General features: G+C 70.1%; 42 protein-coding genes and 2 rRNA genes (2 of these 44 running past the window's edge). 23 read left to right on the plus strand and 21 right to left on the minus strand.

Annotated features, from left to right (window positions below):
* Positions 1 to 1,490 (plus strand): 23S ribosomal RNA (locus PG878_RS00785) (it extends 1,390 nt beyond the left edge of the window).
* 152 nt (positions 1,491 to 1,642) lie between these two features.
* Positions 1,643 to 1,757, plus strand: a 5S ribosomal RNA gene (rrf, locus tag PG878_RS00790).
* Between the two features lie 367 nt (positions 1,758 to 2,124).
* Here the strand turns inward: rrf and PG878_RS00795 are convergent.
* From PG878_RS00795 to PG878_RS00835, 9 genes are all read right to left on the minus strand, one after another.
* Positions 2,125 to 3,225 carry an alginate lyase family protein gene (locus tag PG878_RS00795; protein WP_209030341.1) on the minus strand — a complete coding sequence of 367 codons (1,101 nt, stop codon included), beginning with the start codon at positions 3,223 to 3,225 and terminating at the stop codon, positions 2,125 to 2,127.
* A gap of 399 nt (positions 3,226 to 3,624) precedes the next feature.
* Positions 3,625 to 4,977 carry a substrate-binding domain-containing protein gene (locus tag PG878_RS00800; protein ID WP_209030343.1) on the minus strand — a complete coding sequence of 451 codons (1,353 nt, stop codon included), beginning with the start codon at positions 4,975 to 4,977 and terminating at the stop codon, positions 3,625 to 3,627.
* A gap of 153 nt (positions 4,978 to 5,130) precedes the next feature.
* Positions 5,131 to 6,006, minus strand: coding sequence for a methylglyoxal synthase (locus PG878_RS00805; RefSeq protein WP_209030344.1), 876 nt, complete (start codon positions 6,004 to 6,006; stop codon positions 5,131 to 5,133).
* Positions 6,007 to 6,110: 104 nt separating this feature from the next.
* Positions 6,111 to 7,166, minus strand: coding sequence for a glycoside hydrolase family 5 protein (locus PG878_RS00810; protein ID WP_209030345.1), 1,056 nt, complete (start codon positions 7,164 to 7,166; stop codon positions 6,111 to 6,113).
* A gap of 185 nt (positions 7,167 to 7,351) precedes the next feature.
* On the minus strand, positions 7,352 to 8,404 hold the full coding sequence (locus PG878_RS00815; protein WP_209030347.1) for a glycoside hydrolase family 5 protein: 1,053 nt from the start codon (positions 8,402 to 8,404) through the stop codon (positions 7,352 to 7,354).
* Positions 8,405 to 8,678: 274 nt separating this feature from the next.
* Positions 8,679 to 9,737, minus strand: a complete 1,059-nt coding sequence (locus PG878_RS00820; RefSeq protein ID WP_209030348.1) for a glycoside hydrolase family 5 protein — start codon at positions 9,735 to 9,737, stop codon at positions 8,679 to 8,681.
* Positions 9,738 to 10,167: 430 nt separating this feature from the next.
* A complete protein-coding gene (locus tag PG878_RS00825) occupies positions 10,168 to 11,658 on the minus strand; it encodes an FAD-dependent oxidoreductase (protein ID WP_209030350.1) in 1,491 nt (496 codons plus the stop codon).
* 126 nt (positions 11,659 to 11,784) lie between these two features.
* Positions 11,785 to 16,242 carry a glutamate synthase large subunit gene (gene gltB, locus PG878_RS00830; protein WP_209030351.1) on the minus strand — a complete coding sequence of 1,486 codons (4,458 nt, stop codon included), beginning with the start codon at positions 16,240 to 16,242 and terminating at the stop codon, positions 11,785 to 11,787.
* A gap of 193 nt (positions 16,243 to 16,435) precedes the next feature.
* A complete protein-coding gene (locus PG878_RS00835) occupies positions 16,436 to 16,831 on the minus strand; it encodes an I78 family peptidase inhibitor (RefSeq protein WP_244663871.1) in 396 nt (131 codons plus the stop codon).
* Between the two features lie 290 nt (positions 16,832 to 17,121).
* Here PG878_RS00835 and PG878_RS00840 point away from each other — a divergent pair, with 290 nt between their 5' ends.
* The gene (locus tag PG878_RS00840; RefSeq protein ID WP_209030352.1) at positions 17,122 to 18,339 is read left to right on the plus strand and encodes a DNA topoisomerase IB; all 1,218 of its coding nucleotides are present in this window, start codon (positions 17,122 to 17,124) and stop codon (positions 18,337 to 18,339) included.
* Positions 18,340 to 18,389: 50 nt separating this feature from the next.
* Here PG878_RS00840 and PG878_RS00845 read toward each other — a convergent pair whose 3' ends face one another.
* A complete protein-coding gene (locus tag PG878_RS00845; RefSeq protein WP_209030356.1) occupies positions 18,390 to 18,746 on the minus strand; it encodes a hypothetical protein in 357 nt (118 codons plus the stop codon).
* A gap of 138 nt (positions 18,747 to 18,884) precedes the next feature.
* Here PG878_RS00845 and PG878_RS00850 point away from each other — a divergent pair, with 138 nt between their 5' ends.
* Both PG878_RS00850 and PG878_RS00855 read left to right on the plus strand, forming a co-directional pair.
* Entirely contained in the window at positions 18,885 to 19,118 is a 234-nt protein-coding gene (locus PG878_RS00850; protein ID WP_209030589.1) for a hypothetical protein, read from the plus strand.
* Positions 19,119 to 19,189: 71 nt separating this feature from the next.
* Positions 19,190 to 20,224, plus strand: a complete 1,035-nt coding sequence (locus PG878_RS00855; protein ID WP_209030357.1) for an SDR family oxidoreductase — start codon at positions 19,190 to 19,192, stop codon at positions 20,222 to 20,224.
* A 480-nt stretch (positions 20,225 to 20,704) separates the two neighbouring features.
* Here PG878_RS00855 and ligD read toward each other — a convergent pair whose 3' ends face one another.
* From ligD to PG878_RS00870, 3 genes are all read right to left on the minus strand, one after another.
* A complete protein-coding gene (ligD, locus tag PG878_RS00860) occupies positions 20,705 to 23,344 on the minus strand; it encodes a DNA ligase D (RefSeq protein ID WP_209030358.1) in 2,640 nt (879 codons plus the stop codon).
* A gap of 19 nt (positions 23,345 to 23,363) precedes the next feature.
* Positions 23,364 to 23,540 carry a DUF3606 domain-containing protein gene (locus PG878_RS00865; protein ID WP_209030360.1) on the minus strand — a complete coding sequence of 59 codons (177 nt, stop codon included), beginning with the start codon at positions 23,538 to 23,540 and terminating at the stop codon, positions 23,364 to 23,366.
* Between the two features lie 189 nt (positions 23,541 to 23,729).
* Entirely contained in the window at positions 23,730 to 26,120 is a 2,391-nt protein-coding gene (locus PG878_RS00870; protein ID WP_244672534.1) for a TonB-dependent receptor, read from the minus strand.
* Positions 26,121 to 26,735: 615 nt separating this feature from the next.
* On the opposite strand from PG878_RS00870, the gene PG878_RS00875 reads away from it, so the two are divergent.
* Together PG878_RS00875 and PG878_RS20795 are read left to right on the plus strand one after the other, a co-directional pair.
* Entirely contained in the window at positions 26,736 to 27,122 is a 387-nt protein-coding gene (locus PG878_RS00875; protein WP_209030361.1) for a BlaI/MecI/CopY family transcriptional regulator, read from the plus strand.
* Between the two features lie 3 nt (positions 27,123 to 27,125).
* Positions 27,126 to 29,249: a M56 family metallopeptidase gene (locus tag PG878_RS20795; protein WP_209030362.1), complete on the plus strand. Its 2,124-nt coding sequence runs from the start codon at positions 27,126 to 27,128 to the stop codon at positions 29,247 to 29,249.
* A 21-nt stretch (positions 29,250 to 29,270) separates the two neighbouring features.
* On the opposite strand, the gene PG878_RS00885 is transcribed toward PG878_RS20795, so the two are convergent.
* Entirely contained in the window at positions 29,271 to 30,380 is a 1,110-nt protein-coding gene (locus tag PG878_RS00885) for a ribonuclease H-like domain-containing protein (protein ID WP_244672535.1), read from the minus strand.
* Positions 30,377 to 32,890 (minus strand): DEAD/DEAH box helicase, encoded by a 2,514-nt coding sequence (locus PG878_RS00890; protein ID WP_209030363.1) that lies wholly within the window; start codon positions 32,888 to 32,890, stop codon positions 30,377 to 30,379. Before PG878_RS00890 ends, PG878_RS00885 begins: the two co-directional genes overlap by 4 nt.
* 234 nt (positions 32,891 to 33,124) lie before the next feature.
* Between PG878_RS00890 and trhA the strand changes: the two genes are divergently transcribed.
* A complete protein-coding gene (gene trhA / locus PG878_RS00895; protein WP_209030592.1) occupies positions 33,125 to 33,787 on the plus strand; it encodes a PAQR family membrane homeostasis protein TrhA in 663 nt (220 codons plus the stop codon).
* 64 nt (positions 33,788 to 33,851) lie between these two features.
* Positions 33,852 to 34,367, plus strand: a complete 516-nt coding sequence (locus PG878_RS00900) for a hypothetical protein (protein ID WP_209030364.1) — start codon at positions 33,852 to 33,854, stop codon at positions 34,365 to 34,367.
* A 207-nt stretch (positions 34,368 to 34,574) separates the two neighbouring features.
* Here the strand turns inward: PG878_RS00900 and PG878_RS00905 are convergent, their stop codons facing one another.
* The 3 genes from PG878_RS00905 to PG878_RS00915 all read right to left on the minus strand — a co-directional run bounded on the left by PG878_RS00905 (position 34,575) and on the right by PG878_RS00915 (position 37,958).
* A complete protein-coding gene (locus PG878_RS00905; RefSeq protein ID WP_209030365.1) occupies positions 34,575 to 35,153 on the minus strand; it encodes an XAC2610-related protein in 579 nt (192 codons plus the stop codon).
* 326 nt (positions 35,154 to 35,479) lie between these two features.
* Complete coding sequence (locus PG878_RS00910; RefSeq protein WP_209030366.1) at positions 35,480 to 36,037, minus strand: lysozyme inhibitor LprI family protein; 558 nt, start codon at positions 36,035 to 36,037, stop codon at positions 35,480 to 35,482.
* Between the two features lie 97 nt (positions 36,038 to 36,134).
* A complete protein-coding gene (locus PG878_RS00915) occupies positions 36,135 to 37,958 on the minus strand; it encodes a family 43 glycosylhydrolase (RefSeq protein WP_209030367.1) in 1,824 nt (607 codons plus the stop codon).
* Positions 37,959 to 38,111: 153 nt separating this feature from the next.
* Here PG878_RS00915 and PG878_RS00920 point away from each other — a divergent pair, with 153 nt between their 5' ends.
* The 6 genes from PG878_RS00920 (at position 38,112) to PG878_RS00945 (ending at position 44,091) form a co-directional block, all read left to right on the plus strand.
* Positions 38,112 to 39,017, plus strand: a complete 906-nt coding sequence (locus PG878_RS00920) for a DUF4424 family protein (RefSeq protein ID WP_209030368.1) — start codon at positions 38,112 to 38,114, stop codon at positions 39,015 to 39,017.
* A gap of 159 nt (positions 39,018 to 39,176) precedes the next feature.
* Positions 39,177 to 40,571 (plus strand): MFS transporter, encoded by a 1,395-nt coding sequence (locus PG878_RS00925; protein ID WP_209030369.1) that lies wholly within the window; start codon positions 39,177 to 39,179, stop codon positions 40,569 to 40,571.
* Between the two features lie 120 nt (positions 40,572 to 40,691).
* Positions 40,692 to 41,507: an EcsC family protein gene (locus tag PG878_RS00930; protein WP_209030370.1), complete on the plus strand. Its 816-nt coding sequence runs from the start codon at positions 40,692 to 40,694 to the stop codon at positions 41,505 to 41,507.
* A 104-nt stretch (positions 41,508 to 41,611) separates the two neighbouring features.
* On the plus strand, positions 41,612 to 42,439 hold the full coding sequence (locus PG878_RS00935; RefSeq protein WP_209030371.1) for an NYN domain-containing protein: 828 nt from the start codon (positions 41,612 to 41,614) through the stop codon (positions 42,437 to 42,439).
* 73 nt (positions 42,440 to 42,512) lie between these two features.
* Positions 42,513 to 43,115, plus strand: coding sequence for a DUF938 domain-containing protein (locus tag PG878_RS00940; protein WP_209030372.1), 603 nt, complete (start codon positions 42,513 to 42,515; stop codon positions 43,113 to 43,115).
* Positions 43,116 to 43,308: 193 nt separating this feature from the next.
* Positions 43,309 to 44,091 carry a hypothetical protein gene (locus PG878_RS00945; RefSeq protein WP_209030373.1) on the plus strand — a complete coding sequence of 261 codons (783 nt, stop codon included), beginning with the start codon at positions 43,309 to 43,311 and terminating at the stop codon, positions 44,089 to 44,091.
* Positions 44,092 to 44,394: 303 nt separating this feature from the next.
* Here PG878_RS00945 and PG878_RS00950 read toward each other — a convergent pair whose 3' ends face one another.
* A complete protein-coding gene (locus PG878_RS00950; protein ID WP_311163341.1) occupies positions 44,395 to 45,021 on the minus strand; it encodes a hypothetical protein in 627 nt (208 codons plus the stop codon).
* 258 nt (positions 45,022 to 45,279) lie between these two features.
* The gene (locus tag PG878_RS00955; protein WP_209030374.1) at positions 45,280 to 49,002 is read right to left on the minus strand and encodes an indolepyruvate ferredoxin oxidoreductase family protein; all 3,723 of its coding nucleotides are present in this window, start codon (positions 49,000 to 49,002) and stop codon (positions 45,280 to 45,282) included.
* A 190-nt stretch (positions 49,003 to 49,192) separates the two neighbouring features.
* Between PG878_RS00955 and PG878_RS00960 the strand changes: the two genes are divergently transcribed.
* The gene (locus PG878_RS00960) at positions 49,193 to 49,804 is read left to right on the plus strand and encodes a tetratricopeptide repeat protein (protein WP_209030594.1); all 612 of its coding nucleotides are present in this window, start codon (positions 49,193 to 49,195) and stop codon (positions 49,802 to 49,804) included.
* 224 nt (positions 49,805 to 50,028) lie between these two features.
* A complete protein-coding gene (locus tag PG878_RS00965; protein WP_209030595.1) occupies positions 50,029 to 50,943 on the plus strand; it encodes an AEC family transporter in 915 nt (304 codons plus the stop codon).
* 194 nt (positions 50,944 to 51,137) lie between these two features.
* Here PG878_RS00965 and PG878_RS00970 read toward each other — a convergent pair whose 3' ends face one another.
* Complete coding sequence (locus PG878_RS00970) at positions 51,138 to 52,631, minus strand: AAA family ATPase (RefSeq protein WP_209030375.1); 1,494 nt, start codon at positions 52,629 to 52,631, stop codon at positions 51,138 to 51,140.
* Between the two features lie 142 nt (positions 52,632 to 52,773).
* On the opposite strand from PG878_RS00970, the gene PG878_RS00975 reads away from it, so the two are divergent.
* The 6 genes from PG878_RS00975 to PG878_RS01000 all read left to right on the plus strand — a co-directional run.
* The gene (locus PG878_RS00975) at positions 52,774 to 53,406 is read left to right on the plus strand and encodes a ParA family protein (RefSeq protein WP_010340933.1); all 633 of its coding nucleotides are present in this window, start codon (positions 52,774 to 52,776) and stop codon (positions 53,404 to 53,406) included.
* 15 nt (positions 53,407 to 53,421) lie between these two features.
* Entirely contained in the window at positions 53,422 to 53,898 is a 477-nt protein-coding gene (locus PG878_RS00980; protein WP_209030596.1) for a SixA phosphatase family protein, read from the plus strand.
* Complete coding sequence (locus PG878_RS00985; RefSeq protein WP_209030376.1) at positions 53,889 to 54,509, plus strand: YceI family protein; 621 nt, start codon at positions 53,889 to 53,891, stop codon at positions 54,507 to 54,509. Before PG878_RS00980 ends, PG878_RS00985 begins: the two co-directional genes overlap by 10 nt.
* An 11-nt stretch (positions 54,510 to 54,520) precedes the next feature.
* The gene (locus PG878_RS00990) at positions 54,521 to 56,518 is read left to right on the plus strand and encodes a phospholipase D family protein (protein WP_209030597.1); all 1,998 of its coding nucleotides are present in this window, start codon (positions 54,521 to 54,523) and stop codon (positions 56,516 to 56,518) included.
* Positions 56,519 to 56,661: 143 nt separating this feature from the next.
* A complete protein-coding gene (locus PG878_RS00995) occupies positions 56,662 to 57,081 on the plus strand; it encodes a hotdog fold thioesterase (protein WP_209030377.1) in 420 nt (139 codons plus the stop codon).
* 112 nt (positions 57,082 to 57,193) lie between these two features.
* On the plus strand, positions 57,194 to 57,671 hold the 5' portion of the coding sequence (locus PG878_RS01000) for a lysophospholipid acyltransferase family protein (protein WP_209030378.1). The gene runs 317 nt beyond the window's last position; the window shows 478 of its 795 coding nt (coding positions 1-478); it begins with the start codon at positions 57,194 to 57,196; the stop codon falls past the right edge of the window.

Raw genomic sequence — 57,671 nt, forward strand, 5'->3', positions numbered from 1 at the left:
GCGTAAGTGCGATGGAGGGACGGAGAAGGTTAGGTGTACCGGGCGTTGGTTGTCCCGGGGAAAGGCGGTAGGTTTGGATCTTTGGCAAATCCGGGATCCTTTAAGACCGAGCACCGAGACGAGTCTTTTAGACGAAGTCACTGATACCACGCTTCCAGGAAAAGCTCCTAAGCTTCAGCTTACGCAGACCGTACCGTAAACCGACACAGGTGGGTAGGATGAGAATTCTCAGGCGCTTGAGAGAACTCGGGTGAAGGAACTAGGCAACATGGCACCGTAACTTCGGGAGAAGGTGCACCCTTTTTGGTGGCTCGTGCGAGCTATAGCTGAAGAGGGTCGCAGAAACCAGGCCGCTGCGACTGTTTATCAAAAACACAGCACTCTGCAAACACGAAAGTGGACGTATAGGGTGTGACGCCTGCCCGGTGCTGGAAGGTTAATTGATGGGGTCAGCCGCAAGGCGAAGCTCTTGATCGAAGCCCCAGTAAACGGCGGCCGTAACTATAACGGTCCTAAGGTAGCGAAATTCCTTGTCGGGTAAGTTCCGACCTGCACGAATGGCGTAACGACAGCGGCGCTGTCTCCACCCGAGACTCAGTGAAATTGAAATCGCTGTGAAGATGCAGCGTTCCCGTGGCAAGACGGAAAGACCCCGTGAACCTTTACTATAGCTTTACACTGAACGTTGAGTTCGTCTGTGTAGGATAGGTGGGAGGCTATGAAACTGTGGCGCTAGCTGCAGTGGAGCCATCCTTGAAATACCACCCTGTCGTGCTTGACGTTCTAACCTAGGTCCGTAATCCGGATCGGGGACCGTGTATGGTGGGTAGTTTGACTGGGGCGGTCTCCTCCTAAAGAGTAACGGAGGAGCACGAAGGTACGCTCAGCGCGGTCGGACATCGCGCACTGTGTGCAAAGGCATAAGCGTGCTTGACTGCAAGATCGACGGATCAAGCAGGTACGAAAGTAGGTCTTAGTGATCCGGTGGTTCTGTATGGAAGGGCCATCGCTCAACGGATAAAAGGTACTCCGGGGATAACAGGCTGATACCGCCCAAGAGTTCATATCGACGGCGGTGTTTGGCACCTCGATGTCGGCTCATCACATCCTGGGGCTGTAGTCGGTCCCAAGGGTATGGCTGTTCGCCATTTAAAGTGGTACGCGAGCTGGGTTCAGAACGTCGTGAGACAGTTCGGTCCCTATCTGCCATGGGCGTTGGAGATTTGAGAGGGGCTGCTCCTAGTACGAGAGGACCGGAGTGGACGAACCTCTGGTGTTCCGGTTGTCACGCCAGTGGCATTGCCGGGTAGCTATGTTCGGAAGCGATAACCGCTGAAAGCATCTAAGCGGGAAGCGCGCCTCAAGATGAGATCTCCCGGGACACAAGTCCCCTAAAGGAACCATGTAGACTACGTGGTTGATAGGTCAGGTGTGTAAGTGCAGCAATGCATTGAGCTAACTGATACTAATGATCCGTGCGGCTTGACCATATAACCTCAAGATGCTTCCTCATAAGCATCCCTTAGCGCGACACACGTCGATCGCTCTCACTCGCTCGCTACATCACACCCTATGAGAGGCTGGCGCCTGCCGTCCTCGGTCACATGACCGATCGACCGCACGGCGACACTCCAACCGTCTCCCTGGTGAAATTAGCGCTGTGGAACCACCCGATCCCATCCCGAACTCGGAAGTGAAACGCAGCTGCGCCGATGGTAGTGTGGCTCAAGCCATGCGAGAGTAGGTCATCGCCAGGGGCTTTACCCCAAATCCCCGTCCCAAAAGGACGGGGATTTTTTATTGCCTCCGAAAAAAACAACAAAACGCCAGCAGGCGATCGCCGCGACATGTCACACGGGGCTGCCCGCGCCGTACCCTCTCCCCAACCCCTCTCCCGACGGGAGAGGGGCGCGGTTCTCCCTTCTCCCGTCGGGACCGGCCCCCTTTGTGGGGAGAGGCGCCTCGAAGGGGCGGATGAGGCCAAAACCGCGCGACCACCTCGCGCGCCGCTGTGCCGCGCTATGAGATGCGCGATGGCTCTCATCGAGACGTGTCGCTTCGCGGCCCCTTCGTGATGTCGTGGCCGAGCACCGGCATTCCGATGCCGGGCGGTGTTGACGGAGGCTAGCGCTGTGAATCGGACAATGTGCTGATCGCCAGGCGCCAGGGTGGCGTCCCGTGTCCGAGTTGCCGCGCCAGTTGCGCGCAGGCCGGATCGTAGGCGGCCGCAAGCACCAGCAGCGATTCAGCGCCCTCCGCTGCGTACGGCGCGCCGATCACATGGCCGGCTTCGCCGTTGGCCGAGCGCGCCTTGTCGAACGGCACCTGGCTGCCGACGAATTCAGCATGGCTGCGTTCGCCGCGCAGATACGGCAGCAGCCAGTCGACGCTGCGCGCCAGCGAAGCGCCGTTCGGCGCGCGCCAGTTGTACAGATCCTCGCCGCGTTCGGAGAACAGCAGTGCCAGCGTCACCAGTGGACGCAGGTCGTAGACGTGGTAGGACAGCGCATCGCGTTCGACGAAGTCGATGCTGCGGCCGTCGGGAAGCAGGTTGTCGGCGATCTGCTGGCGAAAGCCGGTGCGGGCGTAGTCCAGCAAGCGCGGATCGTCGAGCGCGGCGCCGATCATGCCCACCGTCTTCAGGCGGTGGCTGTGCCAGTTGTTGGTGGCGGTCTTGCGCTTGAGGTCGCGCGAGCCGATTTCGGCATCGGCGATCTTGCGCATCCACGCGTCGATGGCGTCGCGTTGTGCGTCCGGCAGCGCCGGGCGCACGATGCGGTAGGCGAAGATCGCCGGTTCCAGCCCGGTCTCGTCGATCGGATTGCCGTTGGGCACATTGTGCGCGGCCCATTGCGCGAGCTGGTCGCCGGCGACCAGTGCATCGGCGCGCTCGCGGTCCAGGGCGTAGCGTAGCGCCAGCGCCTGGATGCGCGGCATGTCGCCCAGGCTGGTTTCGGTCGCCGCCTTCACGGGATCGCCGCGCAGGCGTCCGCCGGTGCTCAGGGTGTCGAGCGGATGTGCGCCCTGCGCGCGTGCCGCATCGGCCAACCGCGCCTGCGTCGCCTCGATCTGGCGCCAGGCCGGATCGGTGGCGGCGGATGCGTGCAGCCGTTGCCATTGGTCCGTGGTGGGCCACAACCGCTGGACCGCGCCGGCGGGCGTGCTTTGGGTCAAGGCGAATCCGGCAAGCACCACGCCGAAAATGGCGTGCGATGAGCGAAGCATGGCGATCTCCGGAAGCGGTGGCGAGGGTGTCGGGCGACTGTAGGCGGGGTGCGGTGAACGCCGGATGGCCCGGGTCCGGGAGCATGGTCGCCTGCATGCTTCCCCGCCAGTGGGCGGATGCCGACTGGGGGATATCGGCGCCAGCGCGGTGTCATGCGCGCTGGGCTGCTGATGCCTGGCAACGCGCCCACCTCTCATCTTCCGCCGGCACGGGCGCTTCGCGCTCCGCACCCTCACCCCAACCCCTCTCCCGACGGGAGAGGGGCTTTGGCGTTCCATTCCCTCTCGGGACCACAGCCCGTCGGGACCACAGCCCGCTTTTCGGGGGAAAGGTTCCGAAGGGGGATGAGCGGCCGGGCGATGTCGTGCCCACCCGGCTGCAGCCATCCTCCGACTGCCCTATCGCGCCCGATCCAGCAACCACACTTCGACGCGTTCGTTGCGTGCCTTGGCCGCCGCGTCCTCACCGCCGATCAGCGGACGCAGTGCGCCGAGACCGCGTACCCGTTCCACTGCGACACCGCGTTGCACCAGGTAGGCGGCGACCACGTCGGCGCGGTCGTTGCTGGCGATGGTCGGGTACAGGCGGTTGGCGCTGTCGGGTGTGGCGAAGCCGATCACCGCCAGGGCGCGGCCGTGCATCGCCGGCTGTTGCATGAAGGCGACCAGCCGGTCGAGATCCTGGGCACTGCGCGCTTCGTACATGCCATTGAGCGACTGCAGGCTGAAACGCAGCGTGGTGGTCAGGCGCCGGGCAGCGGCGCTGGCCTGGACATAGGCGCCGTCCGCGCGGCCAGCGGCGGTCGCGCCGTGTGGCGTGGCCGGATCGACGTCGATCGTCATGGCGATCGGGCCGACGCGGCGCACCACCCGTTGCGCCTGCGGGCCGATCGCGTACAGCGCCAGGCTGCGGCCGAGCGCCGACATCATCTGGCCGCCGTACAGGCTGTAGCGCTGGACCAACGGATAGTCCTCGCCGCGCACGGCGGCGCCGGTCGGGAGCACGGCGATACCGCCGTCGGCGATGGCCAGCGCGCGCGTGCCGGCCGGCACGGGTGTGGTCAGCCCGACGACCGCCAGTGCGTCGGAATGGCCGGCGACGGCGCGTGCCGCCTCCGTCAGGTCGGCATGCAGGACGCTCCCGAGCGTGCGCAGCGCCGGCAGTGCCAGGCGTTCGCGCAGGAAGTCGTCGAGACCGCCGGGGATGGCACTGCGGTGCAGTGCGATCGGCAGGTCCGCGCCGCCGAGTTGCGACCAGCGCGTCGTCCGGCCGCTCAGGATGTCGCGCAGCTGCGCGACGCTGAGCGTGGCGATGGGGTTGTCGGCAGCGACCAGCACCCGCGCGCCATCCAGGGCGACGACGAACTGCTGGTCCGGCGAGCCCAGGTCGCCGAGCTGCCAGGCGGCCTCGCGTTCGCGCGCATCGGGCTGGCGCGCCAGCATCGCCAGCTCGGCGTCGCCATGCACCAGGTCGGCGAAGCCGGCGGCCGCGCCGGTGCCGGCGATCTCCACCACCAGCGGCGCCTCGTCGCGGACCGCGGCGATCTCCAGCGTCGTCGCATCGACGCGATGCCGTTGCAGTTGCCGGTAGCCCATGCTCTGCAGCCAGGCTTCCACCAGCGCCGGCATCAGCCGCGCGCCGAGGCTGTTGGAGCCGTGCACGCGCAGGCGTTCGGCTTGTTGCGCAGACGCGGACGGCAGCGCGCACAGCATTGCCGCGCCGAGCAGCAGGCGCAGGGTGAAACGCAACATGGGATCCCCCCTGGGATCTGGACAGGCGCGGCAGTGTTGGCGATCGGCGTGACATCGCAGTGACTGTGCGCATGGTCACGCACGACACCGCCGCGTCGCGGCGTGTCCTGCAGACGGCCAACGCGCGACGCGATCGCGCGTGACCGTAGAACCTCAGGCCGATCCGAGCCGGCGTTCGGCGGCCTGCGCCCAGCGCGCGGCGATCGCCGGCGAGGTGATGCACACGGCGCTGTCGGTGACCGTCGTAACCGCGCGTTCCAGCAACTGGATGTCGGCCTCGTGCTGGCGCGCGACGTGCGGATCCTCGAAAAAGATCGCGCGGTGGCAGCGTCGCTCCAGGACGCGATCGGCGATCTGCGCGTCGCCACCCATCGGGCCGCTCTGGTAGCGGTGCACCCAGTCCTGGCCCTGCGGCCAGCCGCGGTTCCAGGCCAGTTCGTTGAGACGTTGCCCGGTGGTGCCGGTGGCCACGCGCTCGGCGAAGCGCGACAGCAACTCGAAATGTTCGCTGGCGAAAGCCAGCATCTGCGGCTTCATCGCATCGTGCGCGATCAGCGCCAGGGTCTGCCGCGGCAGCGCGTAGAGATCGTCGGCGCCGGGATCCGGCGGCAACGCAGCGTGGATGCGTTCCATCTCGACCCAATCGCGGGCGCTGGCCACGGTGGAAATGAAGGGCTTGCCGTGGATCACGCACTGGCGCTTGAGCGCGATCGCCTCGGGGAAGATCGAGGACGGGTCGACCGGATCGATCAGGTAGATGGCGCCGTCCAGGGTCCGCTCGGCGCCTTCCAGGCCCACGACCTCGGCCACCAGCTTCATCAGTCCGCCCTCGCGGCCGAACGGGTAGCGCTTGAGGCCGGCATGGCCGGCCAGCAGGCCGGCACGGACGATCGCCTCGTGGGTGCGGCCGACCGCGTGCAGGCCGAGCTGCAGTTCGCGGATGCCGGCTTCGCTGGCGCGCAGCCAGCGGAACAGCGCGGCATCCTTGCCCTGGTGGTGCAGTCGGTTGGCGGCCAGGCCCAGGCGCATGCGTCGATCCGTGCGGGAAAGGTGCGACAGTCTGCGCCCGATCGCGGTGTCGACTCAATCGCCGCGAGCGCCGGGTTGCCGCGGCGGACCGGGCGTTGCCGCGGTCACTGCGTGACTTGCTGGGCGCGCACTGCCAGCACGTCCATCTGCGGCTTGTCGGCGCCGCCCTTGTCCGGCTGCAGGTTGAACGCGTAGTCGCTGCGCCACCACGCGCCGCCGGCCCAGGCGGTCCAGCCCAGCCAGACGTCGCCGTTGTCGTGGACGTAGCCGAGCATGGTGTCCAGCGCAGCCAGGCAGGTGGGGTCGCTGCTGCCGCCGAACTCGCCGAGGAAGCCGCGATAGCCGTTGGCGCGCAGCCATTGGGTGAACGCTTGCAGGCGTTCGGCGCCGATGCTGGTGCTGACGCAGGCGGCGCTGGTGCCGGAGGAGTCGGCGTCCAGATACTGGTGCACCTCGAACGCCAGGTTGCCGGCCGGGTCGTGGACCGTGAGCAACCCCTGCGCGTTGGACACGCCGTACCAGGTGCTGTTCCAGCTGTGCGCGCCGCTGAAGGCGGTGCCGGGTACCAGGATCAGGTTGTCGGCGCCGGTGCCGCGGATCGCGTCGATCGCCGCCTGCGCGATGGCGGCCCAGTCGCCGGAGGCGAGGCCATTGGGTTCGTTCATCAGCCCGAACACCACGCTGCTGTCGTTACCGAACACCAGCGCCAGGCGCTGCCACAGATCGGCCAGCACCGCCGCCGGCACCGCGTCGCCGCCGATGCGTACGCCGTCGTACTTGGCGTAGTTGTGCACGTCGAGGATCAACTGCAGGTCGTAGCGCTTGGCGCGTTCGACGGCGGTGCGCAGGGCGTCGAGTTGTGCGGTATCCAGCGGGCCGTTGGCCTGCGGCTGCAGCCGCTCCCACAGGAACGGCAGGCGCACGATGTTCATGCCCTGCGCCGCGGTGTACGCGTAGTCGGCGTCGGTGGGATACACGTAGTCCTTGAACAGCACGCCTGGCTTCTTCGCCGAGTTGAATTCGGCGCCGGCCAGGTTGAGGCCGGCGTAGCGCAGCGTCTGCTGCGCGTGGGCGAACGGCACGCAGGCGGCCAGGAGCAGGCACAGCGCGGCGCGCTGTCGCCACTGTGGGGAACGGGAAATACGGGGAATGCGTGGCATGGCGGATCCTTCGTGGGGAAGAGCGGCAGCGCCGCCGCAATGCGGCGTGCGCGGCCGTGCACAACGCTGCAACCGCCATGCCAGAGCGATCGTCGTCGTGGAAAATGTGCGACGCATTGCACGTCGCACGTCATGCGTTCGCGCGCGCCGCGCGGTGCGCATTCGTCGCTCTGGAAGCGCCGCGCTCAGCGCGTGATGCGCTGCGCCCAGGGCGCGAGGATCGCCATCTGCGGACGGTCGTGGCCGTCGGCGTCCGGCTCCACATTGAACGGATAGTCGGCGCGCCACCAGGCACCGCCGGCCCAATAGCTCCAGCCCAGCCAGAGCGTCGGGTGCTGCGCGATGTCGGCGAGCATGCCATCGAGCGCGCGGCGGCAGACCGGATTGTCGGCGGCGGCGAACTCGCCGAGGAAGCCGAGGTGGCCGGTCTCCTGCAACCATCCAGTGAACGCGCGCAGGCGTTCGGCACCGATGTCGTCGCTGACGCAGACCGGGCTGGTGCCGCTGGAGTCGGCGTCGAGGTATTGGTGCACTTCGATCGCCACGCGCTGCAGCGGATCGTGCAGCGTGGCCAGCGCGCTGGCGTTCGAGCTGCCGTCCACCGGCGTGTACCAGCTATGCGCGCCGGTCCACAGCGCACCTGGCACCAGGATCAGGTTGCTGGCGCCGGTGGCGCGGATCGCATCGACTGCGGCCTGCGCGGCGCCGGCCCACGCAGCCGGCGTGATGCCGTTGGGCTCGTTCATCAGCCCGAACACCACCGCATTGTCGCTGCCGTAGGCGCTCGCCAGACGCTGCCATAGGTCGACGAAGGCAGCGACCGGCAGGCCTGTGCTGCCGACGAGGCGGCCGTCGTAACGCGCGTAGTTGTGGATGTCCACGATCACGTACATGCCCTGCGCCTTGGCCTGCTGCACGGCGTCGTCGAGCAGCGCCAGTTGCGCGGCGTCCAGTGGCCCTTGCGGCTGCGGCTGCAGGCGTTCCCAGCGCACCGGCAGGCGCAGCAGGTTCATGCCCTTGCCGGCGAAATAGGTGTAGTCGCTGCTGCGCGGATAGGTGTAGTCGACACCGACGACACCGGGAATCTTCGACGGCGCGATCTCGGCGCCGGAGAGGTTGACGCCGGCAAGACGCAGAGCTTGCTGCGCGTGCAACGGCACGAGCGGAACGGACAGGCACAGCAGCAGCGCGGCTCGCCAGGCGTGCCGCGACCGCCGCCGCAAGGTGCGCGCGATCATGGTGAGTCTCCTTCGGCATCAGAGGGGGAACCCGGCCAAGGGAGAGAGCGCAGGCCGGGCTGATGACAACGGTGTGCGGACACCGTAGTGCATTGCCGAGGGCACGACGACGCGTCGCCGCCGTGCATGCATGGATCTGTGCGGGGATTGGCAGCGCGAACCGGTACTGGGTCGCGCTGCATACGCTGTGCCTGGCGTATACGGAGCTGGCGCGGTTCGCCCTACCGCCGCGAGGCGCACTGCGTTGCCGGCACGTGGCGCCGGCAATGGCGGCTCACTTCTTGCCGGTGATCTCGCGGGCGTACTTGGACAGGATCGCCATCTGCGGCTTCTCGCTGCCGTCCTTGCCGGGCTGCACATTGAACGGGTAGTCGGGCTTCCACCATGCGCCGGCCGCCCACCAGGTCCAGCCCAGCAGAACATCGTCGTTCTTCTGCATGTAGCTGAGCATGTTCTCCAGCGCCTGGTTGCAGGTGGGCGTGTTGGCGGTGGCGAACTCGCCGATGAAGCCGACCTTCTTGTTCTCGCGCAGCCAGCTGACGAACCCGGCCAGCTTCTCGGCGCCGGCGGTGGCGCTGACGCATTCGCCCTTGGTGCCGCTGTTGTCGCGGTCCAGGTACTGGTGGGCTTCGAACGCCATGCGGTTGCGCGGATCCTTGAGCGGCTGCAGCGCCACTGCGTTGGATGTGCCGTAGGCGGTGCTGCGCCAGCTGTGCGCACCGGTGTAGGCGGTGCCCGGCACCAGGATCAGGTTGTTGGCGCCGGCCTTGCGGATGGCGTCGATCGCCGCCTGCGCCGCGCTGGCCCAGTCGGTCGAGGACACCGCGTTGGGCTCGTTCATCAGCCCGAAGATGACGTTGTCGTCGCCCTTGAACTCTTTCGCCAGGCGCCGCCACAGATCGGCGAACACATCGTCCGGGGCGCCCTCGCTGCCGACCAGCGCGCCGTTGTACTTGGCGTAGTTGTGCGGATCCAGGATCAGGTACATGCGGTTGGCCTTGGCCTGCTCCACGGACTTCTTCAACAACGCCAACTGGGCCGGGTCGAACTCGCCCTTGGCGGTGGGCTGCAGGCGCTCCCACAGGAACGGCAGGCGGATGGTGTTCATGCCCTTGCTGGCGAAGTAGCTGTAGTCGGTCGCGGTCGGGTAGGTGTAGTCCTTGTACAGCACGCCCGGTTTCTTGCCGGAGTTGAACTCGGCGCCGGACAGGTTGACGCCGGCGTACTTGAGCACGCTGCGGCCTTCGGCGGCGGCGTTGCAGGCAACGGTGGCGAGCAGCAGCGCCAGCGGCAGGGAACGCCAGCGCGGGGAACACGACGAGGAAAGCGACATGGGGGAGCTTCCTGGAGTGAGGGGGAGCGCCGGCCGCTCGGGGGAGTGCGGGACGGCAGGCGCAAGGGTGCAAGGATCGCCCCCATGATCGCCAGCCTGGGCGCACCCGTGTTAGCCGGGCATTCACCTGGCGCGGACACGCGGTGCGCGGACGTCGGCGGCGTCACATCATGTGCGTGGTGCAGCCGGCAGCAGCGGCGTGATCGCGGTCGCGACCGTCCGCCGCGCCAACCCAAGCGCGCAGCGAATGTGTCGTGGTGTCGATCGGCGTTCAAGCGGGGCCGGCCGCGCCGTGTGCGCCCCCGGATTCCGGCGCATGCATGGGTCAGCAGCGCGCCGCCGTCGGCCGCACCCGCCCGTGCTGCATGGTCTCGCCTTCGCAGGTTGTCCGAACTGGCCGAACGCTGCCGGAGTCATCCGGCAGCGTCGCTCAGGCCGCGGCCTGGGTGGTCACCGGCAGGCGGTTGCCGATCCATTCGGCGATGCTGGCCGCGGCATCGCGGCCTTCGGCCACGGCGGTCACCACCAGGTCGGCGCCACGCACCGCGTCGCCGCCGGCGAACAGCTTCGGGTTGGTGGTCTGGTACGGCAGGCGGCCGCTGCCGTCGGGTTCGCCGCCGCCGGCGAGGATGCGGCCGTTGGCGGTGCCTTCCACGCCCTGCGCCGCCAGCCACTCCGGCACGCTCGGCGAGAAGCCGAAGGCGATGATGACCACGTCCGCGTCCAGCAGCGATTCGCTGCCTTCCACCGGCACCGCGGCCTGGCGCCCGCGCGCATCCGGCTCGCCCAGACGGGTCTGCACCACGCGCACGCCGACCAGGTTGCCGGCGGCATCGGCCTCCACCGCCAGCGGCTGGCGGTTGAACAGGAAGCGCACGCCTTCCTCGCGCGCATTGGCCACTTCGCGCGCTGAGCCAGGCATGTTGGCCTCGTCGCGGCGGTAGGCGCAGGTGACCTTGGCCGCGCCCAGGCGGATCGCGCTGCGCACGCAGTCCATGCCGGTGTCGCCGCCGCCCAGCACGACCACGCGCTTGCCGCTCAGGTCGGGCAGCGCGATCTTGTCTTCCCAGCCGGCGATCGGCCGGCCCCAGGGATCGTTGCCGCCGACGATGCGGCTGTTCTGGACCAGGAACGGCAACGCCGGAAGCACGCCGGGCAGGTCCTGGCCGGGCAGGCCGCCGTCGGTGTAGCGGTAGGCGCCGGTACCGAGGAACACCGCGTCGTACTCCTCGAGCAACTGCTCCAGGCTCACGTCGCGGCCGATCTCCACGCCCAGGCGGAACTGCACGCCCATGCCTTCGAGCACCTCGCGGCGCTTGCCGATCACGCTCTTGTCCAGCTTGAAGCTGGGAATGCCGAACTGCAGCAGCCCGCCGATCTGCTCGTAGCGGTCGTACACCACCGCCTGGATGCCGGCGCGGGCCAGGCGGTCGGCGCAACTCAACCCGGCCGGACCGGCGCCGATCACCGCCACGCGCTTGCCGGTGGGCTCGACCTGGCTCAGGTCCGGGCGCCAGCCGTTGTGCAGGGCGGTGTCGACGATGTATTTCTCGACCGCGCCGATGGTGACCGCGCCGAATTCCTCCAGCGTGCAACTGCCTTCGCACAGGCGGTCCTGCGGGCACACCCGGCCGCACACTTCCGGCAGCGGGTTGGTGCTGTGGCACAGCGCCGCGGCTTCCTCGATGCGGTTTTCCTGCACCAGCTGCAGCCACTGCGGGATGGCGTTGTGCACCGGGCACTTCCAGCTGCAGTACGGGTTGCCGCAATCCAGGCAGCGCCCGGCCTGGTACTGCGCATCGGCCTTGTCGAACTTGCCGTACAGCTCGTTCCAGTCGCCGGAGGTACGCAGTTCCACCGGGATGCGCTGCGGCATCTGCCGGGGCAGGTCGAGGAACTGGAAGGCGTGTTTGCGGCTCATGGTGTGGGGAACCGGGAATGGGGAATGGGGAATGGCAAAAGCGAATCTGCGCGCGCGATCGGAAACTGGGGGAGCCGGGCTTTTACCATTCCCGATTCTCCATTCCCGATTCCCGGCGCGCCGCCATCAAGCGGCGCGCCTCAGCGACTCCGTCAACGACTCGATGCTCGCCGCCTTCGGTTTGACCAGCCAGAACTTGCCGACGTAGTCGCGGAATTCGTCGAGGATCTGCTGCGCCCAGATGCTGCCGGTCAGCTCGCGGTGGCGGCTGATCAGCTTGTGCAGGTGCTGGCGGTGGCTCTCGAAGCCTTCGGCGGAGATGCGGTGGATGTCGATCAGTTCGTGGTTGTAGCGGTCGACGAAGTCGCGGTCCACGTCGAGCACGTAGGCCAGGCCGCCGGTGAAGCCGGCGCCGAAATTCAGGCCGACCTTGCCCAGCACCAGCACGATGCCGTCGGTCATGTACTCGCAGCAGTGGTCGCCGGCGCCCTCGATCACCGCCAGCGCGCCGGAGTTGCGCACCGCGAAGCGCTCGCCGGCGCGGCCGGCGGCGTACAGCTCGCCGCCGGTGGCGCCGTACAGGCAGGTGTTGCCGATGATCGCGGTGCTGCGCGCCTCGAAGCGCGCGCCGCGCGGCGGACGCACCACCAGGCGGCCGCCGGCCATGCCCTTGCCGACGTAGTCGTTGGCTTCGCCCTCCAGTTCCAGGTGCAGGCCGCCGGCGTTGAACGCGCCGAAGCTCTGCCCGGCCGAGCCGCGGAAGCGCAGGGTCAACGGCGCATCGGCCATGCCGTGGTTGCCGTGGACGCGGGCGATGGCACCGGACAGGCGCGCGCCGATCGAACGGTCGGTGTTGTGGATCAGGAAGCGATGATCGCCGCCGGTTTTCTTGGCGATAGCGTCGGCGAGCAGGCCGTCCATCTGCGTGGCCAGGCTGTCCGGCGATTCGTACAGGCGCTGCGCGGCGCAGTGGCCGCCGTCGTAGCGCACGTCCTTGAGCAGCCGCGACAGGTCCACGCGCACGCCTTCGCGCGGCGAGATGTCCAGTTGCTGCAGCAGTTCGGTGCGGCCGACGATCTCGTCCAGCGAGCGCACGCCCAGGTACGACAGCCACTGCCGCACTTCCTCGGCCAGCAGCCGGAAGAAGTTCTCCACGCGCTCGGGCAGGCCGACGAAGTAGTTGGCGCGCAGGCGCTCGTCCTGGGTGGCCACGCCGGTGGCGCAATTGTTGAGGTGGCAGATGCGCAGATACTTGCAGCCGAGCACGATCATCGGCCCGGTGCCGAAGCCGAAGCTGTCCGCGCCCAGGATCGCCGCCTTGACCACGTCCAGGCCGGTCTTCAGGCCGCCGTCGGTCTGCAGGATGGTGCGCGTGCGCAGGTCGTTGGCGACCAGCGCCTGGTGCGACTCGGCCACGCCCAGCTCCCACGGCACGCCGGCGTAGCGGATCGAGCTGACCGGGCTGGCGCCGGTGCCGCCGTCGTGGCCGGACACGGTGATCAGGTCGGCGCCGGCCTTGACCACGCCGGCGGCGATGGTGCCCACGCCGGCATGGCTGACCAGCTTCACCGAGACCAGCGCGCTGGGATTGACCTGCTTGAGGTCGTAGATCAGCTGCGCCAGGTCTTCGATCGAGTAGATGTCGTGGTGCGGCGGCGGCGAGATCAGGCCGATGCCCGGCTTGGCGTAGCGCAGCCGCGCGATCAGTTCGTTGACCTTGTGCCCGGGCAGCTGGCCGCCTTCGCCGGGCTTGGCGCCCTGCGCGACCTTGATCTGCAGCACCTCGGCGTTGACCAGGTATTCGGGGGTGACGCCGAAGCGGCCCGAGGCCACCTGCTTGATCTTGGAACGCTTCTCGGTGCCGTAGCGCGCCGGATCTTCGCCGCCTTCGCCGGAGTTGCTGCGCCCGCCGAGGCGGTTCATCGCGATCGCCAGCGCCTCGTGCGCCTCCGGCGACAGCGCGCCGAGGCTGATCGCGGCGGTGTCGAAGCGACGCAGCAGGTCCTCGGCCGGGGCGACCTCGTCCAGCGGCGTCGGCGTGGCCGCGCGCTTGAGCTGCAGCAGGTCGCGCAGGGCCGAGGCCGGGCGCCCGTGCACCGCGGCGGCGTAGGCGTCCCAGTCGGCCTGCAGGCCGCTGCGGGTGGCGCGCTGCAGGGTCAGCACCACGTCCGGGTTGTACATGTGGTACTCGCCGCCGTGCACGTACTTGAGCAGGCCGCCCACTTCCGGCTTGAGCAGGTCGTTCCAGGCGCGTGCGGCCAGTTGCCGCGCCTCGGTGTCCAGCCGCGCCAGGCCGACGCCGCCGATGCGCGCGGCGGTGTCGGGGAAGCACAGCGCCACCACGTCCGGATCCAGCCCCACGATCTCGAACAGCTGCGCGCCGCGGTAGCTGGCGATGGTGCAGATGCCCATCTTGGAGATGATCTTGGACAGGCCCTTGTAGATGCCCTTGCGGTACTTGCGGCCGATCTGGGTCTGCTCGCCGCCGCTCTTGAGCAGCAGGATGCCGCGCCGGCCCAGGTCGAACAGGGTCTGGTAGGCCAGGTACGGATACACCGCGGTGGCGCCGAAGCCGAGCAGGCAGGCCATGTGGTGCGGATCGCGCGCGGTGCCGGTCTCGATGATCAGGTTGACGTCGCAGCGCAGGCCGACCCGCGAGAGGTGGTGGTGCACCGCGCCGGTGGCCAGCAACGCATGCGCCATCGGCCGCTCCGGCACCGGATAGCGGTCGGTCAGCAGCAGCATGACCTTGCCGTCGCGCGCGGCCTGTTCGGCCTCGGCGCAGATGCGCTTGAGGCCGGCTTCCAGGCCTTCCTCGACGCTGTAGGACAGGTCGATCTGCGCGTTGCGGGTCTGGTACTGCGGCATCTTCAGCAACTGCCGCAGCTTGCGCTGGCTGAGCACCGGCGAGTTCAGGATGACGTGGTTCACCGTCTCCGGGCCGGCATGGAAGATGTTGGTCTCCTTGCCGAGCTGGGTGGTCAGCGACATCACGCAGTCTTCCCGCAGCGGGTCGATCGGCGGGTTGGTGACCTGCGCGAAGGCCTGGCGGAAGTAGTCGTACAGCGGCCGGGTGTGGCGGCTGAGCACCGCCATCGGGGTGTCGTCGCCCATCGAGCCGGTGGCTTCCTGCTCGGTCTCGGCCAGCGGCCGCAGCACCTGCTCCACTTCCTCGGTGCTGAGCTGGAACAGCTTGTGATAGCTGCGCAGGGTGCGTTCGTCGAACGGCTCCTCGACCAGCGAGGGGTCGATCAGCTCTGTCTGCAGGTAGGTCACGCCCTGCTGCAGCCACTGCTTGTACGGGGCGCGGCCGCGGTTGATGCGGTCGATGGCATCGGAGTCGAGCAGGTCGCCGCGCTTGAGGTCGATGGCCATCATCTCGCCGGGGCCGAGCTTGCCCTTGCGGGTGACGCGCTCGGCCGGAAGTTCCCACACGCCGGCTTCGGAGGCCACCAGGAAATGCCGGTCGGAGGTCAGCATCCAGCGGGCGGGGCGCAGGCCGTTGCGGTCGAGCATGCACGCGGCGTAGCGGCCGTCGCAGGCGACGATGCCGGCCGGGCCGTCCCACGGCTCGGTGTTGAGCCCGTAGAACTCGTAGAACGCGGCCAGGTCGGCGTCCTTGAACTCCAGCGACTGGGTGGCCGGCGGCACCAGGATGCGCAGCGCCTGCAGCAGGTCCATGCCGCCGGCGACCAGCAGCTCGAGCATGTTGTCCAGGCTCTGCGAATCGGAGCCGTGCATGGAGATCACCGGGTCGAACTCGGCGATGTCGAAGCGCGGGGTCTTCCACACCTTGCTGCGCGCCTGCGCCCAGTGCCGGTTGCCCTCGATGGTGTTGATCTCGCCGTTGTGGGCGAGCAGGCGGAACGGGTGCGCCAGCGGCCAGCGCGGCAGCGTGTTGGTGGAGAAGCGCTGGTGGAACACGATGGCGCTGGAGGCCAGGTCGTTGCGCTGCAGGTCCGGGTAGAAGGTGCTGAGCTTGTCCGGCAGCACCATGCCCTTGTAGCTGATGCCGTTGGGCGAGAGCGTGGTCACGTAGAAATCGGCGACCTCGCGCAGGCGCTGCTCGGCGCGGCGGCGCGCCAGGAACAGGGCCAGGGCGAACGCGTCCTCACCCTGCTCGGCGCCGGCGTCGACGAACACCTGCTCGATCCGCGGCAGGGTGTCCTTGGCCAGTTGCCCGCACACCGCATCGTCGGTGGGGGTGAGGCGCCAGCCGCACGGCTGCGCGCCAGCGCGGCGCAGTTCCTCTTCCAGCACCTGGCGGCAGCGCGCGGCGGCGTCGGCATCGTCGCGCGGCAGGAACACGTTGCCGGCGGCGAAGCGCGCGCCGACGCTCAGGCCGGCCTCGCGCGCCAGCGCGCGCAGGAACGGCTCGGGTTTGCGGATCAGCAGGCCGCAGCCGTCGCCGGTGAGGCCGTCGGCGGCGACGCCGCCGCGGTGGGTCATGCGCGACAGCGCGGCGATGGCGGTATCCACCAGCGCCCGCGAAGGTTGGTCGTCGAGTTGCGCGACCATGCCGAAACCACAGGCATCGCGCTCGTCTTGGGGGTCGTAGAGCCCGTGGCGGTTGCGGGGGGCCATGTCTGCCTCTGAAAGCGATCCGAAGGAACGCGGCGACACTCGCCCCCGCTCTGTCCTGGAGCGCTTCTTGAGGTCACCGGAATCCCGACTAAAACATAGTTGGTGCGGTGCCGCAATACACCGTTACACCTGCAACTTCAGCGCTGGCGGCGGCGCTGTCGCCGCCGCCGTGCCGTGGATCGATGGCGGCACCCTAGCCGCAGCGAACGCCGGTGATCTGGTCCTTTTCGTCGACCTCGATGTTGAGCCGTTCGCCGTTGAACTCCATGGTCACCGCCTGGTTCGGCTTGAGCACGCGGGCGGTCTTGGCGCCGGTATCGCTGCGCGCCTGGTCCAGCAGCGCCGGGGCGAAGGTCTGGCCGACCAGGCCCTGCGCCTGCGAGGCATCGCAACTGCCCACCGGCGGCGCGTCCGGCGCATTGGCCGGGTCCGGCGCGGCGGCCTGCTGCGCGGCGGCCTGGGCCTTGGCGCTCACCTGTTCCTGCTCGTCCGGCGGCGGCGCGCCGCAGGCGGCCAGGGCCAGCGCCAGGCAGGCCGTGCCGAGCAGGCCGGCACGCGTGGACGCACGGGAGGAAAGCGGTGTGCTCATCGGGGCTCCTGATGGATGGAGGGAAGGACGCGTGAAGCATAGAACGTGCGTCGCGCTTTGAGACCACCCACGGCCACCGGCGACGAACGGCGTCGCCGGTGCGCCGGCCACGGGAGCCGGCCTCCTGGCGCGACGCACGTTCCAACGCCGGCAGCATCGGACATGGCGCGTTCGCCACTCGTTAAGCGGTGCAGCGGCCCGGCATCACGTGCCGTAGCCGTTGCGCTGCCGACAATCCAGGCTCGTGGAACCGGCGGCGCGGGCCGCGGTTCCGGCTTTTCGGAGGTCCGATGTCCAACGCGTCCCGTTCCACCGCCGCGGCCGATGCGGCGCGTGCCCGCCAGTCCCGCCAGGCCGCCAGCAGCGCCGGCCTGGTCTACGTCAGCGACCAGGAGCCGGGCATCGTCCGCCGCCGTGCTGGTAAGGGTTTCGGCTACCGCCTGCCCGACGGCAGCGCGGTGCGCGATGCCGCCACCCTGCAGCGCATCCGCCAGCTGGCGATCCCGCCGGCCTATACCGAGGTGTGGATCTGCGCGCGCGACAACGGCCACCTGCAGGCCACCGGCCGCGACGCGCGCCGGCGCAAGCAGTACCGCTACCACGCCGACTGGGCGCAGGTGCGCGGCGACGGCAAGTTCGAGCGCATCGTCGCCTTCGGCCAGGCCCTGCCGCGGCTGCGCCGGCGCCTGCGCCGCGACATGGCGCTGCCCGGCTACCCGCGCGACAAGGTGCTGGCGATGGTGGTGGCGCTGATGGCCGAGACCCTGGTGCGGGTGGGCAACGCCGAATACGCGCGCAGCAACCGCTCCTACGGCCTGACCACGCTGCGCAACCGCCACCTGGCCTTCGTGAAGGGCGGTCGTGCGCGGCTGCAGTTCCGCGGCAAAGGCGGCCAGGAGCACGACATCGAGGTCGACGACGTGCACCTGGTCAAGCTGATCCGCGGCTGCCAGCAACTGCCCGGGCAGGCGCTGTTCCAGTACCGCGACGACGACGGCCAACTGCAGCCGGTGGATTCGGGCGAGGTCAACGACTACCTGCGCGAGGCGATGGGCGAGAGCTTCACCGCCAAGGACTTCCGTACCTGGGGCGGCACCCGCGCCGCGCTGCAACGACTGGCGGCGCTTCCGCTGCCCGACAGCGGCGGCGAGCGCGCCCTGGCGCAGGCGCAGAACGCGGTGATCCGCGAGGTGGCCGAGGCGCTGGGCAATACCCCGGCGGTGTGCCGCAAGGCCTACATCGACCCGTGCGTGTTCGACGGCTGGCGCTGCGGGCGCCTGCATGGGCTGTGCGAGGGCGTGCGCGGCGAGCGGCAGTGGGACCTGATCACGCTGAAGTACCTGGGGCGGGCGCGCACGGCGACGCGCAGGGCGGCCAAGGCCGCCGGCCGCAGCGCTGCGAAGGCGCCGCCGCTACGCAAGGCCGGGCGTGCCACGCGCAAGGGCACGGCGGCGAGCGGGACCAGGGCCAAGCGCAAGACCGCGCCCGTAGCCCGCAAGCGCGCCTGAGCGCCGCGCCGCCGCGGGCGCGGCGGCACGGCACAGCACCGCGGCGCGGATCAGCCGCAATACACGGTGGTGATGTTGTTGGTCGGGCCGATCTCGACGGTCAGGCGGTCGCCGCCGGTCTCGCGGGCGCCGCGGTTGGCGCTGTCCACGCCGCTGGAGGTGGCGCCGTTGTCGGTGACGCTGCTCTTGACCACCTGCACCTTGAGGCTGTCGCTGTCGACGCGGGCGCGTTCGACGGTCATGCGCGAGGCGGCCAGGCCGACCGCGCCGCGGACCTTGTCGATATGGCACTGGCCGGAGATGACGCCGTCGATCGGCTGCACCTGCGCCACCTGGGTGGTGCTGCAGGCGCCGAGCAGCAGCAAGGCGGCGAACGGGGCGAGGCGGGCAAGCGGGTGGCGGATCATGGGGCGTCTCCTTCGATCGATGGCGCGAGCCTGTCGCGGCGCATGTTTGCGCCGCATGAAGAGCGCGCGCCGACGGTTTCACCGGTCGTGGCCGCCGGCGGGGCCAGACTCGGGTTCCCCCAGCAACCGGAGCCGATCATGGCCACCTGCGATGTCTGCGGAAACGATTATGACCAGGCCTTCACCCTGACCCAGGGCGCGCGCAGCGGTACCTTCGATTCGTTCGAGTGCGCCATCCACGCCTTTGCCCCGCGCTGCAGCCACTGCGAGTGCCGCATCGTCGGCCACGGCGTGCAGGCCGGCGAGCGCATATTCTGCTGCGCGCACTGCGCCCAGCACGCCGGCGTCAGCGGTCTCGCCGACCGCGCCTGAGCGACGCCCGTTCCTTCCCTTCGAGGAGGGTTGCGCGATTGCGTCCTCCTCCCGTCTCCGGAGTATTGCCGATGGCCTCCCGCAAGCGTCCTGCCGCCACCCCGTCCACCTCGTCCAAGCGCAGCAGCGCCGCGTCGTCGTCCAGCGCCAAGACCGTGCAGCAGCAGCGCGCGCTGCAGCGCGCGGTCGATGCCGGCGACGCCAAGCCCAAGCCCAAACGCGCCAAGCCGGGCGACGCCGGCCAGGCCGGCCCGCGCAAGCAGCCGCAACGGATGCCCAGGCAGCACCTGACCAAGCCGGGCAACGAGCACGCGCTGGCGCTGCAGCCGCGTTTCGAGGCGCCGGAGTACGTGGGCAGCGGCAAGCTGCGCGGCATGAGCGCGATCGTGACCGGTGCCGATTCGGGCATCGGCCGCGCGGTGGCGGTGCTGTTCGCGCGCGAGGGCGCGGACGTGGCGGTGCTGTACCTGGACGAGCACGAGGATGCGCAGGTCACCCGCCAGCATGTGGAGAACGAAGGCCGCCGTTGCATCACCATCGCCGGCGATGTGAAGGATCCGGCGTTCTGTGCGGACGCGGTGGCGCAGACGGTGAAAGCCTTCGGCGGGCTCGACGTGCTGGTCAACAACGCCGCCTTCCAGTTGCATTGCGATGCGCTGGAGGACCTGAGCGAGGAGCATCTGCAGGAGACCTTGCAGACCAACATCGCCGGCTACTTCCACATGGCGCGCGCGGCGCTGCCGCATCTCAAGCGTGGTTCGGCGATCGTCAACAGCGGTTCGGAGACCGGGTTGTTCGGCAGCAAGTCGCTGCTGGACTATTCGGCGACCAAGGGCGCGATCCATGCCTTCACCATGGCCCTGGCCAGCCAGTTGCAGCCGCGCGGCATCCGCGTCAACGCGGTCGCGCCGGGGCCGGTGTGGACGCCGCTCAATCCGGCCGACAAGTCTGCCGAGGATGTGGCCGAGTTCGGTAAGCAGAATCCAATGGGCCGCCCGGCGCAGCCGGAGGAATTATCGCCGGCGTATGTGTTCCTGGCGTCGCCGATTACTGCCAGCTACATCAATGGCGCGATCCTGCCGGTGATGGGTGGGCCGACGGGGTAGTGGTCGAGTGGGTTGGGGGGTGTGTTGGCTGGTGGTCGGACCCTCACCCCAACCCCTCTCCCGGGGGGAGAGGGGCTTTGATTCCCTTCTCCCGTCGGGAGAAGGTGCCCCGCAGGGGCGGATGAGGGTGCGGTCGCTCGTGTTCGATCACAGCGAGTCGCTTCGCGCCCGACCCTCACCCCAACCCCTCTCCCGCAGGGAGAGGGGCTTTTGATTCCCTTCTCCCGCCGGGAGAAGGTGCCCCGCAGGGGCGGATGAGGGTGCGGGTTGCTCGTGTTCGATCACAGCGAGTCGCTTCGCGCCGGACCCTCACCCCAACCCCTCTCCCGGGGGGAGAGGGGCTTTTGACTCCCTTCTCCCTCGGGAGAAGGTGCCCCGCAGGGGCGGATGAGGGTACGGTCGCTCGTGTTCGATCACAGCGAGTCGCTTCGCGCCGGACCCTCACCCCAACCCCTCTCCCGGGGGGAGAGGGGCTTTTGCTCACTCCGCTTCGGCCCAGCGCGCCAGGTTCTGCTTCAGCGCATCGATACCGGCCCACGGATCCTTGCGTCGTCGCTTCAGCTTGGCCGGCACGTCGCGCAGCGTGAAGGCATCGGCACGGTGCAGCTTGGGCAGGTCGCTCCAGGCCAGCGGCATCGCCACCGGCGCACCTGCGCGGGCGCGCAGCGAGTACGAGGCCACGGCGGTGGCGCCGCGGCCGTTGCGCAAATAGTCGACGAAGATGCGCTGGTTGCGCAGGCGTTTGCTGGCGGTGGCGAGGAAGCGCTCGGGTTGCGACTGCGCCAATGCGTCGGCGAAGCCGTGGGCGAAGCGCTTGGTCAGGTCCCAGTCGCAGCCCGGGGCCAGCGGCACCACCACGTGCAGACCCTTGCCGCCGGACACGCGCAGGAACGACTCCAGCTCCAGTTGCGAGAGCAGCTTGCGGATGTCGGTGGCGGCGCGCTTGACCTCGGCGAAGGGCACGTCCGGGCCAGGGTCCAGGTCGAACACCACGCGGTCGGCGCGCTCCGGGGACGCGGCATGCGCGCCCCAGGGGTGGAATTCCAGCGCATTGAACTGCACCAGCTCCAGCAGCCCGGCCGCATCTTCGACCACCAGGTACTCGGCCTGGGTGCCGCTTTCTTCCTTCAACCGCACCGACGACACCAGTTCCAGCCCGGCGGTGTGGTGCTTCTGGAAGAAGCATGCGCGCTCGGCGCCGGCCGGGCAGCGGATGATCGACAGCGGGCGGCCGGCAATCTCCGGCAGCAGCTGGTCCATCACCGCGCTGTAGTAGTCCCAGACCTCGCGCTTGGTCGCGCCGATGTCGGGGAAGACCACGCGGCCCGGGCTGGACAGCGTCGGCGGCGTGCGCGCGCTGCCCGCGCTCGCGACGTCGCGTTTGCCGCTTCCGGCCTTCGCCACTTTCCTAGCCTTCGCCGTTTTGGTCGCTTTAGTGGCTTTGGCCGTCTTGTCTGTTTTAGCTGTTTTGGCTTTCCTGGCGGCCGGCGTCGCCCGCGCCGCCGCCGCGCGCGGTGCCGGCACGTCGCCATCGCCCAGGCCGGCGATGTCCTTGTCCGGGCGTACCGCCTTCAGCGAGGCCTGGCGCAGCAACTGCTGGCCGCCAATGCCGCGGTAGAACACCTCCACCACGAAGCGCGGCGCGAACCAACGGGCGCTGCGCAGGTCGGTCTCGGTGGTGGGCACGTGCACGCTGGGCGTGGCGCTGCCGGCCTTGCCGATCAATGCGGTCAGCTCGCGCAGCAGGGCGTCGGAGAAGCCGGAGCCGACCCGTCCGACGTACAGCCAGCCGTGCTCGGCATCCGGCCGCGCCAGCAACAGCGAACCGAAGCCGCTGCGGCTGCCCTTGGGCGCGGTGTAGCCCACCACCGCGAACTCGTCCGAGCGCAACTGCTTGGTCTTGCGCCAGTCGTCGCTGCGGCCGCCGTGGTAGCCGCGGTCGGCACGCTTGGAGACGATGCCCTCGAAGTGCTGCGCGCCGGCGAGCTGGAACGCGGCATCGCCATCGCCGTCGATGTGCGAGCTGAAGGCCAGGTGCGCGTCGGCGCCCTGCAGCAGCCGTTGCAGCAGCGACTTGCGCTCGGACAGCGGTGCGGCGGCGATGTCGACGCCGTCCAGGTGCAGCAGGTCGAACAGGGCCAGCGCCAACTTGCCCTGGCGCTCGCCGGACAGCACCGCCTGCAGCAGGTTGAAGTCCTCCTTGGTCCCCTTGCCGGCGATCAGTTCGCCATCCAGCGCTGCCGAGCGCAGGCCCAGCGCGGCGATGGCATCGCGGATCTCGGGAATCTTGTCGGTCCACTCGATCGCGTTGCGCGACCACAGCCGCACCACACCTTCGGCGACGGTGGCCAGGATCCGGTAGCCGTCCCACTTGATCTCGTGGATCCAGTGCGCGCCCTGCGGCGGCGCGTCGCCCAGCCGGGCCAGTTGTGCCGTGAACGGCCCGTCCGGCGCCGCGGCCGGCACCGCGCCCGGCAGCGCCTGGGCGAGCTTGGTCCAGTTCGTGCGGCGGCCCTTGCGCACCGGCGCGGCGACGACCGCGACCTTGCGTTTGTTCGGTTTGCCGGCGCCGGCGCGCTTGACGTCCTGCGCCGGCGCCGCGGTGACGCCGGCCAGCAGATCGTCGGCCTCCAGGTCGCTGGCGAAGGCGTCGTCGTCCTTGAACAGCAGCCACTGCGGTTGCCGCGCCGGCTTGCCCGAGCGCACCAGGTGCCAGCCGCCCTTGAGCCGTTCGCCGAACAGTTCGAAGCGCAGATGGCCCTTGGCCAGTTGCGCCTCCGGATCGTCCGCGCTGCTCCACACGCCGTGATCGAACTGGGCGACGTGGCCGCCGCCATACTCGCCCTGCGGGATCTCGCCCTCGAACGTGGCGTAGTCCAGCGGATGGTCTTCCACTTCCACCGCCATGCGCTTGACCTTGGGGTCGTAGCTCGGCCCCTTCGGCACCGCCCAGCTCTTCAGCGCATCGCCGACCTGCAGGCGGAAATCGTAGTGGCGGCGGCTGGCGTGGTGCAGTTGCACGACGAAGATCGGCCGCTGCCCCGCCGGCACCGGCTTGCCCGGCTCCGGCTCGCGGGTCTTGTCGAAGCGGCGCTTGCGGCGGTAGTCGGCAAGGCTCATGGCGCGGGTCCGGCCCGCGTCACTTGCGCAGGTGCGCGCGGACCGCCGCGGCACTGCTGCCCACGGCCTGCACCGCGGCGCGCAATTCGTCGGCGGTCACGCCCAGCGCCTGCGTCCAGTAGCGCACTTCGTAGTCTTCGTGGAGGTTGATGCGGTCGCGATCGGGCGAACCGGTGTTGCGGGTGTCGTCGCTCATGCCGATGTCCTGCTGTCCAGAAGCCGCTGCGGTCGTGGGGCGCCACGTGTGGCGGCGAGGCCGACGGACGCGGCATGCGTCGGCGGACCGGTTCGGAAACTTCTAGTCGCGGCGGCGTGGCATCGCCGTGAACGCCGTGTCTGCCCCATGCATGCGCACCCGCCGGGGCGGGGCGCGCATGCCGCCCGCTCAGAACGCCAGCGAGGTGCTGAACACCAGTTGCCGCGGCGCGCTGCGCTGCAGCGTCTGGTAGTCGCCGGCAAAGGCCGAGCCGGCGATGTTGGCGGTACCGATGGTGTGGCGGTCGAGCAGGTTGCTCACGTCCAGACGCAGTTCCAGGCCCGGCAGCCGGCTGTCCGCGCCCAGCGTGTAGGCCGTGTACGCGTTGACCTGCCAGAACGCCGGCACGCACAGGTCGTTCTCGTAGGTGAAGGGCTGATGCAGGTATTCGGTGCTGGTGGCGCCGAGCCGCCAGTGGCGCACATGCGCCGACAGGTCGCTGACCAGCGACAGTTGCGGATAGCCTGGCTGTGCCTTGCCCTGGATCGGATAGACGTCGCCGTCGACGACGACGTCGTGATCGTAGACCGAGCGCGCCAGCGCCACGCCCTGGTAGAACTGCACATGCGGGGTCAGGTCGATGGTCACGCCCAGGTCGGCGCCTACCGCGTGCATCCTCGGCATCACCTGCACGGTGTTGACCTGCGCGAATTGGGTGCCGACCGCGGCCGACAGCAGGCGGTTGCGGATGTCGCCGTAGAACACGTCGGCGGTGACGGTGGCGCGGTCGAAGCGATGGGTGCCGCCGACGGTGAGGTTCCAGTCCTGTTCCGGGCGCAGATTGCGGGTGAGGCGGTCGAAGGCTTCCTGGTCGGGCACGGTCCAGGCCGAGGCGGTGTAGCCGATGTTGCCGCGCTGGGCGACGCGGAAACCGTTCATCGCGCTGCCCAGGTCGAGGAAGCCATCGGTCTGCGCGGTCGGGCTCCAGAACAGCGACAGATGCGGCAGGAACGCGCTCCTGGCGCGCAGCGTGCCGGCCGCCGGCCTGTCCGGCGCATCGCCGACACCGCCGCCGCTGGTGCGGAAATCCACCGCCTTGGCGCCCAGGCCCAGTAACAGCGTGTCGCTCAGTGCGATGTCGTCGTGCACGTAGGCCTGGCGTGCGCGGGTCGTCCACTGCGAGACGTTGTCGGTTTTGAACGCCGGGCCGTGCACGTCCCACGGCCCGGTGGTGCGCAGCGGCCGACCCTGCCCCAGCAGCGGTTCGGTGTACCAGAAGGTCGCCGCGTCGGCGCTGCCGTGCTCCTGCCAGACGCCGGCGCTGAGGGTGTGCCGGCCGTACACATAGGTCAGGCTGAGCAGGCCGCCGCTGCGCTGCAGGTGCGGCGCCTGTACCTGCTCGGAGAACGGCGCACCGTCGGGCGAGGGCGTGGTCGGGTCGCTCAGCGTGGCATGGGTGCGGCTGCGCGCGCTGTAGACCTGCACCCGTCCGCTGAGCGCGTCGGAGATGCGGAAATCGTGCGCGAGCGAGGCGATGCGGTCGTCGGTGACCTGGCCGGTGTCGTACGGCAGCAGCCCGGCCAGCGCGCCGCAGCGGTAGGCGCCGCAGGAGGCGGCGGCGTTCTGCGGCAGGGCGACCGCATAGGCCTTGGCGTAGTCGGGATAGAAGCTGTCGGCGCGCCAGCCCAGCTTGCCGAGCATGTCGAAGGACAGATTGTTGTAGCCCCACATCGCCGCGTGGCTGGCGGACAGGAACACGGTGAACGTGCCCCAGGCCACGTCCTGCGTCGCCTTCAGGTCGCCGCGCAGGAAGCGCTGGGTGCCGCCGCCCTGGTATTTGTCCGCGCCCAGCCGTTGCAGGTCCACCTGCAGCTTCGGGCCGTCGGCGCCGAGCTGTCCGCTCTGCGCGGACACCGTAGTGACCTGGGTCGCGTCGCTGCCCACGCCCTGCTTGAGGCGCAGGCCGGGCGTGTCCTTCGGTTCGCCTAGCCGATACTCCAGCGCGCCGCCGTTGGCACTGCTGGAGAACACGCTCACTGGCGCCACGCCGGGGCTGACCGTGATGGTGCGGATGGCGTCCGGCACACCGACGTTGACCACGCTGGTGCCGGTCAACGACAGGAAGCCGCTGTCGTTCAATGGCACGCCTTCGAAGGTGATGCCCATTTCGTTCATGCGGAAGCCGCGCACGAACAGGCTGATGGCGGAGACGTCCAGGCCCAGGCCATCGGTGGCGGTGTAGCTGGCGCCGGGCACGGTATTCAGCCGCGCCAGGCCATTGCTGCCGGCGATGTCGGCGTCCATGTCGCCGGCATTGATGACGTAGCGGTTCGGGCCGACCACCTGGGTCGGCGCCACCGCCGCCGCATGCGGCGAGGCCACCACGTCCAGCGCGGACAGCGTGGTCGGCGTGGTGTCGGCGTTGCTGCTGGCAGTCGCCTCCGCGGCGTGTGCCGTGGAGGCGGCGAGGCAGGCGACCAGCGCCGCAGACAACAACGACGGTGCGCACGCGTGCCTGAGGCGATGCGGTGCAGGGATCGGCAGGGTGGCGGCGCGGAGACGGGAGGAGGTCGCGTGCATGGTCGGATCCAGCGTGGAGTGGGAAGCGGTGGCGCACGCGCGCACCCAGCGCAGGGCGGCGGCCTCGCGGCGGCGTCCGGCTGGCTGTGCGTTTGCGATGGAAGAGCGCCGGCGGTGCGGCGTGGACCCGGGAAGGTGGCGCGCGGCAGATGCGGCGGCCCGCTCCGGATCGATGGAGACGAACGGCGCAGCTGCGACAGCGCGCTTCCCGCGGTGAATACGGCGGCGTGAAGCGATGCGGAAATTCTTGCATCGCATGTGCGCTTGCACCATTGCGCATTGGTACAGCGCTGCCTGCTGCGCGTATGTGGTGCGATACCTGGGTATAGAGCGCTGGTGCCGCTGCGCGAACGATGATGGATCAGCGCTGACTTCTACGGCGAGTGCATGCACGGTGGCGGGGGCCGACCTCATGTTGCACGCGTGCGCGAGACCTGGGGGCCGGATGCTCAGGACCGATGCGGCTTCCACCGGCAGGCGCCGGGTGCGACTGGCCTCGCGGACGGGCGCCATCGCCAGGCTTGCACACGCCTGCCGCCCATGACCTGCGACCTATTGACGACAGTTGTCGTCATGGGTAGCTTTGCCGACACGTGTAGTCATCGGAGTGGGCGGATGCACCGCAAATCGATCGGGGACCAGGAACTGGCCCTGCTGCAGTACGTCGCCGAACAGGGCGATGCCAGCGTCGGCGAGGTCGCCGCCGGGTTCGGCGAGGCGCGCGGGCTGGCGCGCTCGACGGTACTGACCATGATGGAACGCCTGCGCGCCAAGTCCTATCTGCGCCGTCGCCAGGTCCAGGGCGTGTACCGCTACGCCGCCACCAGCGGCCAGGACGACGTGGTGCGCAGCGCGGTCGGCAGCTTCGTCGAGAAGACCTTGCAGGGTTCGGTGTCGCCGTTCGTGGCGTGGATGTCGCAGCGCGCCGAGGTCAGCGACGCGGAACTGGCCGAACTGGAGGCCCTGGTGGCCAAACTGCAATCGCAACGTCGGGAGGACTGAGCCATGCACAGCCTGTTGGGGACGGACGTGTTCGAGAGCCTGCTGTCGCGGCTGCTGGCGACCAGTGTGCAGACGCTGGTGCTGGTGGCGCTGATCTGGGCGTTGTGCCGTTGGCTGCCGACCCTGCCGGCGGCGACGCGTTGCCGGTTGTGGTGGCTGGTCGCCGCGCAGAGCGTGCTCGGCCTGCTGTGGGCCGGCGCGGTGCAGTTGCCGGTACTGCCGGCAGCGCCGGCGCAGATGGCGACGGCACCGGCGGTCGTCGCCACGATGCCGGCGACGCCGGCACGCGCGGCAACGCCGTCCGTACAGGCCGCATCCGCGGCGCCCGCGCAGATCAACGTCAACGCGACTGCGGCCACCGCTGTCGCGCCGATCGCCGCGCCGTCGTCCACGCCGTCTTCGGCGGCCTGGCCCTGGGCGCAGGCGCTGGCTGCGCTTTGGCTGGCCGGCGTGCTGGTCTGCGCCACGCACAGCGTCCTGGCCTACCGTCGCAGCCGCCAGCGTGCGCGCGAGGCGGCGCCGTGCACCGACACCGCATTGCTCGGCGCGCTGCGCCTGGCCGCCGAGGCGCACGGCCTGCGCCAGCCGCCGCAACTGCGGCTGTGCGCGCACATCGATTCGCCGCAACTGATCGGGCCGTGGCGGCCGGTGCTGCTGCTGCCGGCGCGGCGCATGGCCAGCCTGCGCGCCGACGACCTGGACATGGCGCTGACCCACGAACTGGTGCACCTGCAGCGCCGCGACCTGTGGTGGGGGCTGCTGCCGGCCGTGGCGCGGCACCTGTTCTTCTTCCATCCGCTGGTGCATCTGGCCAACCGCGAGTACGCCCTGGCCCGCGAAGCGGCCTGCGATGCGGCCGTGGTCGCCGGCCACCGCCATTGCCGTCACGACTACGCGCGGCTGCTGGTGCAGCTGGGCGTGGCGCCGCGGCCCAGCGCCGGCGTGGCCAGCGCCTCGCCGACCTTCCTGAGCCTGAAACGGAGATTGCTGATGCTGCAGACCACGTCCGCTTTTCCGCGCCTGGGCGCGGCCCTGATCCTGACCGCGGTGACCGTGTTCGGCGTGATGCCGCTGCGCCTGGTGGCTCAGCCCGGCCATGCGGCCCCGAGCGCCGCGCAGACCCGGCCGGCGCGCGCGCCGGCGCCCGACGTGGCGACCGACGTGGATGTCGGTACCGAAGCCGCGGCCGATGCGGCTGCCGCGGCCGCCGAGGCGGCGCAGACCGCCGCCGACGCCGCCGGCGATGCCGCCGCGCAGGCGGCCGACGTCGCCGATGCCGCGCGGGAACGTGGACACGAGGCGGCGGCTGCTGCGGCCGAAGCAGCCGCCGAAGCCGCTGACGTCACCGATATGGCGGACATGGACGACGCGGCGCTTGCCGCCGACGTGCCCGCCGCGCCGCTGCCGCCGCGTGCGTCCAGGCCGACCAGGGTGGCTGCAGCGACGCCCGCGCAGCCTGCACCGCCGCCGGTCGCCCCGCTGCCGCCGCTCGCGCCGCCGGCACCGGCGGTCCCCGCTGCGCCGCCGGCCATCGGCTCGCGGATCAGCACGCGGTCGGTGCAGAAGATCCGCAACGGTCAACTCGAACAGTCGTATGTCCGGGTCAAGGGCAACCATTCGACGATGAGCGGCAGCAGCGACGAACTCGCCACCATGAAGCGCGAGACCCAGGGCGATGGCCTGTGGTTCCGCCGCGGCGGCAAGCGCTATGTGGTGCACGATCCTGGGCTGCTGGCCCGCTTCGACGCGCTGTTCGAGCCGATCGGCAAGCTGGGCGCGCAGCAGGGCGAACTCGGCAAGCGCCAGGGCGCACTGGGCCGCGAGCAGGGCGAGCTGGGCCGGGAACAGGGCAAGCTGGCGCAGGAGGCCGCGGCGCGGGCGCTGGAGCGCATCGACATGGACGCCGTCGCCGCCAAGGCGCAGGCGAAGGCCCAGGCGGCGGTTGCGCAGCGCCAGGACGCGCTGTCGGCGAAGATGCGTGCGCTCGGCGAACAGCAGGCCGCGCTGGGCCGGCAGCAGGGCGAACTGGGTGCACGCCAGGGCGAATTGAGCGCGCAGGTCGATCGCGAGGTCGACCGCCTGTTCGATGCGGCCATCGCCGCCGGTAGCGCGCAGCGGCTGGAGTGATCCGCCGGCTGCGTGCCGCGCCTACGCCGACGCGGCCGCCGCCAGCGCGCGTTCCTCGGCCTCGGCGGCGACCAGGCGCTGCAGCAGCAGCGCCAGCGTGACCACGTCCTGATGGTTGTGCGCGGCGACGCGGCGCAGGTTGCGCGCGTTGCCGCCGCGCAGGTAGCCCAGCCACGCCGCCGGCGCTTCCGAGCCCGGCAGGTCGTCCTCGCGCACCACCCGCAGCAACTGCCGCTCGATGGTGGCGAGCTTGCAGTTCTCCCAGGTGCCGCGGTAACGGCGGCGGGTGGGATGCAGCAGGTCCACGTGATCCAGCGCCGACAGCGGATCGGCGCAGCGCGCCAGCCGGTAGCGGGTCTTCAGCAGCGGCGCGTCGTAGCAGCGGCCGTTGTAGCTGGACAGCACGGTGCCCGGCCGCAGCCAGGCGCGGAACGCCTCCAGCATCGCCTTCTCCGCGCCCATCGTGGCCATCAGCAACTGGCGGATGCGCAGCCCCGGGCCATCGGCCGGATGCACGGTCCAGTCGGCCGCGCCGATCATGAAGGCGCGGGTGCCGGTGCCGCCGGCCAGGCCGGTGGTCTCGGTGTCGAAGAACAGCAGGTCGGTCGCTTCCACCGCATCCTCGCGGCGGGCGAAGGCCAGCGACAGCGCGCCGGCGGGGATCGGTTGCGGCAGGAACGCCTCGATCAGGTGCAGCCCGGGCGCGATCTCCACCCCGGGCAGGTGCCGGTCCGGTGCGGCGGCCGGCCTGCGTGCGACCGCCGCCGCGCCGGGCGCAACCGCGCGCTCGCGCAGGCCGAGCAGGCGCCGCAGGGCGGATACATCGGTGCCGCTGCGGTCGAACGGGGCGATGGCGATGGGTGGCGCCACGACGGTGTCGGTGCCGCCGCCGCGCGCGGGGACGGGCTGACTGCCTGCTGCCGGTGGCACAGCGGCATGCGACGTGGCGTCGCGCGTCGCTGACGATGCGTTGCTCGACGCCTGCATGGGCGTCGCCGCGGCAGCGCCTGCGCGCGACGCGGGAGCCGCGTCGGCCGTGGTGCGGCTACCGGACGACGCCGGCATGCGCTCCGCGCTGGCGTCGCCGGCCTGCCGGCGCAGCGCGCGCAGGCGCTCCAGGCTGAGGCTCATGCGCTCCACTCCGGCAGCGCGTCGGCATCGGCATCGATGGCGATCGTGGTCGCATCGTGCGCGTCCAGCGCCGCGTCGTCCTCGCCGTCGAGCAACAAGCGCAGCACGCGCAGCGCCAGCGCCCGGGGCGTGGTCGCGCTTTCCTCCTGCGCCGCCAGCACCGGGCCGACGCACGCCGGGCAGCCGGCCACGCAGTCGCAGCCCTGCACCAGTTCGCGCGCGCGCTGCACCAGTTCGGCCTGGCGCCGCCACAGCGGCTCGCTGAGGCCGACGCCGCCGGGGAAGTTGTCGTACAGGTACACGGTGGGCACGAACTGCTGCAGTTCGACGCTGGCCGGCTCGCCGCTGTCGCCGCCGCGCAACTGGCCGCGGCCCTTGGCGTCGGCCACCGCGAACCATGTGCCGTCGCCGTCGCCCACCGCCTGCTGCAGGTCGCGCGCATCGGCCATCACCGCCACCGTGGCCACCACGTGCAGGGCGTAGGCCGCGCCCAGGAAGCCGTCCAGCGCGTCCTGCTTGCTGCCGAACGCCTTGAGCAGGGTGGCCTGCGGCAGCTGCCACCACACCGCGGTGGTGTGCAGTTCCTGGTCGGGCAGGTTGACCGGGCCGTAGCCGATGTTCTCGTGGGTGTAGTAGCGGATCTTCTTGTAGCCGGCCACGCGCCGTACCACGTGCACTTCGCCGTGGTGGGCGTCGCCGCGGCCGGCTGCGCCGCCGTCGAAGCGGTCCAGCACCTTGAGCTTGGTGAAGTCGATGCTGTCGGTGTAGTAGTCCACGTGGGTGCGGGTGACGTAGGCCTTGCGGCCTTCCCAGTCAAGCTTCTCCACCTGGTAGGGCGTGCTCTGCACCATGTGGATGGCGCCTTCGTACAGGGTCAGCGCGGCGGCGGAATAGTCCACCTCGGCGATGATCTGCTGCTTGCCGTCGGTCTTGTCCACCACCACGAAATTGCCGTCGGCCACCGAGCGCAGGCTCACCGCGTTGGCCGGGTAGCTGTCGGCGATCCACTCCCAGCGGTCGCCTTCCTGGTGCACCACCTCGCTCTCGGCCAGCGCCTCCAGGAACACCGCCGGGTCCACCGGGCCGAACGCCTCGCCGGCGACGAAGGTCAGCTCGAACGCGGCGCAGCGGATGTGGTCGAACAGGATCAGCGGCTGGTCCGGGGCGATGCGCGCGTGTTCGGGCGAGGCGTCGGCGAAGAAATCCGGATGCCGCACCACGTACTGGTCCAGCGGCTGCGAACTGGCCACCAGCACGCCCAGCGCCGGCTGCTGGCGGCGCCCGGCGCGGCCGAAGCGCTGCCAGGTGGCGGCGACGCTGCCGGGGTAGCCGTTGAGCACCACCACGTCCAGCGCGCCGATGTCCACGCCCAGCTCCAGTGCCGAGGTGGAGACGATGCCGTCGATGCTGCCGGCGCGCATCGCCCGCTCGGCCTCGCGGCGCTCGCTGGGCAGGTAGCCGCCGCGGTAGGCGCGGATGCGCGGCGGCTTGCGCGGGTCGTGGTCGAAGATGTCCTTCAGGTACTTGGTCAGCACTTCCACCATCAGCCGGGTCTGCGCGAACACCAGGGTCTTGAGCCCGGACTTGATCGCGATGCGCGCGATGCGGTTGCTCTGCGAGCGCGCCGAGGCGCGCAGGCCCAGGTCGGCGTTGACCACCGGCGGATTCCACAGCAGCACGTGCTTGTCGCCGCTGGGCGCGCCGGAGTCGGTGATGGCGTGCACGCGTTGCTCGATCAAGGCCTCGGCGTGCGCGCGCGGGTTGCCGATGGTCGCCGAGCACAGGATGAACTGCGGCGTGACGCCGTAGAACGCGCAGATGCGCTTGAGCCGGCGCAGCACGTTGGCGACGTGGCTGCCGAACACGCCGCGGTAGGTGTGGATCTCGTCGATCACCACGTAGCGCAGGTTCTCGAAGAACTGCGCCCACTTGGTGTGATGCGGCAGGATCGCCTGGTGCAGCATGTCCGGGTTGCTGACCACGATGTCGCCATGCAGGCGGATCGCCTGGCGTGCATCGCCCGGCGTATCGCCGTCGAAGGTGAAGGCCTTCACCCCGAGGTCGCCGGCACGGTTGAGGTCCAGCAGCTCGGCCACCTGGTCCTGCGCCAGCGCCTTGGTCGGGAACAGGTACAGCGCCTTGGCCTGCGCGGTCATCGCGGCGGCCACCACCGGCAGCGTGTAGCACAGCGACTTGCCCGAGGCGGTGGGGGTGACGATGGCCACGTGCTCGCCGCGCTGCGCCGCCTCCCAGGCCTCGGCCTGGTGGCTGTACAGCTGCGCGATGCCGCGTTCGAGTAACGCCGCGGCCAGCGCCGGCGGCACGTCGTCCGGGATCGGCGCATAGCGGCCGGCCTGGCCGGGGATGGTGAAGCTGCCGGTGATGCGGTCGTGGTAACGCCGCTCCAGCCGCGCGCTGAGCAGGGCGCCATCGCGCGAGGGCATCCCGTCGGTGGTGGACAGGGCGCGCTCGGCGTCCTCGGTGCGCGGGGCTAGGGCGTGGGCGGGCATCGGCACGGCTCTCAAAGCGGAACAGGGAAGCGAAATCGCGTCTCAGGGTATGAGACCGGGCGCGCCGAGGCGAGGTAGACACGCTGAGCGGATTCAGGCGGGACCATTGCGTGTGTGTTGACCACTGGGCGCTTTGTCGTCGGCACGATGCTCCGGTCGTATTGCGTGCGTTGTCGTCCTCGACAGGTATCCTGTCGTCCCCCCGGCACCGGCGGCCCCCGTCGCCCACTGTTCCTGTCCGTGTCCGCTTCCCCGCTTCCCCCGCACTACCGCACCGCCGCCGCGCGCCGCGCCGATCTGCTCGTGCATGCCGCCGGCCTGCTGCTGGCCGTGGTCGGCGGCGCCCTGCTGGTCTGGCGCGCCCATGCCAATGACGCGCTGATCGTGGCCACCAGCATCTACGCGCTGGGCCTGCTGACCATGTTCGCCTGCTCGGCGGCGTACAACTTCGCCCCGCCGCAGCGCCAGCCGGTGCTGCGAAAGCTCGACCATGCCGGCATCTTCGTGATGATCGCCGGCTCCTACACGCCGTTCTTCGTGCTGGCGCTGTCCGGCGCCTGGGTCTGGTCGATGACCCTGGCGGTGTGGGGCGTGGCCTTGTTCGGCGTGTTCGCCAAGCTGTTCCTGCCCGGCATCGCCAAGGGCTTCTGGGTGGCGATCTATCTGCTGCTGGGCTGGGCCGGCATGGCCGCGGTCAAGCCGATCGTGGCGGGGCTGGACACGCCGGTGCTGTGGCTGATCGCCGCCGGTGGCGCGATCTACACGGTGGGCGTGGCCTTCTACGTGCGCAAGTCGATGCTCTACAACCGCGCGATCTGGCATGCGCACGTGCTGGGCGGCGCACTGGCGCACTGGTGCGCGATCTGGCTGTGCCTGCGGCCGCTGTCGCCGACGTGAACGGCGGTGGCGACGCGCTAGAGATGGCCGCGCCGCGTCCGTAAGCTCGGGCGCCATGGACAGGATGGACACAGCGGAACCGATCGGCCGGCGCCTGAGGGCATTGCTGGCTGTCGCGTTGCTGGCAGCATGCACGCAGGTGCAGGCGCAACAGGCCGCGCCTGCCGAGCAGGCATCTGCATCGCCGCCGCCTCCGGTCGCCGCATCGGCTGCGCCCGATGCCGCCGCGCAGCCCGACATCCAGACCCTGGGCGAAGTGCGCGCGCTGCCGCCGGACGAGGGCGAGCCGCTGGACCTTTACCGCTTCAAGAATCCGGTGTCGCCGCCGCCCAACCGCTTCGACAAGGACTGGCGTCCGCCGCCCTCGGTGGAACAGGTCAGCCAGAGCGGCGGCTACATCGCGCTGGGCGTCTACTACCTGGCCGGCAAGGCGGCCAAGGGCCTGCACGCGCTGACCGGCGGCCCCGACCAGGTCCAGGCCGCCGTCGCGCGGCCGCCGCCGCAGCTGAGCGAGGCCGAACTGCAACGCGCCATGAAGGTGTGCGCGGAACAGGGCGGGGGTTGCGCGGCGGGGGAGTGAGATGGGCCTGGTGACGTCGCCAGGTCGGCGCGGCGGTGGAATCACGATCTAGGCAGGTGAGCAGCTACCGACGCGTCACCGTTTGATTCGCCGAATTCGACGTTGTGGATCCGTATCAAGGTGTGAGGAAAGGTGAGCGACGCGCCAACCCCGTGTCCTGTCAGCCTGCATCGCAGGGATGGGGGAAGGGGCGCCGCAGTCGGCCGACTACTTGCAGGCGTCGAACGTCTTGTCGGTCAGGCGCGTCGGCGTGGTTCCATGCAATGCCAGTCTCACGATGACGCGCTTGCATCTTTCGTCGCCCGACCAAAAGCGCAGCGTATTGCCGGTGATGCCCGAAAGTGTCAGGCCGCGCGTTGCCTGTTGAAGCTTGTCGCTCTTCACGAACAGTTGGGTGCGCGGGTCAAACAGGTAATAGCTGTAGGCGGGAGCGCCCAGGCGTCCGGAAAAGTCCGTCCACAACAGCAGATCGTCGTTGCCATCGCCATTGATGTCCGACACGATCGCGGTATAGCGCAGATCGTCGCCCGGTTCGTCCTGTTCGGTGAAGGGGCCGCGATGGGCGGCGACATACGCGGGCTGCGCTGTCGTGTTGCTTAGAAAGACCAGCGACGGGATAGGGATGGACTGCTTGCCTGCCGTCCGCTCCACCATGATCGTTGCGGGCGCGCAGCGTAAGAGCAGTCCGCCGGTGTCGCGACATCGTGTGCCTTCGATCTCCAGGCGAAGGTCGCCCAGTTGGAAGACGACCTGTCCCATCGCGTCCGGCGTTCCGCTGGCGTTCAACGTCTGCGTCCGCGACGTCGCCTCATGCGAGGTCGCTTGTGGTGTGTCTGCTGCGTTGGCCGACGTGCGCTGCGGAAGGGCGTCAGCCTGCGCCGTGTGGTGTGGCGAGGCATTCCTCTGCGCAGGTGACGTCACTGCCGCACCCGCGGCCGCTGCAGCACTGTGCACGATGCTGTAGCAAGCGAGGCACAGTGCCACGCGTCGGCAGGAGGCTGCCCATCGAGACGAAGCCACGGGTCCCAACCACGGTCGAGGGCTGCCTGCGATTCCCTTCCAGGTCTTGTGCTCCATGCCACGCATGTTCCGCCTCGTGCACAGCCGCGCCCTCAACGCCCGCCGCGCGAATAGCCTTCCAGTTCGTCGGCGCGGGAGCTGATCCGGCGCAGGGTGGCCTCGGCGCTTTGCAGGGTCGCCTCCTGGCCGCGGGCGCCGAACGTCCGGTCGAGCTGTGCGGCCTGGTCGTTGGACTGCTGCCAGGTGTACTGCGCATCCATCAGGCGGGAGCGGTCCATGCCGCTGAGGCGGTAGCGCAGCTTGTCGTAGGCGCGGTCCAGGCGTTCCTGCTGCACGCGTTGTTCGCGCTGGATGCAGCGGCGGCTCTCGTCCAGGCCCTGGGCCTGCTTGCGGCAGTCGTGGTAGGTGGCGGACAGGCCATCGCTCGGTGCACCGGCTTCGGCGCCGGCCGGCGGCATCTGCTGCAGTTGTTGCTGCATCTGCTGGATCTGCTCGGCCTGCTGCTGCAGCAGGCGCTGCTGTTGCTGCAGTTGCGCGTCGCGCGGGTCCATCTGCTGCGCGGCGGCGTTGCCGCACACGCCAGCGACCACCGCGGCGATCAGCCATGCGCGCAGCCGGCGCTGGCCCTGGGTTCCCTGGTGCTGGTGCATCGTCCTTCTCCTTCGATCGGCAACCGATCCTGCCGCGCGCCGCTTCGCCGGTGCGCGGTCGAGGTGGCGCCAAGCATACGGGAAGGCCGTGATGGCTTCATGGCACGGCGATAGGGGCGCTCAGCGGGGAGACACCGCGTTCGTCGAAGGCTTCGACCGCGAACACGTAGTCCTGGTCGACGTTGAGCGCGCGGAGTTCCAGGTCGGTGCCGCGGTCGGCGAACACCTGGTAGGTGAGGTTGAGGCGGTCGGCGCGCAGGCCCCAGCGCACGTTGTAGCCGACGGCGCCGGGCACCGCCTGCCAGTGCACGCGGGCATTGCGGCGGTCGGCCTCGCGCTGCGCGACGACACCGGTCGGCGCCGGTGGCGGGGCGCCGTCGGCGTTGCCGAACACGCGCAGGTCGCTGATCGCCAGGTAGGCGGCGCCGACGTGGCCGTGCACGTAGCGGATGTAGCGGGTGCGCACCGGTGCGGGCAGTTGCAGGTAGGCATTGGGCCGGTCGCGGCGGTCGGCGCCGTCGCCGACCTCGGCCAGCGGCAGCCAGTGGCGGCCGTCGCGCGAGTGTTGCAGCCGGAACGCGGTGTAGATGTCCGGCGCGTCGCCGTAACGGCCGGCACGGTAGTCGGCGAAGTCGACCTGCACCGCGCGCACGCTGCGTTCCCCGCCCAGGTCCACGGTGAGGGTCTCGCCGGGCGCGTTGCGTGCGGCCACCCAGTAGCTGCGCGGATCCTCGTCGGTGGCGCGGTCGGCGCCGAAGCCGTCCAGCGTGGACGAGGCGGTGGCCGGCTTGCGGTAGGACAGCAGCATCCAGCCGGTGAACAGCGCCTCCGGGTCGGCCACCGGGCCGTCCGGCATCCAGTGCGGGAAATCGCCGAAGCGGGTGGACACGCGCATCTGCCCGTCGGCGGCGAACGCGGCAGGGAACAGCACGATGCGCCGCTCGAAGGTCCAGTTGGCGCCGATCCAGGCGGTGCCGCTGTTCCACCAGTTGCCGTGCGCGTCCTGGAAGGTGGAACCGTGGCCGGCGCCCTGCATGAAGCCGCCGGGCTTGTACGCCACCGGGTTGTACGCGGCGTAGGTGAACGGGCCGAGCGGGTGCTCGCCGACGTACACGCCGTTGGCGTAGGCGTTGTACTCGCTGCCTGGCGCGCCGTACTGCAGGTAGTAGCGGCCGCCGGTCTTGGTCATCCACGCGCCTTCCAGGAAGCTGCCGATCGGGCTGCCGTCCGGGAAGCGGGCGCCGCGGTGGTCGGGGCCGAAGCGCTCCCAGCCGTGCTGCGCCGGATCCAGTGCGAGCAGCGGCGTCGGCACGCCGCGGAAGGCGACGCCCTGCGCGCTGCGATCCATGGCGATGCCGTACAGCGGGTAGCGGTCCGACGAGCCCCAGTAGAGGTACCACTGGCCGTCGTCGTCGATGAACAGGTCCGGATCCCAGGGCCCGGGTGGCACGTCGCTGAGCGGACGGCCCTTCATCTCGGTGCCGATCGGCTGGGCGCGCGGCAGCTTGGGCAGCAGCCGGGTCAGGAAGTCGAGGGTGCCGCTGGCCGGGTCGCGGGTCTGCAGCAGCGGGCGCGGTTCGAAGGCCGACTGCATGATCACCAGGCGATTGCCGTCGGCGACCACCGCCGGCGCGACGATGCTCTCGAACGGCCAGCGGCTGGGCGTGACGAACTGCCAGTCGAGCAGGTTGCTGGAGCGCCAGTAGCCGTCGGCCAGGGTCTGGAACAGGTAGTAGACATCGCCGAAGCGCACGAACACCGGGTCGGCGCCGGTGCGGTAGGAAATGCCTTCGTTCAACTGCTCGAAGTTGTAGCGGTAGTCCAGGTCGATCGGATTGGCGTAACTGCGCGTGCCTGGCGCCTGCGCCGCGGCCAGCCCGGCGGACGCCAGCAGCGCCAGCGTTGCGAATGCTCTGAACATGGCGATGGCCTTCCCCCGTGGCGGCGCCGGCTACCGTAGCAAACGCGGTGGCGGGGCGCGATGCGGCGCGCGATCCGCCGCGGTTACCATGGCGCCCGTTCGCCGGTCCCGCGCTGCGGCTCCGGCGCCTTCTCTCGCCGATCCCCCATTCCCATGCCCGCCAACGTCTCGCCGCGCCGCCTGCTGCCCCTGCTGCTGTCGCCCTTGCTGTTCGCCGCCACCGCCTTCGCCAACGACAGCAGCATCGGCGACGCCAATGGCTCCATCGAACTGATCCGCCAGCCGGACATCCGCATGAGCAAGGAAGACCTGTTCATCAGCGAGGACCGGGTGCAGGTGGACTACGTGTTCACCAACACCAGCACGCGCGAGCTGCTGGTGCCGATCGCCTTTCCGATGCCGCCGATGTATTTCGGCATGGCCGACCACAGCGCGCTCACCGACTTCAAGCTGTGGGTGGACGGCAAGCCGGTGCGCACCGAGCGCAAGCTGGTGGCGAAGCTGGACGGCAGCGACATCTCGCGCGCCTGGGCGGCCAGCGGCTGGACGCCGGACGACCTGGCCGAGTACGTCGAGGGCGGCACCGTCCCGGCCGGCCGCACGCCGCTGCCCGCGCGCTGGTTCGATGCGGATGGGCAGCCGCGCTTCACCCTCAGCGAGTACTTCGTCTGGCAGCAGCGCTTCCCCGCCGGCGGCACGGTGGCGATCCGCCACAGCTACGCGCCCAGCGTCGCCACCGGCGTGCCGATGCCGGCCAGCGACCTGATCGCCGAGTACGCCAAGCCCACCTGCCTGGACGCCGCCACCCAGCAGCGCATGCGCCGCCGCACCGGTGCCAACGGCCTGCAGTGGAGCAACCTGCGCTACGTGCTGCGCACCGGCGCCAACTGGAAGGGCCCGATCCAGGACTTCCACCTGACCCTGAAGAAGCGCGCGCCCGGCGACCTGCTCAGCCTGTGCTTCGACGGCGAGCTGCAACGCACCGATGCGCTCACCTTCGAATTCCGCCAGCGCGACTTCGTGCCCGAGCGCGACCTGGACATCCTGTTCCTGCGCTGACCGACGGCCGGCGACCATCGCGGCCGGCCGCACCGAAGCCGACACCCGGCTGAACGCGGATGCGGCGCGGTCGGCAGTTTCGACCCGACGCGGTGGCGGGCGCGGCGGCGGATCGGGCAGCATGCGGCGGCGCGATCCCTCCCCCCAGGACCTGCCCGCATGCGCGATGCTGCCGTTGCCGTTTCCGATCCCGTCGCCCTGGTCGCGGCGCGCCTGGAACGCCTGCCGCCCACCGGCACTCTGTGGCGCCTGGTCGCGCTGCTGGCGCTGGGCGGCTTCTTCGAACTGTACGACCTGTTCCAGACCGCCTACCTCAGCCCCGGCCTGCTGCGCGACGGCCTCTTCGCCGACGGCGCGGCGGGGGTATTCGGTATCGCCGACCAGGCCGCGTTCGCCTCGGCGACGTTCCTGGGCCTGTTCCTTGGCGCGAGCCTGCTCAGCCCGCTGGTCGATCGCGTCGGGCGCCGCGCGGTGTTCTCCTTCGCGCTGCTCTGGTACAGCGTGGCCACCGTGGCGATGGGCCTGCAGCACAGCGCGCTGGGGGTGATCCTGTGGCGCGGCGTGGTCGGCATCGGCCTGGGCATCGAACTGGTCACCATCGATACCTACCTGTCGGAGATGGTGCCGCGGCAGATGCGCGGGGCCGCGTTCGCGCTGGCGTTCTGCCTGCAGTTCCTGGCGGTGCCGGCGGTGGCGCTGAGCGCCTGGGCGCTGGTGCCGCACGCGCCGCTGGGCCTGAGCGGCTGGCGCTGGGTGGCGCTGCTCAGCGGCGGCTTCGCGCTGGCGGTGTGGTGGCTGCGCAGTCGCCTGCCGGAGTCGCCGCGCTGGCTGGCCACGCAAGGCCGGCATGCCGAGGCCGACGCAGTGCTGCAGCGGCTGGAGGCACGCTGCGCCGCCGACCTGGGGCGGCCGTTGCCGGCGCCGGAGCCGCTACCTGCATCCCTTGCGCCGCCGCCGCGCCTGTCCGCGCTATGGCAGCCCCCGTACCGGCGCCGCATGGCGATGCTGGTGACCTTCCACATCTTCCAGGCGATCGGTTTCTTCGGTTTCGGCAACTGGCTGCCGGCGCTGCTGGCGCGGCAGGGCGCCGACAGCGTGCACGGGCTCGGCTACGCCTTCGCCATCTCGCTGGCCTATCCGCTGGCGCCGCTGCTGCTGATGGGCGTGGCGCAGCGCTGGGAGAACAAGTGGCAGGTGGTGATGTCGGCGCTGGGCGCGATGCTGTTCGGCCTGCTGTTCGCCTGGCAGCACCAGCCGCTGCTGCTGATCGCCTGCGGCGCGGCGGTCACCTTCTGCAATGCCTGGATGAGTTTCGCCTACCACGGCTACCAGGCCGAACTGTTCCCCACCGGACTGCGCGCCCGCGCGGTGGGTTTCTGCTATTCCTTCAGCCGCCTGTCCACCGCCGCCAGCAGCCTGCTGATCGGCATGCTGCTGGACCGCACCGGCCACCGCGGCGTGCTGGGCTTCATCGCCGCCAGCCTGCTGATCGCTGCCGCGGTGGTGGGCCGGTTCGGGCCGCGCACCCACCAGCGCGCGCTGGAGCGGATCTAGGGCCTGCCCTGGGCGCACCGGCGCGCGATGGCTGAACGTCCCGCACCGGTCATCGCCCCTCGACACCACGCCGCTGCCGCCCGGTGCATGCTGTCGCCTCCCTCGCCACGAGCCTCGGCCATGACCTCGCTATTGCCCGTCCCCGTGATGGATGCCGCCGACCACCGCGACCTGGCCCAGGCGCGCGCCCTGCTGGAACACCCCGGCCTGGCGGCGAAGATCGCCAATGCGGTGGGTGCGCCGATCGAGGCGCTGATCAGCAAGCGCCTGCCGAAGATGCTGTCCTCGCGCATCGATGCGGTCAGCCAGCGCGCGCTGCGGGTGGCGTTGCGTTCGGCGCTGCTGACCCTGCGTGGGCAGGCGCCGGAACGCGCACGGCCGCGCCTGCACGGCGCCGCGGTGGCGGCGACCGGTGCCGCCGGCGGCTTCTTCGGCCTGCCCGGGCTGGTGGTGGAACTGCCGCTGACCACGACGCTGATGCTGCGCTCGATCGCCGACATCGCTCGCGCCGAGGGCGAGCGCCTGGACGATCCGGCGACCGCGCTGGCCTGCCTGGAAGTGCTGGCGCACGGCGGCCGCAGCCAGCGCGACGACGGCAGCGAATCGGGCTACTTTGCGGTGCGCGCGGCGATGGCGCAGCAGCTCAGCGCCGCGGCGCAGTACATCGCCGCGCACGGACTGGGCAGCAAGGGTGCGCCGGTGCTGGTGTCGCTGCTGTCGCGCATCGCCGCCAAGTTCTCGGTGACGGTGAGCGAGAAGCTGGCGGCGCAGGCGGTGCCGCTGGTCGGCGCGGCCAGCGGCGCGCTGCTCAACACGGTGTTCATCGCCCACTTCCAGGCGATGGCGCGCGGCCACTTCATCGTGCGCCGGCTGGAGCGCCGCTACGGCGAAGCGGCGGTGCGCCAGGCCTACGAGGCGTTGCCGGCGGGGCGGTGAGCCATGGCGGTCGCCGCATTGCGCTGGCTGTGGGCAGCGCGCGCTGGCACAGTGGCGACCGCTCCCACGTTTCTCCCGATCTTTCCTTGCCGCAGGTGCATGCCATGAAAACCCGCCACCGTTCCGACAGCGACGACGACCAGCCGCGGCTGGCGGTGCTGATCGACGCCGACAACGCGCAGCCGTCGGTGATCGAAGGCCTGCTCGCCGAGGTCGCCAAGTACGGCCTGGCCAGCGTCAAGCGCATCTACGGCGATTTCACCAGCACGCGCATGACCCAGTGGAAGCAGGCGCTGCTGAAGCACTCGATCAGCCCGGTGCAGCAGTTCGCCTACACCAGCGGCAAGAACGCCACCGACAGCTCGCTGATCATCGACGCGATGGACCTGCTCTATACCGGCCGCTTCGACGGCTTCTGCCTGGTTTCCAGCGACAGCGACTTCACCCGCCTGGCGCAGCGTCTGCGCGAGGAGGGGCCGACGGTGTACGGCTTCGGCGAGCGCAAGACCCCGGACGCGTTCGTGCAGGCCTGCGACAAGTTCATCTACACCGAAGTGCTGCGCAGCGAGGCCAGTGCCGCCGAACCGGCCAAGCCCGCCGCTGCGGCCGCCAAGCCGGCGGCCAAGGGCCGCAAGAAGCCGGCCGCGACGCCGGCCAAGCCGGAGCCGGTGCCGGCGCCGGCCGAGACCAAGGCGGCGGCGCCGCTGACCCTGCTGCGCCAGGCCATCGAGGAAGCCTCCGACGACCAGGGCTGGGCCGGGCTGGGCAGCGTCGGCAGCTATCTGAACAAGGTGCGCCCGGATTTCGACCCGCGCCTGTACGGGCACAAGAAACTCAGCGACCTGCTGCGCCGACTGTCGACTCACTTCGAACTGGAAGAGCGTGGCAACGAGGGCGGTGGCAAGCGCATCTTCGTGCGCTCGCGCGGATGAGCCGTCACCCGCTGCCATTCGCGCGAGTGCGTGGCGCCGCAGCACGCAATGGCACACACAGGTGCACGACACCATGAGCGATCGACCCTACGCGCCGTCCTGCGACCGCAACCGCGATCCGATCCTGCAGGTGCTGCAGCGGCACTTCGCCGATCGTCGCCATGTGCTGGAGATCGGCAGCGGCACCGGCCAGCACGCGGTGCACTTCGCCGCGGCGCTGCCGCACCTGACCTGGCAATGCAGCGAGCGCGCCGAGCACCTGCCCGGCATCGCCCAGTGGCTGGCGGCGGCAGGCTTGCCGAACACGCCGCCGGCGCTGGCGCTGGACGTGCGCGAAGGGCCGTGGCCGCACAGCGGCTACGATGCGGTGTTCACCTCCAACACCTTGCACATCATGGGCTGGGACGCGGTGCAGGCGTTCTTCGCCGGTGTCGGCCGGTTGTTGGCGAACAGCAGCGATGGCGTGCTGGCCGTGTACGGCCCGTTCAACTACGGCGGCGCCTTCACCAGCGACAGCAATCGCGATTTCGATGCGTGGCTGAAGGCGCGCGACCCGGCCAGCGGCATTCGCGATGCAGAGGCGGTGGACGCGCTGGCGCAGGCGCAAGGCCTGAGGTTGCAGGAAGACGTGGCGATGCCGGCCAACAACCGCTGCCTGGTCTGGCGCCGCGGCTAGGCGCGGCTGAGCGCGACGGCGTGGCTGGCAGCCGCGCGTTGCGTCCAGGTGACGAAAGCGCGCCGCTCCCCTCATGGCGGGTTCACCACCGTGCCACGGCGGATTCACCGCCGGCTTGCGACTGTGCGCCGACACCCGCCGCCGCCCATGTGCCTGCAGCCGGTGCTTCCTTCATTCGCCACGGAGCGTTCCCATGGACAACAACGACAAAGCCCGCGATCTCAATCGCGACCCGATCTCCGGCACCCCGGGTTCGCATCCGGTCGGGGTCGGCATCGGCGGCACCGCTGGCGGCGTGGCCGCAGGCGCACTGGCCGGCACCGTGTTCGGGCCGCTCGGCACCTTGATCGGCGCGGCGGTGGGCGTGGTCGCCGGCGCGGCCGCGGGCAAGGGCGTGGCCGAGCGCATCGATCCCACCGGCGAGGACGCTTACTGGCGCGAGGAGTATCGCAACCGCGACTACGCCAAGGCCGATTACGACTACGACCGCGACTACGCCGCGGCTTACGGCCTGGGCCTGCAGGCGCGCGAGCAGTATCCCTCGCGCACCTGGGACGAACACGAGCGTGAGCTGTCGCACGACTGGGGCACGCGCCGCGGCGACTCGCGCCTGGAGTGGGACGAGGCGCGGCTGGCCGCGCGCGATTCCTGGGAGCGTGCCGATGCCACGTACCGCACCTACGAGGACAGCGATCGTTACTACGCCGAGCGCTTCGACACCGTGGACTACCGCGATACCGACAGCAGCTACGACGACTACCGCCCGGCCTACCGCTACGGCGTGCAGGCGCGCAGCCGCTATCGCGACCGCGTCTGGGACGATCGCCTGGACACGGACCTGGAAAGCGGATGGGAGCGCGCCAAGGATCGCTCGCGGCTGAGTTGGGCGCAGGCGAAGGCGGCCGTGCGCGAAGCCTTCGATTCGGATCGCTACGACCGCCCGGGCCGCGGCAATCCGCCCGATCCGCGGGTCTGATTTCAACGTTCGCTCCGTTGAATGTCTTCGGTCGAGTTGCCATCCGGCACTCGACTGCATCGCGCTTTGATACGACACAGCGGCCGCTGCCTACGGCCGCTGTGTCGTATGCGGAGTGGACGGAAGCAACCATGTGGGAGGGACTTCAGTCCCGACGCGCAGACCCTTCCGTCATCGACAGCATCGTGATCGATCGGGGTGCATCTGCATGGTAGTGGCGCGTGGGAAACCGTTGGGCACAGGCTGCATCGCCACCTGGTGACATGGCAGGTCGCGGCTGAAGCCGCCCCTACAGCCCGGCCGCTACAGTCGGTCCGACGTCGGCGAACCATCCGGAGGTTGTGGAGCCGTCGGTTGCAACGGATCGTCTTCCTGTGCATCCGCCTGCGCCTCTGCCTCGGCCTGTGCATCCGCCTCGGCGTCTTCCTTCAAGGCAGCATCCCACCACGCCGGCGCCGCCAACTGTTCTTCTCCATAGCCGTTCATGCACCCTGTTCGTTGCTGCTCCAGGCGCTTGTAGTCCAGGGTGAGACGCTGCACGTCCTGTTGCTCCGGCCACTCGGTGTAGGCGAAATAGCCCTCGTACTGGTTTCCATTGATGCAGGCGATATACGAGTCGGCCCGCAGCCCGGCTGCCTGAAAGACCAACACCCGCGCTTCGCCGTTGCGATCCAGGCGGCCATGGAAGACCGTCCATTTGCCCGATGCGCAACTCGCGCCCGAGATCCCCATGTAGCTCAGGCACGGGATCGACCACACGTCCTGCAGGACGCGAATCCTCGCGCCGGAGAGCGGCCGATCGGGTCCTGCCACGACGCGGATCGTGATGAACCGCGGCATGATCCAGGGGCCAGCGTGCTCTGCCAGCAGATAGAACAGCAGGATGGCGCCCACGAGCGCCACGCATGCGAGTTTGACCAAGCGCTTCACGCGATGCTCCTTCGAGGATGATGCGACCGTGGATCGATGGCGATCCACGCAACGTGCGAATGGTGTCCAAGGCCAGTCGCCTTGGGCGATGCTGCCGTTGGAATCAGGTCGCGGCCGAAGCCGCTCCTACAGCGGATGCACGGACGCGCGGAACGCGGGAAGGGCCGCAAACGCGGCGCCGGTCGCACCGCGTTCCGTCGGACGCCTCGATGCCACCGCTGCGGCGCCACTTCACGGCAGCAGGGTTGCGCCTCCCACTCAGGCCGCCTGCACGATGTGCAGCGCCTTCGGATTGCGCCAGGTCGCCAGCAGCCGTGCCTCGCGTTGCTTGGCCTCGTGCAGGTGCGCTTCCTTGACATGGCCGTAGCCGCGGATGTGTTCCGGGATGCTGGCGATCTGCACCGCCAGCGCCAGGTTGTCGGCCTGCAGCCGCTGCAACAGTTCGTCCACGGTGGCGAGGTAGTCGGCGATCAACTGCCGTTCGCCGCGGCGCTCGGCGCTGTAGCCGAACACGTCGAAGGCGCCACCGCGCAGCCGGCGCAGCTTGGCCAGCCACTTGAACGCAGTGAACATCCACGGCCCGTACTCGCGCTTGCGCAGCCGGCCGTGTTCGTCCTTCTTCGCCAGCAGCGGCGGCGCCAGGTGGAAGCGCAGGCGGTAGTCGCCCTCGAACTGCGCCTGCACCTGCTGCGCGAAGGCACCGCTGGTGTAGAGCCGCGCGACTTCGTATTCGTCCTTGTAGGCCATCAGCTTGAACGCGTAGCGCGCCACCGCTTCGGTCAGCGCGGTCGAGGCCGGGGCCACGCGCTGCTCGGCGGCGCGCACGCGCTCCACCAGCGCGGTGTAGCGCGCGGCGTAGGCGGCGTCCTGGTAGTCGACCAGGAAGGCGTGGCGGCGCGCGATCAGTTCGTGCAGCGAGCGCGACAGGCGGCTGTCGTCCAGCGACGCGTACCCGGCCTCGCCGCTCTCGGCAGCGGCCGGCAGTTCGCGCGCCGGACGCGGATTGGGCGGATTGCGCGGCGCGGCACTGGCGCCGGCCTCGTGGCCCTCCCACTCGCCCGGCGGCAGTTGCTGCAGGCCCAGCGCCTGGCGTTCGCCCTCGTCCGCGGCCGGATCGGCGAGACCCGCCGCGCGTCGCACCGCCGGCAGGTCCAGCGCCGCCAGGCGGCCCCAGGCGAAGGCCTGCTGGTTCATCGCCACGGCCGCGCCGTTGAGCTCGATCGCGCGCATCAGCGCCGCGTGCGACAGCGGCACCAGGCCCTGCTGCCAGGCGTAGCCGAGCATGAACAAGTTGCTGGCGATGGCGTCGCCGAGCAGCGCGGTGGCCAGTTGCGTGGCATCGAGCAGCAGCGGATCGCGCCCGCCCAGCGCCAGGCGCACCCCGGCAATGATGTCGGCGGCCGGGAACTGCATGTCCGGATGCGTGGTGAACGTGCCCGGCATCGCCTCGTAGGTGTTCAGCACCACCTGCGAGCGGTCGCCGCGCACCTTGGACAGCGCCCAGTAGTCGTTGACCACCACCATGTCGCAGCCGAGCACCAGGTCGGCCTCGCCGGCGGCGATGCGCACCGCGTGCAGGTCTTCGGGCTGGCGCGCGATGCGGATATGCGTGGTGACCGCGCCGCCCTTCTGCGCCAGGCCGGTCTGGTCGAGCACGCTGGCGCCCTTGCCCTCCAGGTGCCCGGCCATGCCCAGCAACGCGCCGATGGTGACCACGCCGGTGCCGCCGACGCCGGTGATGAGGATGTTCCAGGGCTGGCTCAGGTCGCTGCGGAAGCTCGGCGCCGGCAGTTGCTCCAGCAGTGCCGCGGCCTCGGCCTTGCGGCCCTTGCGCGGCTGCCCGCCGTGCACGGTGACGAAGCTGGGGCAGAACCCGGACACGCAGGAGTAGTCCTTGTTGCAGCTGGACTGGTCGATCTGGCGCTTGCGCCCGTATTCGGTCTCCTTCGGCAGCACCGACACGCAGAAGCTCTTCTTGCCGCAGTCGCCGCAGCCTTCGCAGACCAGCGAGTTGACCAGCACGCGCTTGGGTGGATCGGGCAGCTTGCCGCGCTTGCGCCGGCGCCGCTTCTCGGTGGCGCAGGTCTGGTCGTAGATCAGCACGCTGGTGCCCTTGACCTCGCGCAGGCGCCGCTGCACCGCGTCCAGCTCGCTGCGGTCGTGGAACTCCACGTCGCTGGGGAACAGCTCGCGGCGCCGCGTCCACTTGCCGATGTCGTCGCTGACCAGAGCGATGGTCTGCACGCCTTCGGCGCGCATCTGCCGGGCGATGTCGGGCACGCTGAGGGTGCCGTCCACCGGCTGCCCGCCAGTCATCGCCACCGCGTCGTTGTAGAGGATCTTGTAGGTGATGTTGACGCCGGCGGCGATCGACTGGCGGATCGCCAGCGAGCCGCTGTGGAAATAGGTGCCGTCGCCCAGGTTCTGGAACACGTGCGGGGTGTCGGTGAACGGCGCCTGCCCGGCCCAGGTGACGCCTTCGCCGCCCATATGGGTGAAGGTGTCGGTGGCGCGGTCCATCCACGTCACCATGTAGTGGCAGCCGATGCCGCCGAGCGCGCGCGAGCCGTCCGGCACCACCGTGGAGGTGTTGTGCGGGCAGCCGGAGCAGTAGTGCGGCACGCGCGGGAAATTGGCGCGCGGCAGCGCCATTTCGGCTTCCTTGGCCTCCATCCAGCGCAGTCGCTGCTGGATCGAGTCGGTGTCGAGCGCGGCGGACTGCGGCAGGCGCAGGATGCGCTGGCCGATCACCCCGGCGATGGTGGCCGGGGTCAGTTCGCCGGTGGACGGCAGGATCCATTCGCCGGCCTCGTCGTACTTGCCGACGATGCTCGGGCGCGGGCCGGCGCTGGCCGACCAGTTGTAGAACTGCTCCTTCATCTGCCGCTCGATGAAGGCCTTCTTCTCCTCCACCACCACGATGTCCTGCAGCCCGCGCGCGAACGCGGCGATGCCCAGCGGCTCCAGCGGCCAGGTCATGCCGACCTTGTACACGCGGATGCCGATCCGCGCGCAGGCCTCCGCGTCCAGGCCCAGATACTCCAGCGCCTGCAGCACGTCCAGATAGCTCTTGCCGGTGGTGACGATGCCCAGCCGCGCCTGCGGCGCGTCCATCACCGTGCGGTCGATGCCGTTGGCGCGGGCGAAGGCCTGCGCCGCACGCACGGCGTAGCGGTGCAGGCGCATTTCCTGGTCCAGCGGCGGATCCGGCCAGCGGATGTTGAGGCCGCCCGGCGGCAGGTCGAAATCCTCCGGCAGCACGATCTGCCGGGCGAACGGGTCCACCTGCACAGAGGCCGAGGATTCCACCGTCTCGGCGATGGTCTTGAAGCCGATCCAGCGCCCGGTGTAGCGGCTCATCGCCCAGCCGAGCAGGCCCATGTCGAGGATGTCCTGCACCCCGGCCGGATTGAGCACCGGCATCATCGCGCTGACGAACTCGTCCTCCGAGCCGTGCGGCAGGGTCGAGCTGCGGCAGGCGTGGTCGTCGGCGGCCAGCGCCAGCACGCCGCCGTGGCGCGAGGTGCCGGCGGCGTTGCCGTGCTTGAACACGTCGCCGCAGCGGTCCACGCCCGGGCCCTTGCCGTACCACATGGCATACACGCCATCCACGCGCGCGCCGGGGAACAGGTTGGTCTGCTGCGTGCCCCAGACCATGGTCGCGCCCAGGTCCTCGTTGAGGCCGGGCTTGAACACCACGTTGGCCGCGTCCAGGTGCTTGCGCGCGCGCCACAGTTCCAGGTCGAACCCGCCCAGCGGGCTGCCGCGGTAGCCGCTGACGAAGCCGCCGGTGTTGAGGCCGGCGGCGCGGTCGCGCAGCTGCTGCATCAGCGGCAGCCGCACCAGCGCCTGCACGCCGGACAGGTAGATGCGGCCGTCGGTACGGGTGTACTTGTCTTCCAGCGTATAGCCGGTATCCACGCCGTCAGCGGCCGCTGCGGCGAGGGAGGACGACGGACGCGGATCGGCGATGCGGTTCATGGCTTGCCCGGAAATGGAAGGCTGGCGGGCGCGCAGCGCCTGCCGCGCGCGATCGCCCCGATTGTATCAGCGGCGATTTTTGCGCCCGTTCTCGTCCACGCCGGCCCCGGCGGGGTAGGATGGGACCTGGGTGAGGGGATCACTCCAGGGGATTGCAGCAGTGAAGGCATACACATACGCAGTGGCCGCGATGCTGGCCTGCATCGGGCTGGCCACCGCGGCCAGCGTGCGGGCGCAGGCATTGCCGGCACCGAAAGAGTTCTATTTCGACGAAGACCGCAGCACCACGCGTCCGATCACCGCCATCGCCGGCAGCGGCGAGGCCCTGGTCGATCGCCTGGCCAGCGCCGTGCAGCGCGATCCCAACGCCAACGAAGCGCGCGCGCAACTGGCCGGCATCGCCATGGCCGGCGGCCGCCAGGAACTGGGCGAACAGCTGTACCAGGCCGCGCTGCATGCGCTGCCCGCCGGCCAGCAGCGGCGCCAGGTGCAGTGGAACTACGGGTGGGACCTGTTGCGTGCCGGCGACCCGGCGCGCGCGCTGGCGCAGTGGGGCGCGCTGGTCAACGGCCGCCCGGCCGCGCCGGACTGGCTGCCGCCGACCCTGGCGCTGGCGTTGTGGCGCCTGCAGCGCAAGGACGAGGCGGTGACGTGGTATGCCGCGGCGGCGCGCACCTGGCCGGACAAATGGGGCGCCACGGCCGATTTCGCGGCATTGCTGCCGACCTGGCGCGACGACGAGCGCGCCACCCTGGCCGAGGTGCAGGCCGCCTGGAAGGCTGCGCCGCCGGCCTGGCCCTGAGGTACGCGCGTCCAGGAAGCGCGACGCGGCCCGCGCAAGTAGCCGCGCAATCTAGGGTGCGGGTCGTGGGCGGTCGCAAAGCGCACTGTGTCGTCGCGCCTGCGCGGAGCGCCGGCCCGCGCTGGGCGCAGGCCAAGTGCGGCTTCGGTCGCGCGACGCCTCGACGGCCTGCGTGCACATGCCATGCGATGATGCCGCGTACCCGCTGATTTCGTGCTGTGCCGATGGCTTTCGATGCGTTCGCCCTGATGTTGGCCATGCTGGCGCTCGGCAAGCTGTTCGCGCGTCTGCGCGTGCTGCCGGCCAACAGCACCGAGGTGCTCAACGGGGTGGTGCTGTATCTGTGCCTGCCGGCCTCGGTGCTGATCTACGTGCCGCGCCTGCAGTTCAACCTGGAACTGCTCGGGTTGATGCTGACGCCATGGCTGCTGACCGGCGTGAGCGCGCTGGCGATGCTGGCCCTGCGCGGGCCGCTGCGGCTGCGCCGCGAGCAGCAGGCGGTGCTGCTGTTGTGCGTGGCGCTGGGCAATTCCAGCTTCATCGGCTACCCGATGGTGCGCGCGCTGCTCGGCGAGGCGGCCTTGCCGTATGCGGTGGTCTACGACCAGTTCGGGACCTTCGTGCTGCTGTCCAGCTTCGGCCTGTACGTGCTGGCGCGCTACAGCGGCGAGGCGCCGCCATCGCCGCGGCAGACCCTGTTGCGGATGGCGCGGTTCCCACCGCTGTGGGCGCTGCTGTTCGCGCTGACGCTGATGCCGGCGCAGCCGCCGGCGTGGATCGCCTCCGGCCTGCAGCACCTGGCCGACGCGATGCTGCCGCTGGTGATGCTGGCGGTGGGGTTCTCGATCCAGTTGCGGCTGCCGCGCGAGGAACTGGCGCCGCTGGCCGCCGGGCTGCTGTTGAAGCTGCTGGTGTTGCCGGCCCTGGCCTGGCCGCTGTCGTGGGCGCTGGGCCTGCGCGGGCAGGCGCTGCAGGCCAACGTGCTGGAATCGGCGATGCCGACCATGATCACCGCCGCCCTGCTGGCGATCTCGCATCGCCTGGCGCCGCGTCTGGCCGCGGCCCTGGTCGGCTACGGCATCCTGCTGTCGCTGGTCACTTTGCCGGCGTGGGCGTGGTTGTTGGGGGCGTTGCGGTAGAGGCGGCGCAATGGAGTTAAATCGTGCGGCATGGTGTCACGCGCGTTCGCACCCTCATCCGCCCCTTCGGGGCACCTTCTCCCGAGGGGAGAAGGGAGAAGCCAAAGCCCCTCTCCCCCCGGGAGAGGGGTTGGGGTGAGGGTCGGGCGCAGCCTCGCACAGCGGCATCACCCAGTGACAACAATCGCCCGCCGCTAATCCGCCGGCACCGTCCGCCCGCTGGCCCAACTGCGCAGCGCCTGCACCTGCTCGGCCATCAGCACCGACAGCGGCCGGGTATTGCGGATCTCCTGCATCAGCAGCTCGGTGTCCAGCGGCCGCTGTTCGGCATGCGCGGCATACAGCCCGGAGACGATCGCCTGCTCGATCTCGGCCCCGGAGAACCCATCGGCGGCGGCAGCCAAGGCCGATAGCGCGAACGCGTCCGCGTGCAGTTGCCGCCGGGTCAGGTGCAGGCGCAACAGCTCCACCCGCGCCTGCGGATCGGGCAGGTCGACGAAGAAGATCTCGTCGAAGCGGCCCTTGCGCAGCAGTTCCGCCGGCAGCTCGTGCACCTGATTGGCGGTGGCGACGATGAACACCCCGGCGCTGCCGTCGGCGTTGCCGCGTTCGGCCATCCAGGTCAGCAGCGTGCCGAGCACGCGCCGCGACACGCCGCCGTCCTCGCCGCCGCTGGCCAGGCCTTTCTCGATTTCGTCCATCCACAGCACGCACGGCGCCAGTTGCTCGACCGCGGCCAGCGCGTCGCGCAGGTTCTTCTCGGTCTCGCCGTGGTACTTGGCGTACAGCGCGCCCATGTCCAGGCGCAGCAGCGGCACGCCGAACCCGGCCGCGGTGGCCTTGGCCAACATCGACTTGCCGCAGCCCTGCACGCCGAGCAGCAGCACGCCCTTGGGCGGGTCCAGCCCCGGCGGCGCGGTGCCGGCGAACACCGCGCGGCGCTGCGCGATCCACTGCTTGAGCCGGCGCGCGCCGGCCACGTCCTCGAAGCGCGTCGCATCGTTGTCGTACTGCAGATGACCGCTGCGGTTGAGCAGTTCGAACTTGAGCTTGGCCAGTTGCGGCAGGTCGGATGCGGTGAGCGCGCCGTCGGCGTAGATCAGTTGCCGGGCGATGCGCCGCGCGTCGATCAGGCTGAGGCCGCGCAGGTTGCGCAGGATCTGCTTGACCGCATCGCCGTCGACCTCCACCCGGCGTCCGCCGAACTCGCGCGCATAGCCCAGCGCCTCTTCCTGCACCATCTTCAGCAGCGCGTTGGCGTCGGGCAGGCGCGGATTGAAGCGGGTCGCCAGCGCTTCCAGCTCGGCCGGCAACTCGATGTGCGTGCCGATCAGCACCAGCACGTGCGGCTGGCAGTGGCGGCGTTCGACGATGTCGCGCAACAGACGTTGGTGGCTGGCATAGCCCAGGTATGGGGTGACGTCGAGCAGCAGGTAGATGCCGCGCTGATCGGCCTGCTTGATCGCCTGCAGCACCGCGCTGGCGTCCGGCGGCCCGCTCGGCGGATCCTCGCGGTCCAGGTCGATGCGGCGCAGGCCCTCGGTGATCGACCAGCGGTGCAGGGCGCGCCAGACCTGCATCAGGGCCTGCCGGAACAGATCGACGATGCGCGCCTCCTCCTGCGTCTCGATCACGATCAGGGGTGTGTTGGCGCGGATCAGCGCGACCAGGTCCTGCAGTTCGCTCATGGCATCGGAAGCCGAAGGGGGCCGCCACGATAGCAAGCCCGGCGACTGGCGGCGTGCTGCCGGCTGGCATGCTGCATGTTGACTACCGGCTGACGTGGGGCCGGTGTACGCTCCGGCTTCTTCCCCCGGAAGCGAGGCGTGCATGAAGACGATCCTGGTGGCCGGCTCCAAGGGCGGCGTGGGCAAGACCACGGTCGCCACGCACCTGGCGGCGTCCTACGCGCTGGCAGGCAAGCGCACGGTGCTGGCCGATGCCGATCCGCAGGGCTCCTCGACCCGCTGGGCCGAACGCCGTGCCGGGCTGGACAGCGCGGTGCTGCCGATCGACGCCAGCCGCAAGCGCAGCTGGCGCGCGGCGCTGCCCGACGACGCGCAGCGGGTGATCGTCGATGCCGCCGCCGGCGCCATGGCCGAGGATCTGGGCCATTTCCTCGACGAGGCCGACGCGGTGGTGGTGCCGGTGATGCCGTCGGCGCTGGACATCGAGGCCACCGTCGGCTTCCTCAACACCCTGGCCAAGGTGCCGCGGGTGCACCAGCGCAAGCTGCCGGTGGGGCTGGTGCTCAACCGCAGCAAGCCCTGGACCAACGCCACCCAGCAGGCGCTGCAGATGCTCGGCGAATGGCCCTACCCGGTGGTAGCGCAACTGCGCGACAGCCAGGCCTACGTGGTGCTGGTGGGGCTGGGCCGCAGCCTGTTCGATTACCACTCCGTCCAGGTCCGCGATCACCAGCAGGACTGGGAACCGTTGCTCAAGTGGCTCAAGAAGGCCTGACCGATGACCATCGTTTTGCGAGAAGTGATCCTGCTGCGCCATGCCCACGCCGAACCGGCCGACACCGGCCAGGCCGATTTCGACCGGCCGCTGTCGCCGCACGGCCTGGCCGAGGCCGAGGCGGCCGGGCGCTGGCTGCTGGAGCAGCGGCTGGTGCCGGACCGGGTGCTGTGTTCGCCGGCGCGGCGCGCGCGCGAGACCCTGGAGGCGGTGCTGGAGCTGACCGGCTACGTCGAACAGCGCCTGGAGCCGCGCATCTACGAGGCCACCTCGGGCACCCTGGCCGATCTGCTGGACGGCCACCGCGACGTCGAGCGGCTGCTGCTGGTCGGCCACAACCCGGGCCTGGAGCGGCTGGCGGCGCTGATGCACAGCGGCCAGTCCGGCGACTACCGCGGCATGCCCACCGCCAGCATCGCCGTGCTCGGGGTCCCGCACGACGCGGCGATCGAGCCGGGCGTGGCGCGATTGACCGCGTTTTGGTGGCCCTGAGCCTGCTGCGCAGGTCCCTGCGGCCGGCGCTGTGCGCCGCGCTGCTGCCGTTGTGTCTGTGGTGCGCCACTGCCTGTGCGCAGGTGACGCCGGCCTTGTTGGCGCCCGGCGAGTACGCGCTGGACCCGGCACAGTCGCGCTTCGGGTTCGAGATCCGCACCCGCTTCGGCCAACGCATCGAAGGCTTCTTCCCGCGTTACGAGGGCACCGTGCACGTGCTGCCCGATGGGCGCCATCAGGTGCACCTGCGCCTGTTCACCGCCTATGTGGAAATCCCCGGCAAGCCGCGCTACACCGGCTGGATGCGCGGCGAGGATTTCTTCGACGCGCCGCGCTATCCCACCGTGTCCTTCGACTCGCAGCCGTTCTCGCCGCAGGTGCTGGGCAAGGGCGGGCCGATCCCCGGCATCCTGAGCATCCGCGGGATCAGCCACGCCGAGACGCTGACCGTCATGCCGGCCGCATGCACCCGCGCAGGCTATGATTGCGACGTCATCAGCCGCGGTACGGTATTGCGTGGACGTTACGGAATGGACAAGTGGGATCTGGCCTTGAGCGACCGGGTCACCTTCGTGCTGCGCGCACGCCTGACCGAGGCGGCCACTCGGTGACATCGCAATGGATGCGGGTGCTGGTGGTGGTGGCGCTGCTGCTCGGCAGCGGCTGCGCGAGCCTGTCGCAGGCGCAGCACGGCCGTGCCGTGGCGATCGCCGAGGCTGCGCGCGACCGCCAGGTCGACTGCACGCGCGGGGACCACTGCGCGCTGGCCTCGCCGCTGCGCGGGCTGGCCGGCAAGGCCTTCACCCAGTCCGGCGACGGCGCGCCGCGGCACTACGCCACCATCCTCGACCACGGCGAAGAGGCGCTGGTGGCGCGGGTCAACCTGATCCGCAGCGCCAGCCGCAGCATCGACCTGCAGACCTACATCTTCGACAAGGACGACAGCGCGCGGCTGGTGATGGACGAACTGCTGGCCGCGGCGCGGCGCGGCGTGCAGGTGCGGGTGCTGATCGACCAGCTCTCGGCGATCTCCGACCTGCAGATCCTCGGCGCCCTGGCCGGCGCGCACGAGAACTTCTCGCTGCGCATCTACAACCCCACCTTCGGCCTGGCCAAGCCCAACTACTTCCATTACGCCGCCAGCGTGCTGTGCTGCTTCCGCCGCTTCAACCAGCGCATGCACAACAAGCTGCTGGTGATCGACGATGCGATCGGCGTGGTCGGCGGGCGCAACTACCAAGACGACTATTACGACTGGGACGCCGAGTACAACTTCCGCGACCGCGACGTGCTGGTGGCCGGTCCGGTGGCGCGGTCGATGGCCGCCAACTTCGACGCCTACTGGGCGGCCCGGCGCAGCGTGCCGGTGGCGCGGCTCAACGACGTCGGCAAGCTGCTGCTGCGCGAGGGCGTGCCTGCGATGCCGCCGGCGCAGTTCCTGCGCCCGGAGCGGGTGCAGCGGGTCAGCGAGGAAGCGTCCGATCCGGCCTTCGTGGAGAACGCCTTCGTGCTGCCGGCGTTGCCGGTGAAGCATGTGGACTACGTCGCCGACCTGCCGCAGAAGCACCGTCGCGAGCACGGCCCCAAGGCCATCTCGACCGCGCCCAGGCTCGATCGGCTGATCGCCGAGGCGCGCGAGGAGATCATCCTGCAGACGCCGTACCTGGTGCTGTCGGACCCGGCGCAGGAGATCTTCCGCGACCTGCGCAAGCGCACCCCGCCGCCGCGCGTGGTGGTGGCCACCAACAGCCTGGCCGCCACCGACAACCCGGTGGTGTACGCGCTGTCCTACAAGTACAAGCGCCGCAACCTGCGCGAGCTGGGCTTCGACATCTACGAATACAAGCCGTTCCCTCTGGATGCGCCGGTGGACTACGCCAACCTGCTGCCGGCGCCGCTGCAGGGCGAGCTGCCGTCCGCGTCGGCCAGCGGCGAGAGCGGCGGTGGCGATGCCGGCAGCGGGCGCAACACGCTGCTGGGCGGCAGCGCCGCCGGGCGCAGTTCGTTGCTCGGCAGCGGCAGTGGCGGGCCCCCCGGCAACCGCGCCGACGGCAGCCAGGTCGCGCGCCGCGTGCTGCGCACCGAGACCCGCCCGTCCTACCTGAGCCGGCGCATCGCCAACCGGCCGTTGCCGGTGACCCGCGAAGGCGCGCGCATGGGCCTGCACGCCAAGTCGCTGGTGGTGGACCGCCGCGTCGGCGTGATCGGCACCCACAACTTCGACCCGCGCAGCGAGACCTACAACACCGAGGGCGCGGTGATCGTCGACGATCCGGCGTTCGCGCAGGCGCTGGCGGCCAGCATCGGCCGCGACATCGAGCCGGAGAACTCCTGGGTGGTGGCGCCGCGGGTCAAGCCGCCGGTGCTGTCGGGCCTGAACTACAGCATGGGCAAGGTCTCCGAGGCGCTGCCGGTGCTGGACTTCTGGCCGTGGCGCTACGCTACCGACTACGAATTCCAGCCCGGCCCCGACTGCCCGGCGCCGCTGACCCGGCGCGACCCCGGTTTCCACCGCTGCTACAGCGCCGTCGGCGACTTCCCCGAGGTCAACGTCGGCCCGAAGTGGCTGCTGGTGCGGATGTTGACCGCGTTCGGCTCGGGGCTGGTGCCGATTCTTTGAGGGGCAGGGATTGGGGAGTCGGGATTGGGGATTCGTAAAAGCAGGTTCCCGCGACCGGATGCTTCGCGCAGGCGCGATAATGTCCGCCGCGGGGTGCCGCTCTTGCCAATCCCCAATCCCGACTCCCCAATCCCGGCCTCCCAATGCCCTTTCGCGAACCCGCCGATCTCGCCGCCCTCAACGCCGATTGCCGCGACACCCTGATCGCGCACCTGGGCATCGTCTTCACCGAGGCCGGGCCGGACTGGTTGCGGGCGACGATGCCGGTGGACGCGCGCACGCGGCAGCCGTACGGGCTGCTGCACGGCGGGGCGTCGGTGGTGCTGGCCGAGAGCCTGGGCAGCACCGCCGGCAACCTGTGCGTGGGGCCGGGGCGGATCTGCGTGGGCCTGGAAATCAACGCCAACCACCTGCGCGCCGCGCGCAGCGGCGTGGTCACCGGCACCGCGCGGCCGCTGCACGTGGGCCGGACCACGCAGGTGTGGGAGATCCACATCGAGGACGCGGCCGGCAAGCCGGTGTGCGTGTCGCGGCTGACCCTGGCGGTGGTCGACCGCGGCTGAGTCCGGCTCCGGGCTGAACCCTGCGTCGCAGGCGCTGTCGCGGCGCCGGCGGCGGCGTCTTCGGGGTGACACAATTCTCCGCTAGGCCCCCGCTTCCGGTACCCTTGTTCGAATGAGCGAGTTCTCCCCACCCGCCATGCGCCAATACGGTGGGGCGCTGCGCTGGGTCCGTTACGGCTACCGCGTGCCGCTGCTGGCGTTGCACGTGCTGTTGTCGCTGCCGTTCCTGCTGGTGTGCATGGCGCTGTCGCCCGGCCGCGCCGGCACCGAATCCTTCGGCGACCGTATGGTCTGCTGGTGGTCGACCTGGCTGCTGCGCATCTTCGGCCTGCGCGTGCGCCGCATCGGCGCGCCCTTGCCCAACCCGGTGCTGTTCGTCGCCAACCATGTCAGCTGGATCGACATCGTGATGCTGCACAGCCAGCGCATGATGGGCTTCGTCGCCAAGCGCGAGATCGCCGGCTGGCCGCTGGTCGGCTGGCTGGCCGCGCGCGGGCAGACCATCTTCCATCAGCGCGGCAGCACCGAGTCGCTGGGCGGGGTGTTGCAGGCGATGCTGGAGCGGCTGCGCTCCGGCTGCTCGGTCGGCG

The organism is Xanthomonas hawaiiensis, from assembly GCF_031834635.1.
In the GTDB taxonomy this organism is placed as follows: Bacteria; Pseudomonadota; Gammaproteobacteria; order Xanthomonadales; family Xanthomonadaceae; genus Xanthomonas_A; species Xanthomonas_A sacchari.

Coding starts and splice junctions, on each gene's coding strand:
- PG878_RS00795 (WP_209030341.1), bottom strand. CDS start 3,225: ATGCTTCGCTCATCGCACGCCATTTTCGGCGTGGTGCTTGCCGGATTC.
- PG878_RS00800 (WP_209030343.1), bottom strand. CDS start 4,977: ATGTTGCGTTTCACCCTGCGCCTGCTGCTCGGCGCGGCAATGCTGTGC.
- PG878_RS00805 (WP_209030344.1), bottom strand. CDS start 6,006: ATGCGCCTGGGCCTGGCCGCCAACCGACTGCACCACCAGGGCAAGGAT.
- PG878_RS00810 (WP_209030345.1), bottom strand. CDS start 7,166: ATGCCACGCATTCCCCGTATTTCCCGTTCCCCACAGTGGCGACAGCGC.
- PG878_RS00815 (WP_209030347.1), bottom strand. CDS start 8,404: ATGATCGCGCGCACCTTGCGGCGGCGGTCGCGGCACGCCTGGCGAGCC.
- PG878_RS00820 (WP_209030348.1), bottom strand. CDS start 9,737: ATGTCGCTTTCCTCGTCGTGTTCCCCGCGCTGGCGTTCCCTGCCGCTG.
- PG878_RS00825 (WP_209030350.1), bottom strand. CDS start 11,658: ATGAGCCGCAAACACGCCTTCCAGTTCCTCGACCTGCCCCGGCAGATG.
- gltB (WP_209030351.1), bottom strand. CDS start 16,242: ATGGCCCCCCGCAACCGCCACGGGCTCTACGACCCCCAAGACGAGCGC.
- PG878_RS00835 (WP_244663871.1), bottom strand. CDS start 16,831: ATGAGCACACCGCTTTCCTCCCGTGCGTCCACGCGTGCCGGCCTGCTC.
- PG878_RS00840 (WP_209030352.1), top strand. CDS start 17,122: ATGTCCAACGCGTCCCGTTCCACCGCCGCGGCCGATGCGGCGCGTGCC.
- PG878_RS00845 (WP_209030356.1), bottom strand. CDS start 18,746: ATGATCCGCCACCCGCTTGCCCGCCTCGCCCCGTTCGCCGCCTTGCTG.
- PG878_RS00850 (WP_209030589.1), top strand. CDS start 18,885: ATGGCCACCTGCGATGTCTGCGGAAACGATTATGACCAGGCCTTCACC.
- PG878_RS00855 (WP_209030357.1), top strand. CDS start 19,190: ATGGCCTCCCGCAAGCGTCCTGCCGCCACCCCGTCCACCTCGTCCAAG.
- ligD (WP_209030358.1), bottom strand. CDS start 23,344: ATGAGCCTTGCCGACTACCGCCGCAAGCGCCGCTTCGACAAGACCCGC.
- PG878_RS00865 (WP_209030360.1), bottom strand. CDS start 23,540: ATGAGCGACGACACCCGCAACACCGGTTCGCCCGATCGCGACCGCATC.
- PG878_RS00870 (WP_244672534.1), bottom strand. CDS start 26,120: ATGCACGCGACCTCCTCCCGTCTCCGCGCCGCCACCCTGCCGATCCCT.
- PG878_RS00875 (WP_209030361.1), top strand. CDS start 26,736: ATGCACCGCAAATCGATCGGGGACCAGGAACTGGCCCTGCTGCAGTAC.
- PG878_RS20795 (WP_209030362.1), top strand. CDS start 27,126: ATGCACAGCCTGTTGGGGACGGACGTGTTCGAGAGCCTGCTGTCGCGG.
- PG878_RS00885 (WP_244672535.1), bottom strand. CDS start 30,380: ATGAGCCTCAGCCTGGAGCGCCTGCGCGCGCTGCGCCGGCAGGCCGGC.
- PG878_RS00890 (WP_209030363.1), bottom strand. CDS start 32,890: ATGCCCGCCCACGCCCTAGCCCCGCGCACCGAGGACGCCGAGCGCGCC.
- PG878_RS00900 (WP_209030364.1), top strand. CDS start 33,852: ATGGACACAGCGGAACCGATCGGCCGGCGCCTGAGGGCATTGCTGGCT.
- PG878_RS00910 (WP_209030366.1), bottom strand. CDS start 36,037: ATGCACCAGCACCAGGGAACCCAGGGCCAGCGCCGGCTGCGCGCATGG.
- PG878_RS00915 (WP_209030367.1), bottom strand. CDS start 37,958: ATGTTCAGAGCATTCGCAACGCTGGCGCTGCTGGCGTCCGCCGGGCTG.
- PG878_RS00920 (WP_209030368.1), top strand. CDS start 38,112: ATGCCCGCCAACGTCTCGCCGCGCCGCCTGCTGCCCCTGCTGCTGTCG.
- PG878_RS00925 (WP_209030369.1), top strand. CDS start 39,177: ATGCGCGATGCTGCCGTTGCCGTTTCCGATCCCGTCGCCCTGGTCGCG.
- PG878_RS00930 (WP_209030370.1), top strand. CDS start 40,692: ATGACCTCGCTATTGCCCGTCCCCGTGATGGATGCCGCCGACCACCGC.
- PG878_RS00935 (WP_209030371.1), top strand. CDS start 41,612: ATGAAAACCCGCCACCGTTCCGACAGCGACGACGACCAGCCGCGGCTG.
- PG878_RS00940 (WP_209030372.1), top strand. CDS start 42,513: ATGAGCGATCGACCCTACGCGCCGTCCTGCGACCGCAACCGCGATCCG.
- PG878_RS00945 (WP_209030373.1), top strand. CDS start 43,309: ATGGACAACAACGACAAAGCCCGCGATCTCAATCGCGACCCGATCTCC.
- PG878_RS00955 (WP_209030374.1), bottom strand. CDS start 49,002: ATGAACCGCATCGCCGATCCGCGTCCGTCGTCCTCCCTCGCCGCAGCG.
- PG878_RS00960 (WP_209030594.1), top strand. CDS start 49,193: ATGCTGGCCTGCATCGGGCTGGCCACCGCGGCCAGCGTGCGGGCGCAG.
- PG878_RS00965 (WP_209030595.1), top strand. CDS start 50,029: ATGGCTTTCGATGCGTTCGCCCTGATGTTGGCCATGCTGGCGCTCGGC.
- PG878_RS00970 (WP_209030375.1), bottom strand. CDS start 52,631: ATGAGCGAACTGCAGGACCTGGTCGCGCTGATCCGCGCCAACACACCC.
- PG878_RS00975 (WP_010340933.1), top strand. CDS start 52,774: ATGAAGACGATCCTGGTGGCCGGCTCCAAGGGCGGCGTGGGCAAGACC.
- PG878_RS00990 (WP_209030597.1), top strand. CDS start 54,521: ATGCGGGTGCTGGTGGTGGTGGCGCTGCTGCTCGGCAGCGGCTGCGCG.
- PG878_RS00995 (WP_209030377.1), top strand. CDS start 56,662: ATGCCCTTTCGCGAACCCGCCGATCTCGCCGCCCTCAACGCCGATTGC.